This is a genomic window from Limnohabitans sp. TEGF004, from assembly GCF_027924965.1.
GTDB lineage: Bacteria > Pseudomonadota > Gammaproteobacteria > Burkholderiales > Burkholderiaceae_C > Limnohabitans.
This window is the reverse complement of sequence record NZ_AP027056.1, coordinates 221,435-277,523: the sequence shown is the minus strand read 5'-3', so window position 1 is coordinate 277,523 and position 56,089 is coordinate 221,435. Positions and strand designations below refer to the sequence as shown.

Genomic DNA, 56,089 nt, shown 5'->3' with positions numbered 1-56,089 from the left:
AGCAATTCACCCGCGACACACTGACCGATTTGCAACGCTGGCATCGCCACCAACAGCTGCCCGAATACGTGGCCTTGCTCAAACGCATGCAAGCCATGGCGCCGAATGACATCACGCCCGCGCAAGTGTGTGCAGTGACCGAAGATATGAAAAGCAGCTTTGTCACCCTGCTGCGCTTTGTAGAGCCCGCCAACGCGAAGCTGGCCACGCAGCTCAAGCCCGAACAGCTGCGCAACATCCGCCAACGCTTTGACAAGACCAACAAAACTTGGAAAGAGGATTGGCTTGACCCGAACGCCGAAGACCGCTTGCGTTTTCGCACCAAGCAAGCCACCAACCGCCTGGAAGATTTTTATGGCCGCTTAGACAAGCCGCAGCGCGAAGTGCTGCACAAGTGGTTGGTTGAATCCATCTTTGACCCCAAGCTCAGCCACGCCGAGCGTGAACGCCGTCAAGCCGACACGCTGCAAACCTTGCAACGCACGATGCAAGAGGGCAGCGCCACTGCGCAAGCACAAGCTTTGTTACGCGGCTTGACTGAGCGCAGCTTGAACTCCCCCAACGAGCGCTACCGCACCTACAACCGCGAACTGTGGAACGAGAACTGCGAAGGCTTTGCCAAGCTGCACAACAGCACCACGCCAGCTCAACGCCAGCGCATGCTGGAAGCACTGCGTGGCTACGAAGCTGATTTCAAAGTTTTGATGGCGCAAAAGTAAGCGCCCTAAGCCAAATGAGGCTTAGCCCATCGGCCAAACCACCCCGTTGTCATTGAGCAGCGCGTCCAGCGGCATGTCATGCGCTTCGGGCATCAGGTCTGGCAAAAACCCATTGGTAAAGCCCAAGCCCGCCGTGAACGGTTTAGGTTGCAAAGTGGCCAAGGTGCGGTCATAAAAACCACCGCCATAGCCTAGGCGGAAACCACCCGGCCCATAGCCCACGCAAGGCACAAACAACAAGGTGGGCACGATCACTTCGGTGTCTTTGGGTTTGGGAATGCCGTAGGCATCTTCTTCCATCGGGCAGCCGGGGTACCACGCGTGGAAGGTGAGTGTTTTGTGCGCCTTGTCGATCACAGGCAAACCAATGCGCCTGCGCTGGGGCTGGTCTGACAGCTCGCCGTCTTCTTTCCAGCGGTGCAAGGCAGGCAGGGGGTCAAACTCGCCCTTGATGGGCCAATAAGCACCAATCACCGTGTCGGGTCGGTTGAACAACCAAATGCGCATCACGCGCTGCAACATGTCGGCCCGTTCCAGCCTATCGGGCATGTTCAAACGCTCTTCAATGAGCTGCTGGCGCAAGGTTTTTTTGTCCACAGATAATCAAGCCATGAAATTTCGAGTCATTGTGTCATTGTTTGCCAGCGTTTTCCTTGCGTTTGGTGCCGTTCAACCCAGCTTAGCCGCGCCCTCGGCCAACAACGCGCAGGCCGATACGGTCATCACCGACATGGCCCAAGCCTTCAAGCGCGGCGACCGCAAGCGCCTGAGCGCCCTGCTGCCCCAAGCCAAAGGCCACCCGCTCGAGCCTTGGGCTGCGTATTGGGAACTCAAAGCACGCTTAGACGAAGCATCTTCACAAGAAGTGCGCGCCTTCTTTACCCGCTACCCCGCCACTTACCAAGAGGACCGCTTGCGCAACGACTGGCTGCTGCTCTTGGGCCAACGCCGCGACTGGACCACGCTCAGCGACGAGCATCCCCACTACCGCATGCGCGATGACCGCGAACTGCGCTGCTACTTCTTGACGGTGGAGCTGCTGGAAAAAGGCCCACAAGCCAGCGCATCCATTGCCGACGAGGTACGCAAAAACTGGATGGGCATGAAAGAGGCCGACGACGGCTGCACCTTGGCCGCTGACCGTCTGTACTTCACCAAGCAATTCACCGCGCTCGACATTTGGCGCAAAGCCCGATTGATGGTGGAGCACAACCGCCCACGCACCGCACGCAACGCCGTACAAATCGTCGCCCCCGATGCTGCCAACGTAGTGCCAGAAGCCATCAATAACGCTGAAAAGTTTTTGGCCAAGCACATTGCTGCGCCTCAGAAAGTGCGCCAAGAGTTGGTGGTCATGGCCATCATCAAAGTAGCCACCAGTGATGCCGACAAAGCCGACAAACTGATGCGCAACAAGTGGCAGCCTTACCTCACCACCGAAGAGCGCCATTGGGTTTGGGGCGTGATTGGCCGTCAATCCGCCATGCGCTTGGATGACGACGCGCTCACACACTTCGCCCGCGTGGCACACGACAAAGACCTCAACGACGACATGTTGAGCTGGAAAGTGCGTGCGGCTTTGCGCGCTGGCAACACGCCCAAATGGCCCGTGGTCGAAAACGCCATCAACGCCATGAGCGCTGAGGCACGCAAAGACCCCACCTGGATTTATTGGTACGCACGCGCTTTGCTGGCCCGCAAAAAAGTCACATCACAAATTCAGCAAGAAGCCAATGCGATGTTGGAAAGCATTGCAGGCGTACGCGGTTTTTACGAGCAACTCGCCCTCGAAGAACTGGGCCGCAAAGTGACCGCCCCCGCGCGCCCACCAGCACCTACCGCCGAAGAAATGGATGCGGCCCGCCGCAACCCATCGCTGCAACGCGCGCTCTACGCCATCGGCATAGGCTTGCGCTCTGAAGGTGTACGCGAATGGAACTACGCCACCAATCTGGTGGATGCCCAAGGCAAAGCCGGCATGATGAGCGACCGCGAGTTGTTGGCCGCGGCCCAAGTCGCCTGCGACAACCAAGTGTGGGACCGATGCATCAACACCAGCGAGCGCACACGTGCCGTCGTCGACTTTGAGCAACGCTTTCCTATGCCGCACAAAGACGCAGTCATTGCCCGCGCCAAAACCATCAACCTCGACCCCGCCTATGTGTACGGTTTGATTCGCCAAGAAAGCCGCTTCGTCACCGACGCACGTTCACACGTGGGTGCCTCGGGCCTCATGCAAGTCATGCCCGCCACCGCCAAGTGGACGGCTCGCAAAATCGGCTTGACTGGCTTCACACCCGACCAAATCAGCGACCGCGACACCAACATCGCCATCGGCACCGGCTACTTGAAACTGGTGCTCGACAGCTTTGAAGGCTCCATGCCCTTGGCTGCTGGCGCGTACAACGCAGGCCCAAGCCGCTCACGCCGCTGGCGTGCGCCCAACGATGGCACCGGCCCCGTATTGGAAGGTGCCATTTGGGCTGAGAACGTGCCCTTCAACGAAACGCGCGACTATGTGAAAAAAGTGCTGTCCAACACCACCAACTACGCCGCGCTCATCACTGGCCAGCCGCAGTCGCTCAAAGCCAAACTTGGGTTGGTCGGGCCACGTGATGCCACAGCCCCCGCAGAAAACTTAGAGCTGCCTTGATGCTTTGATCTTTTTCTGCAGACATAAAAAAACGCCTTGCATTGCAAGGCGTTTTTGTTGGCCTAGCTTGATTTAGAAGCGAGTACCGACAGAAACGGTGAAACCGCGCACATTCAAATCACCACTTTTAGCGTAGTGCATGTAGTCGATTTGACCGTAAACATCTTTGGTCAATTGTGTTTCTACACCGAAGCCATATGCAGCACGAGTGATATGACCGCTACCTGAACCGCCAGCACCCGTACGTGCAGCGCCAACGCGAATAAATGCGTTCGTATCTTTGGCAACCAGCATTTTAGGTTTGGCAAACACACCTAACTCGTTGGCAGACAAGCCATCTGCTTTTTCAACAGTGAACGCACCCATGGCCTCAACTGCCAAATTAGCGCTGATCTCTTTACCAACAATGAAACGGGCCAACTTTGGCGTGTCAACCGTATTGTTAGCTTTAAATTTCAGACCCAACAAACCACCTTCAACATAGAAGTCTTTTGCTGCAGTTTGAGCGCTAGCGATACCGGCCGTAGCCACCAAGACGAGAGAAACCAACACGCGGCTGATCGTTTTCATAAACATCCTTCAATTTCAAAATCTGGCAAAGTGCCAAGTACAAAAATTAGCTCATAAAATACAAGCCAGAAACTAAAAATACATATTTAGAGTTACAAATAGAGTGTAAACCCTTCATTTTTAGATTTTTATTAAACATTGTTAGTTACACACAGCTTTATTCTTGACTTACCCAAAATTAAAGCCTCAATCCTGAGATGGTTTAGGGTTAACCCTATAATTCATCCTTACTTCAGTCTGACAAAGACATTTAAGGACCTCATATGACCGCATTCGTCAACCTCAGCTACACCACCAGCCACCCCGGCGTTGCCCGCTTTGAGCGCGCTTACACATCGGTCAAGGCCGCTATCCAACGCCTGCAACAAGAAAGCACCTATGCAGCAGCCTTATTGATGTTTGGCGCCTTGAGCTTGATCGCCTCCATCTACGACATCGTCGATGCCTCACCAGAAGGTCAAGAACTGGGCGCTTGGGTCATTTTGTGGACGGCGGTTCTGGTGGGCTTGGCTGGCTTCGGCAAATACTGCAAGCGCCAATGCGTGGCTTGGCTCAAAGCCGAGCGCGAAGCCCGCATGTGGGACAGCGCCTTGACCGACTACCGCGTCATGGCCGACATCCGTTGCGCGCAAACCCGCAGCGAATAAAAAAAGCGCCTCAAGGGCGCTTTTTTGGGGTTATGTGAATTCAATCTGGATAAATTGTTTTGACCATCGAGCCTTGATCGTATTTCTGTAAGTAATCAGCAATCCGCTCAAACGTTGCAGTCACAGGCTGTCCCAAGTGATCTGCCGTTGACACCTCGGCACTAAACATAGACCCGAGCATCAACTTAAATGGACTCACCTTCACAGGCTGGGCAACAAAATAGGCTTTTGTATTTACCTTGATGACAGAGATATCGCTGGTTTGGTAGATCGCTGCATTCACCACATCCAAAACAAACTCCGTACAGTTTTGACGGCCTAAGCTATATGGATTAGCGATAACCGAATAGTCACGTTGATGCAGCTGCTTATACGTCGGAGAAGAAATGACATTGAGCAACCTAGCCTGCAATTCAGGTGATGGAATGATCAAACCCGACTCCAATGTTGCAACGCCAGCAAAAAAATCTACCGGGTAATCCTGAACAAGATCACTGACATCAGGCTGGCCATCTTGCTGGTACAAATTGTGAATAGCATAACCACGCATTTTTTCACCATTGGCGGCTGTAATTTCGGAATAAACAGCCAAGGCAACATGTGTGAAATGCATCCCCTCGGGCAGCTCTGAAGCAGGCCTCCCCATCCTCGCAATAATCGCAACACGAGCTCCCGTAGCGCCAAGCGTGCGCTCAACTTTTTTAGCAAATTTGACAATTTGCTCTGGCTTGAAATGCGCCACTTCTGTCGCAGCAGAGCTGCTTGAACTAAAGCCTTGCGCAAAAACAGCAGTTGCACAAAAGAAGATTAAGCAAATTGAAAATCCGACACGTGTAAATAACTTCATAGTGACAGCCTTCAATTAATTGACTCGTTCTTTAGTCAATGCCTCACTTGGTGGCATTGTCGTAATCACATGATCTGTCACTGGCAGTGGCCGACCAATCGGTTCTGCTGCAGCATTTAAAGCAGCGTTAGCCATGCCATTGGCAACAGATGCAGCCGTACCTAAAACTGCACCGCCTACAGACAGTGGAACAGCAACTACTGCTGAAGTCACTTGACCTGAAGCCAAGATACCGTGGCCAGCACTATTGACGGCGTTTGTACTTGCTTGACCAGACTCATTTATCGCCTTGCGTGCATTTCCGCTTTGGGCACACACGCACGCGGAACCGAACACAAACATAGCCAAAACTGGGATTTGATATTTCAACAAACTCATACAAGCTCCTTTACCTGCTCAGCACCATTAATGCATAGTGCCTTCGGATTAAAAGCTAAAATTTAACACCAATTTCTTACAAAATAAATACTTACTGATTTATTTCCATATCGCATTCGGTTTACCAGCCCTTGAAATCCACCCAGATGACCTAAAATTAGCACTCAATGGTTGGGAGTGCTAACAGCGCCCAACCAGTGGCTTTACCGGCGTCCAGACTGTCTGGGCGCTTTGCTTTCAAACCCTTAGCTCTTATTTGGAGATGCAATGAAACTTCGTCCTCTCGGCGACCGCGTGATCGTGAAACGTATCGACAGCGAAACAAAAACTGCCTCAGGCATCGTGATTCCTGACTCAGCTGCTGAAAAGCCAGATCAAGGTGAAGTCTTGGCCGTCGGCCCAGGCAAGACCAACGACAAAGGCGACGTCAAAGCTTTGACCGTCAAAGTCGGCGACCGCGTGTTGTTCGGCAAGTACAGCGGCCAAACCGTCAAGGTGGCTGGTGACGAACTGTTGGTGATGAAAGAAGAAGACCTCTTCGCCGTCGTCGAATAAGTTCACCGATTCAGAAATTTAAGGAAATATCAAAATGGCAGCAAAAGACGTAATTTTCGGCGGCGAAGCCCGCGCACGCATGGTTGAAGGCGTGAACATTTTGGCCAACGCGGTCAAAGTGACTTTGGGCCCTAAGGGTCGTAACGTGGTTCTGGAGCGTTCTTTCGGCGCCCCTACCGTGACCAAAGACGGCGTGTCTGTGGCCAAAGAAATCGAACTCAAAGACAAGTTGCAAAACATGGGCGCTCAGATGGTCAAGGAAGTTGCTTCCAAGACTTCTGACAACGCTGGTGACGGCACTACAACCGCCACCGTGTTGGCTCAAGCCATCGTGCGCGAAGGCATGAAGTACGTTGCCGCCGGCATGAACCCCATGGACTTGAAGCGCGGTATCGACAAAGCTGTTGCAGCGTTGATCGAAGAGTTGAAGAAAGCCACCAAGGCCACCACAACCACCAAAGAAATCGCTCAAGTCGGTTCTATCTCTGCTAACAGCGACCACAGCATTGGCGAGATCATCGCTAACGCCATGGAAAAAGTGGGCAAAGAAGGCGTGATCACTGTGGAAGACGGCAAGTCTTTGAACAACGAACTCGACGTTGTGGAAGGCATGCAATTCGACCGCGGCTACCTGTCTCCTTACTTCATCAACAGCCCAGAAAAGCAAGCTGCTTTGTTGGACAACCCATTCGTGTTGTTGTTTGACAAGAAGATCAGCAACATCCGCGACTTGTTGCCTACATTGGAAGCCGTTGCAAAAGCTGGCCGTCCTTTGTTGATCATTGCTGAAGAAGTCGAAGGCGAAGCCTTGGCTACTTTGGTGGTCAACACCATCCGTGGCATCTTGAAGGTTGTGGCTGTCAAGGCTCCAGGCTTTGGCGATCGTCGCAAAGCCATGTTGGAAGACATCGCTATCTTGACCGGCGGCAAAGTGATTGCCGAAGAAGTTGGCTTGACACTCGAAAAAGTGACTCTGGCTGACCTCGGCCAAGCCAAGCGCATCGAAGTGGGCAAAGAAAACACCATCATCATCGACGGTGCTGGTGCAGCTGCTGACATCGAAGCCCGCGTCAAACAAGTGCGCGTGCAAATCGAAGAAGCCACATCTGACTACGACCGTGAAAAACTGCAAGAACGCGTGGCCAAGTTGGCTGGCGGTGTTGCCGTGATCAAGGTTGGCGCTGCCACCGAAGTCGAGATGAAAGAAAAGAAAGCCCGCGTCGAAGACGCCCTGCATGCCACTCGCGCTGCTGTGGAAGAAGGCATCGTGGCTGGTGGCGGCGTGGCATTGCTGCGTGCACGTCAAACAGCTGGCACCATCAAAGGTGACAACGCTGACCAAGACGCCGGTATCAAACTGGTGTTGAAAGCCATCGAAGCCCCATTGCGCGAAATCGTTTACAACGCAGGTGGCGAGCCATCCGTTGTGGTGAACGCAGTGTTGGCTGGTACAGGCAACTACGGCTTCAACGCTGCCAACGACACCTACGGTGACATGATCGAAATGGGCATCTTGGACCCAACCAAAGTGACCCGCACTGCATTGCAAAACGCAGCGTCAGTGGCTAGCTTGATGTTGACCACCGAGTGCATGGTTTCAGAAGCACCAAAAGACGAAGCCGGCGGCGGCATGCCTGATATGGGTGGCATGGGCGGCATGGGTGGTATGGGCGGCATGGGCATGTAAATATGCTCCTTTCCTGAGAGCACAGGGCGGCGTTGCAGCCGCTTGCCGTGGCTAAGCCACTGTCAGCGCGCCTGCGCCTTGCCCTGTACTCTCATGCTGCGTCGGGATGCATTTTTTGCAGACTGACAAATCCAATAAAAAAAGCCCCACATTGCGGGGCTTTTTTTCGTCTGCGCACAGGTACTTAATGCATCAAGGCTTCCAGCTTCACCGCATCTACGCAGAACGCGCGAATACCTTCTGCCAGCTTCTCCGTGGCCATGGCATCTTCATTCATTGCATAACGGAACGACGCCTCGGTGTGATGCACCGCTGGCAAATCCAACTGCATCGCAGCAGACGCGCTCAAGGCTTGCACCAGAGGCTCGGTCGATGCACCCAACTGCGCCAGCAACTCAGGCGCAATAGTCAGCAAATCGCAGCCGGCCAAAGCAGTGATCTGCCCCACGTTTCTAAAGCTCGCGCCCATCACCTCAGTCTTGATGCCGTGGCGTTTGTAGTGGTTGTAAATCGCACGGACCGACTTCACACCAGGGTCGTTGGCATTGGCGTTGTCAGCCTCGATCCACGCACTGCCTGCAGATTTTTTGTACCAGTCGTAAATGCGGCCCACGAAGGGGGAAATAAGTTGCACCTTGGCATCACCACACGCCACCGCTTGGGCAAAAGAGAACAGCAAAGTGAGGTTGGTGCGAATGCCTTCACGCTCTAGCTCGGCAGCGGCTTGAATACCTTCCCAAGTGGACGCGATTTTGATGAGCACGCGCTCGCGCTTCACACCTTGCGCTTCGTACAAGGCCATGATGCGCTTGGCACGCGCCACAGTGGCCGCCGTGTCGAAGCTCAAACGGGCATCCACTTCGGTGGACACACGACCAGGGATGGTGGCCAAAATCTCGCAGCCGAAGCGCACCAACAAACGGTCGATCTGAGCGTCCATGGGCTCGTTGCCGTGAGCAGCCACGGTGTCTTTGAGCAGGGGCAAGTATTCGGGCTTTTGCACCGCTTTGAGAATCAGCGATGGGTTGGTGGTCGCGTCTTGCGGCTGAAACTGGGCGAGCTGTTTGAAGTCGCCGGTGTCTGCCACGACGGTGGTGAATTGCTTGAGGGCGTCGAGTTGGTTCATGCTGTGATTATCCTGTGTCACCAAAAGTCTAGCGGCTTCGCGCTACAGTCTCATTCATGCAATCTTTTACGCCCAAGAAAATTCTCATCCTCGGTGGCAGCGGCTTTGTGGGTCGTCATGTGTGCTCACGCCTGAGCCTGCAACACCACCAAGTGACCGTGCCCACCCGTCGTCTGCCCGCACGACATATTCAAATGATGCCCGGCGTGACGGTGGTGCAAGCCGACGTGCATGACGCCAAGCAGCTGCAAACCTTGGTGCATGGTCATGATGTGGTGATCAACCTCATTGCGATCTTGCATGGCACAGAAGAAGAGTTCACCCACGCCCACGTCACCCTGCCCGCCAACTTGGCGCGTGCGTGTCATGCAGAGAACGTCACACGCCTGATTCACATCAGCGCTTTGGGTGCCGATGTGCATGGACCATCCATGTACCAGCGCAGCAAAGCGCGCGGCGAATTGGCGCTGCTGGCAGCCGCTGAAAAAACGCCACTGGGTTTGACACTGCTGCGCCCCAGCGTGATCTTTGGCAAGGACGACCAGTTCATCAACCTGTTTGCCAAGCTGCAAAAGGTGTTCCCCGTCATGCCACTGGCCGGCGCACACACGCGCTTTCAGCCGGTGTGGGTGCACGACGTGGCGCAAGCCATCGTGCATTGCGTCAACACCTCCAGCACCGAAGGCCAGGTGTATGAACTTTGCGGCCCCGACATCCTCACGCTGACTGAGCTGGTGCAGCTCGCTGGCCGTTGGGTGGGCAAAGAGCGCCCCGTCATCTCGCTGCCCTATGCCATCGGTTGGTTGCAAGCGCTGCTGATGGAGTTTGCACCTGGCCCCACCTTGATGAGCCGCGACAACCTCGACTCGATGAAAGTCAACAACATCGCGACCCCGCATGCGCTGGGTTTACGCGCGTTGGGCATTCCTGAGCCCAAGTCCATCAAACGTTTGTTTGTGGCAGGTCACTGATGAAGATCTACCTGGTCGGCGGTGCAGTGCGCGATGCCCTGATGGGCCTCGACGGATCTGACCGCGACTGGGTGGTGGTGGGCGGCACGCCCGAGGCATTGGCTGCACAGGGCTACCAGCCGGTAGGCAAAGACTTTCCGGTGTTCTTGCATCCCGACACGCACGAGGAATACGCCCTCGCCCGCACCGAGCGCAAAACCGCACGCGGCTATCACGGCTTCGCAGTGCATGCGTCACCAGACGTGACGCTGGAAGAAGACCTCGCCCGACGAGACCTCACCATCAACGCCATCGCCCAAGACGAACACGGCCAACGCACGGACCCTTTTGGTGGCGAACGCGACATCACCGCCAAAGTGCTGCGCCACGTGACCGAAGCCTTCCGGGAAGACCCTGTGCGCATCTTGCGCTTGGCCCGATTTGCGGCACGCTTTGCTGACTTCACCGTGGCGCCTGAGACGATGACGCTCATGCGAGAGATGGTGTCCGAGGGCGAGGTGGATGCATTGGTGAGCGAACGCGTGTGGCAAGAGTTATCACGCGGCCTCATGGGCGCAAAGCCATCGCGCATGTTGCAAGTGCTGCGCGAGTGCGGTGCTTTGCAACGCCTGCTGCCAGAAGTCGATAAGCTCTACGGCGTGCCGCAACGCGCCGAATACCACCCCGAAATTGACACCGGCATTCACCTAGAAATGGTGCTGGACGCTTCGGCGCGCATGAACGCGCCGCTCGAAGTGCGCTTTGCCTGCCTGTGCCACGACCTCGGCAAAGGCACCACACCCGCCGATGTGTTGCCCCGCCACATTGGCCACGAGCAACGCAGCGAAAAACTCACCCGTGCACTGTGCACGCGATGGCGCGTGCCTGTGGAATGCAAAGAACTGGCCGAGCTGGTGGCGCGTGAACACGGCAACATTCATCAGAGCTTGGGCTTTGGTGCAGAGGCCGTGTTGCGACTATTGGTGCGGTGTGATGCTTTGCGGCGACCTGAGCGGTTTTTGCTGGCACTACAAGCGTGTGAGTGTGATGCGCGTGGACGCTTGGGCAAAGAAGACGAGACTTATGCGCAAGGGCCTCGCTTAGCGTTGTTGTTGAAAGCAACTCAATCCGTCGATAGTGCAGCGGTGAGTGCGCAGGCTTTGCAAGACGGACTTAATGGGCCGGCTGTAGGAGCGCGTATGGATGCTGCGCGGTTAGCGGCTATTGCTGCTGCGCTTTAAAGCACCTTAGAAATCCCAGCACACACCAGGCTAAGAATGATGGTCGACGCGAGAGGAATAAAAATCTCGCGTCCAAAAATCTTGAAACGAATATCCCCAGGCAAGCGACCAAAGCCCAGCTTTTGAAGCCAAGGCGTCACAGCATTGATCAGCAGCAACGCAACAAAAACAACAATGAGCCAGCGTGTCATAAAGCGGCTTACAGCGCGTACGTGCGGTCACCTTGTGCAAAGCCCATCGGCTCCCACTCGGTCGTGCCCAAAGCCACCACTTTGAACAACTCACCCATTTCGTGCTCGGTGATCAGCTTTTGCGCCATGCTTTTTTCGTCGAGTGGCGCATCCACCAACGGCGGCAACAAGCCGCAGTTGATCAAGAAATGCGCTTGGGTGGTGTAGCCCAACACATTCAGGCCCGCATCTTGTGCGGCCAACGCCACGCCAGTGAAGTTGACGTGCGCGGTGATGTCTTTGCGGCCCACATCAGCCAGCGGATCTGAATCCGCTTTGTGCAGCTGGTGGCACATCAGCGTGCCCATGCTGCGCTGGGGGTGGAAGTATTCGCTCTCGGGAAAACCGTAGTCAATGAGGAACGCCGCACCACCTTTGCCTGTGGCTGCCTCGCCCGCTTTGAAGCGGTCGGCCAAGGTGGCCACAAAGGCTTCGGCTTGGCTGTGGATTTCGGTCAGGTAGTCGTGTTCGCCAGGCACTTCCATGGGCGGGCGCAAGTCAGTCACGCGGTCTTCCCACTGCAATGGCGATACGCCCGCTTGGCTCTGGCTCAAAGCATCCGCATTCCAAACCACACCACGTTCATGCCACACACCCGCTTTGCGCACCAACAATTGCACAGGCATGGCATCCAGCACTTCGTTGCCCACCACCACACCGCTCAGCTGCTCGGGCAGCGCATCGACCCACTGCACTTTGTGCGCATGGGCTTTGAGTGTTTCTTGTTGACGCTCACGCAAGCTGCCCGACAAATCGACGATGGTGTAGCGCTTCACGCTGTCGCCCAAGCTGTCCAGTAATTGCAAAGCCAAAGCGCCAGAGCCTGCGCCAAATTCCCACACCTCGTCAGTACCCGTGACTTGCAGGGCTTCAGCCACTTGGTGGGCCAGCGTGCGGCCAAAGTGTTTGGACATTTCGGGGGCAGTGGCAAAGTCGCTACCGCTCTCAGGCGTGAGACCGAACTTACGCAGACTGTTGGCGTAATAGCCCATGCCGGGGGCGTAAAGCGCCAGCGCCATGAAGCGGTCAAAGCCCAGCCAGCCGCCTGCATTGGCGATGCTGCGCTGAATCAGCGTGTGCAAAGCCTGTTGGCCCGGGTCGTTGGATAATTGGGGGGTAGTCATTGGGTGCAGATCGTAACTCGACCCACCCCTCACTTTTCACCACAGGCACCTCACACCATGCGCTCTTGGGCACTTATCACTGGCGGCAGCGTTCGCTTAGGCCGCGAAATCGGCCTCGCCTTCGCGCGCGCGGGTTGGAATGTGGCGTGCCACTACAACCACTCCGAGGCGCAAGCCCAAGCCCTGTGCGCCGAGCTGCGCGTCTTGGGTGTGGACGCCTTGGCCGTACAAGGCGAGCTAGAAGACGAAGCCAGCTGCCAAAGCATTTTTGACACGACTGTGGCCACCGCAGGCACGGCGCTGCAATGCGTGGTGAACAACGCCTCGTTGTTTGTGCCCGATGAAGGCGCAGACTTTGACGAGGCACAGGCGTTGGCGCAAATCAAGGTCAACCTCATGGCGCCTATGCGCTTTGGCAAGTGGATGGCGGCGCTTCACGCGGCATCTGCTCCGAGCGGCGACAAGGCGAGCGCCGCAAGCTCAGCGCCTGCACTGACCTCGGTCAAACCCAGCGTCATCCATGTGCTAGACCAAAAGGTGTTCAACCTCAACCCCGATTATTTTTCGTACACGCTGTCCAAGCTCGCGCTGGAGCGCGCCGTCAGCTTGCAAGCCCAGTCGCTCGCGCCCACCTTGCGCGTCAACGCCGTGGCGCCTGGCCTGATGTACCTGAGCGGGCCACAAACTCAAGACAACTTCAACCGCGCCGCAAGCGCCAATTTGCTGCGCCAGCCCATCAACCCAGCCGACGTGGCCAGCAGCGTGGTGTTTTTGGCGGGCAACGCCAGCATCACGGGCACCACGGTACGCGTGGACAACGGCCAACATTTGGTACCACTCGCACGTGATGTGATGTTTGTGGTCGAGGAAGTTTTCAAATCATGAACGACCAACTTTTACGCAACTGCCGTCGCTTGTTTTTGCGCGGCCTCACCGTGCAAGCGCACATCGGCATTCACGACTTTGAGTTGCATGCGGCACAACGCATCGTCATCGATGTGGACTTGTATGTGTCCTTCGCGGGCACCAGCCCCAAAGACGACCGCATCGACGAAGTGGTGGACTACGACTTCGTACGCGCCGTGGTTCACGCACGCATCGCACAAGGCCACATCAACCTGCAAGAAACTTTGTGCGACGACATCCTCACGCATTTGCTGGAGCACACCGGCGTGATGGCCGCGCGCGTGTCCACCCGCAAGCCCGACGTCTACCCCGACTGCGAAGCGGTGGGTGTGGAAGTGTTCCGCGCCAAACCAGGAGTGCTGTGACATGGCAAGCAAAGGCACACAAATTTTGAACCTCACCGGCCTGCGCTTTGATGCCAACCTCGGCATCTTGGAGCACGAAAAAATTGACCCGCAACCCATTCAAGTGGATGCTGAGTTAAACCTTGGCACGCAACCCCTGCTGCCGCACGATGATGACATTTGCCACGTGCTGGATTACCGCAAGGTGCGCCAAATCATCATCAGCGAATGTACGGCCGAGCATGTGAATCTGCTTGAAACCCTGATTGGAAAACTCGCCCACCGCCTCATGCAACTGCCGGGCGTGTTGGGCGTGCGCGTGAAAATCGCCAAGCTCGAAATTTTTGAAGACTGCGAAGTGGCCATTCGCATGGAAACAGGACAGTGGTAATACCTATGACGACAACAGCAGAAAAAGACCCCAAGCAAATCAAGATCGAGCACGAGAACCACAAGCTCGAAAAACGCCTGTGCCGCCAAGTGGGCCAAGCCATCGTCGACTACAACATGATCGAAGAAGGCGACAAGATCATGGTGTGTATGTCGGGTGGCAAAGACAGCTACGCCATGCTCGACATCTTGCTGATGATGCAGCAGCGCGCGCCCATCAGCTTTGAGCTGATTGCGGTCAACCTCGACCAAAAACAACCGGGCTTCCCTGCCGATGTGCTGCCCAAGTATTTGGCGCAAGTGGGCGTGAAGTTCCGCATCGAAACGCAAGACACGTATTCCATCGTCAAAGACAAAATTGCCGAAGGCAAAACCATGTGCAGCTTGTGCTCGCGCTTGCGCCGCGGCATTTTGTACCGCGTGGCGGGTGAGTTAGGCTGCAACAAAATCGCGTTGGGCCACCACCGCGATGACATCTTGCAAACCTTCTTCTTGAACATGTTCTTCGGCGGCAAACTCAAAGCCATGCCCCCCAAACTGGTGAGCGACGGCGGCGACCACATGGTCATTCGCCCCCTCGCCTACGTGGCTGAGAAAGACTTAGAGCGTTGGGCCAAAGTGCGCCAATTCCCAATCATCCCTTGCACACTGTGTGGCAGCCAAGACGGCCTACAACGCCAAGTGGTCGGAGAGATGCTGCGCGAGTGGGAGAAGAAGCACCCTGGCCGCATTGAGAACATGTTTGCTGCCATGCAAAACGTCGTGCCTTCGCACTTGATGGACCACACCAAGTTTGATTTCAAAAACTTGGTGACCACGGGCGTGGCATCAGAGGATGGCGACAAAGCGTTTGACCATGAAGAATTCCCGATGGCTACGCTGCCAGGGATGCAAGTGGTGTCGCTATAAGCTTCTTGCTTAGCGAACACCCAAAGCGTTGTGTACATGGGGTGTGGCGGCTGACGATTTCTGTTACTCCAGCATGAGGAAGCCGCCGCAGCTCATGTGCGCAACGCACCTAAGCCGGAGCAAACAAAAAAGGGTCAGAGCTTAAAAGCCACAACCTTCTGATGCTGCTCACCCAAGCCTTCGATGCCCAAAGTCATCACATCACCACGCTTCAAATACACAGGCGCTGGCTTTCCATTTTTCTTCACACCCATGCCCACACCTGGAGGCGTACCGGTACAGATCACGTCACCGGGCTTGAGCGTCATGAACTGGCTGAGGTAGCTCACAATTTTGGCCACGCCAAAAATCATGGTTTTGGTACTGCCGTTTTGCATGCGCACGCCGTTGAGGTCGAGCCACATATTGAGTTTTTGTGGGTTGGCCACTTCATCACGCGTGACCAGCCAAGGTCCGATGGGGCCGAAGGTGTCGCAACCCTTGCCCTTGTCCCATGTGCCGCCGCGTTCTAATTGATATTCGCGTTCGCTCACATCGTTAATCAGGCAATAGCCGGCCACGTAATCAAACGCCGCTTTTTGCGACACATGACGCGCTTCGGTGCCAATGACGATGCCCAACTCAACTTCCCAGTCAGACTTCACAGAACCTTTGGGCAACATCACGTCGTCGTTCGGGCCTTGGATACAGCTGATGGCTTTGGTGAACACGATGGGTTCTTTGGGAATGGGCATGCCAGCTTCAGCAGCGTGGTCGGCGTAGTTCAAGCCAATCGCCAAAAACTTACCCACGTTCGCCACGGGGCAACCCATGCGGGGCTTGCCTTTGACCAAGGGTAGTTTGTCTGTGTTGAGCTTAGCCAACTTAGCCAAGGCTTTGTCACTCAACTGGTCGGGGGTCACATCGGCGATGACTTTACTCAAGTCACGCAGCTTGCCTGCGGCATCAATGAGGCCTGGTTTTTCTTTGCCGGGGTTGCCGTAACGCACGAGTTTCATAAAGAAGCTTTCGGAGTGGGGTTAGTTAAATTGAAATGATTGAATTCAAGCCTTCGCAGGCTTCTTCAAACACAGAAAGAGACAACTGTTTCCAGTGATGAGGCCGCGCACCACGCACGCGCCAATCAAACGATTTGGGTTGATGCGTCAGCACATAACCAACCTCAGCTTTCGGCCCCATGTATTTGATAGCAAATGGATTGGTTTCGTTATATGCCGCATGCGTCATCGGCAGGCCAATGACAATGCCCGTGCGCTCGTTAAACGCCTTACCTGACAACACAAGCATCGGGTGTTCGTTTTTCATCTCGGCACCGACTTGCGGATTGAAATCAATCCAAATCATGTCGCGACGATCGGGCACCCAAGTTTTAGGTACCGTTGCCATCAAAAAACTTCTTTGCCGACAAGACCACTGGACATGACCTCGCCACCGTGCACCTGAGGATCAAACTGCTTGAGCTTTTGTGCCAAAGACAACTTGGGCTTACCCGAGACGCGCACAAAAAAACCGCCCTCAACCACTTCCACCTTAATCGGCGTACCGCGTGCCACATGCGCGGCCTTGGCAATGGGCGCAGTGATGCGCACCCCAAGGCCATTGCCCCACTCTTGCACGGTTTGTTCTGCTGCGATCATGCCTTTCATAGCGACACCTCTCAATGTTTACACAAGTATAAACATCATCAACGCATCAGTGCAAGCGACGCTTCCAAGTGGTCCAGCGGCGAGCGCTTAAAGCCCGAACGCGCAAAACGCTGCAACTGCCCCAAGGCAAACGCCGCCAGCGCCGCAGCACGCACTTGTGCATCAGCGGTTGGCGTGGCCGACTTGTTGGCCTCAGCCGCTACACGCAGTACTTGGCGCAAGGCCGATTCGATGCGTTCAAACAACTGATTCATGCGCTGGTGCAGGCGTTCGTCTTCAAACACCAAGGCATCGCCCACCATCACGCGGGCCATGCCTGGATTTTTCTCACCAAACTGCAATAGCACCGTCACCATACGTGCGGCCTTTTGTGCGCCGTCGCCTTCGCGCTCGGCAATTTGGTTGATCAAGCTGAACAGGCTGTGCTCGATGAAATCAATCAAGCCTTCAAACATCTGAGCCTTGCTGGCGAAGTGGCGGTACAGCGCCGCCTCGCTCACATCCAACTTAGATGCCAAGAGCGCGGTGGTGATGCGCTCGGTGCCTGGCTGCTCCAGCATGCCCGCCAGCGTTTGCAAAATTTGCTCACGCCGTTGACCCGGCTTCATGCGTTGACGAACCTTGGGTTGCCCCCCCTCGGCAGCAGCATGATCATCAGGCGTAGCGGGCGCGTGTTCAGACATAACGTAAAAGAGTAGTTAGTGCGAGCGAATCATGGTGCCAAAGGCTTGTTCGGTCAACACCTCTAGCAGCATGGCGTGTGGCACGCGGCCATCGATGATGTGCACCGCTTTCACACCGCTGTTGGCCGCATCTAACGCGCCAGCAATCTTAGGAATCATGCCGCCGCTGATCGTACCGTCGGCAATCAGCTCGTCAATGCGACGCGGGGTGAGTTCGGTCATCAACTCGCCTTGTTTGTCCAGCACGCCACGGATGTTGGTAAGCATCAACAGCTTTTCAGCGCTCAGCACGGTGGCCAGTTTGGCGGCCACCACGTCGGCGTTGATGTTGTAGCTCTCGTTGCTCTCGCCAAAACCAATCGGGCTCACCACGGGGATGAAGGCATCGGCTTGCAAGGCTTTCACCACGCTGGGGTCGATGCTGACGATGTCGCCCACTTGGCCCACGTCGTAGGTTTTGCTGGGGTCTTTGCTGTCGTGCACGGTGAGCTTCTTGGCGCGAATCATCGCGCCATCGCGGCCCGTCAAGCCCACGGCTTTGCCACCAGCTTGGTTGATCAATCCCACGATGTCTTGCTGCACTTCGCCGCCCAGCACCCACTCCACCACTTCCATGGTTTCGGCGTCGGTCACGCGCATGCCTTCGATGAACTCGCCCTTTTTTCCCAAGCGTTGCAGCAAGCCTTCAATTTGCGGGCCGCCGCCGTGGACCACCACGGGGTTCATGCCCACGAGCTTGAGCAACACCACGTCTTCGGCAAATGCTTTTTGCAACGCGGGGTCGGTCATGGCGTTGCCGCCGTATTTGATGACCAAGGTTTTGCCGTGGAACTTGCGGATGTAGGGCAGCGCCTGGGCCAAGATGTCGGCGGGAGAAAAATCGCTCATGGTGTGTAACTCCGTGATGGGTGTCGTCAACGTGGTTTATTCAGCGTGGTCAACCGCAGGTGCAGCGGCTGCCGCCTGTGGGCCCAACACCAGTTCACGCACCATTTCGCGCAAGAGTTTTTTCTCTTGGAAGCTCAACGCACGCTCCAGCACGCGACGCACGCCCAACAGCAACTGGCGGTCCACCTCTTGTGGAATACCGCGTGTGTTTTGCAACTCTTCGCGAAGCTCTTCACGCAGGTCTTCGGGCTCGTCGGCCCACCATGTGTTGATGACGGTGTTGAGTTGTTCGCGCAACTGCTCAGGGTCGACCTGAGGCACAGCGTGCATTGAGCTCGCGTGGCGTGAGCCACCATCGCGTGATGCTTGTGCGCCCAACACCACGCGTTGGTCGGCTTGCGACAGCAAGCGTGCCCAACCTGGGTCTTCACGGTTGAGCTGCGTCATATTGCGCGAGGCTTCGTCAGCCAACAAGTGCACAGACACGCCGTGCAGCTGGGCTTCGTCAATCAGGCCGATCAAGCGTTCGTCATCGCTGCCCACCAAGAGGTGGTCGCACGCGCCGCGCTCGGCCAAACGCTTCAGGTCTGCGCCCAAAGTGCGCAACATCGACAAGCCGCCGTCTTGGCTGTGTGGCAACACAGCGCGACTCACTTGGCCGCCAATGGCTTGCTCGTCAGGTGTATCGCTGTACCAATAAATGCGGCGCACGTTCAGATCGAGGTTGTTATGCGCCAGCGCGTTGCTCAGCAACTGGTGCAGTTGTGGGCGCACGTGGTCTTGTGCGGTGTCGGTTTGGCCTTGCAACCACGCCAAAAAACGGGCGTCGATGAGGGCAATGCAAGATTCAGCGCCTGCGTGCGCTGCAGCGTGGGAAGAATGTGTGCGTTTCATGAAAGTACTAAAAAGGTAAAAAGATAGAAATCACCCACCAGAGCACTAACTGTGCGCACTGGCAAGCTGGATTTATTTTAGGCCGCAGACCGCATGTTCGCAGGGGATAATCACCAAAACCTATAAATTTTTAACAGCATGACTCAACCCATTTTGATCACAGGCGGCACGGGCTTTATTGGCTCGCACACCGTCGTCACCCTCGCTGAGGCGGGTCAACCCGTGGTCATTTTGGACAATTTGTGCAATTCCAGCCCCAAAGTGCTGGACCGTTTGGCCAAGCTGGGCGCCAGCCCAATTGAGTTTGTGCAAGCCGACATCCGTGATGCTGCCGCCTTAGATGCCCTATTTGCCCGCTACGACTTTGCAGGCGTCATCCACTTTGCTGGCCTCAAGGCTGTGGGTGAGTCGGTGGCTCAGCCCTTGCGCTACCTGGAAAACAACGTCAGCGGCACCATCAACCTGCTGCAAGCCATGGACCGCGCCAATGTGCGTCGCATTGTGTTTAGCTCGTCAGCCACCGTGTATGGCGACCCCGTGAGCGTGCCCATCCCCGAAACCGCAGCCCTCACCGCCACCAACCCCTATGGCCGCACCAAGCTCATGTGCGAAGACGCGCTGCGCGAGCTGCACGCGGCTGACCCACGTTGGAGCATTGCCATCCTGCGCTACTTCAACCCCGTGGGCGCGCACGAAAGCGGCTTGCTGGGCGAAGCGCCTAACGGCATCCCCAACAACCTCATGCCCTACATCACGCAAGTGGCCTTGGGCCAGCGTGAGCACTTGCAAATTTTTGGCAACGACTACGACACCCCCGACGGCACAGGCGTGCGCGACTACCTGCACGTGAGCGACTTAGCGGCTGGCCACTTGGCAGCGCTGCGCGCCTTGAACGAACCTAAGTTGCTGACCGTCAACCTCGGCACAGGCCGTGGCGTGAGCGTGCAAGACATGGTCGACACCTTTGCACGCGTCAACGGCGTGCCCATCCCCCACAAAGTCGTACCGCGCCGCCCAGGCGATGTGGCCCAGTGCTTGGCCGACCCGCGACAGGCCAAAGCCTTGTTGAATTGGGAGACCCAATTCGATCTAGATCGCATGTGCGCCGATGCATGGCGCTGGCAATCCATGAACCCACAAGGTTTTGACACCCCCCTATGAAAAACCAAGACGACGGCACGCTGTCACTGTTTGACGACTTTCCGCCTGCCTTTGACCCAGCGACATTGCCGCCTCCTGCGGCGACAAAAAAGCCGCGTGCGAAGCGCAAGGTGGCAGAGCCAGCCGCGCAAACCGTCGCAACTGAAACTGTTCCCCACCTTGCTGACGCTGCACACGAGACGCCTGCGAACAAAGAAGCAGCATCTAACTCTGCTGAGCTAGCAACGGACACATCAAGCGATGTATATCAGGCGCCAACCACAGAACCTGTCGTCGACCAAGGCGTTCACATCGAAAAAACGCTGCACTTAGCTGGCCTCGTCGAACCCCAACGCCGCCGCAACAGCCCGTGGGCCAAGCTAGACCTTGCTGCGTTGCAAGCCGCCGCACAAGTACCGCACGTGATGATCGTCATCACTCGTGGTGAAGCCGGTGGCGCACAGTCGCATGTGCGTGACTTGTGCCAAGCTTTGCAAGCGCGCGTGCAATTCACCGTCGTCATTGGCGGGCCGGTGGAAGAGTCTGTGTTGGGCCGCGAGCTCACCGCACTCGGCATCACCGTGTGCCCTATGCCCGACATGCTGGAGTCGCTCAACCCGCTCAAGCTTTGGCCTGCGGTGCAACAGCTGACCGAACTCATCCACACACACAAGCCCGACCTCGTGCATGGCCACAGCGCCATTGGCGGTTTGGTTGCTCGCGTGGCTGCGCATCGCGCGAACATCCCTGCGGTTTACACCGTGCATGGCTTTGGCTTCAAGCCCGAAGTGCCGCTGGTGCGCCGCACCGCTGCCGCATTGGCCGAACGCATGATGGCGCGTTGGACTACGCACATGATTTGCGTGTCCAAATACGAGCGTGATTTAGCTTACGACCTCGCCATTGAGCACGAACGCGTGCACGTCATCCCCAACGGCATTGCAAGCTTGCCCAAACTCGAAGTGGCAGGCACGGACGGCTCAACCGAATCAAGCGACGAAACCAAACAGCCAGCACAACAAGCCGCCAGCACGCCACGTCTCATCATGGTGGCGCGCATGAAAAGCCCGAAGCGCCACGATTTGCTGCTGCAAGCATTGGCCAAAGTGCGCAACACCTTGGGCTTTGAGCTGCCCGTCACCTTGGCGGGCGATGGCCCACTCAGCGCTGAACTGCGTGCTGAGGCCAAAACGCTCAACCTCAAAAACATCACTTGGGCGGGCGACGTGAGCCACGTGAGCGAACTGCTGGCACAGCACGAGGTGTTTGTGCTGCTGTCTGACCACGAAGGCATGCCGATCACTGTGCTCGAAGCCATGCGTGCGGGCCTGTGTGTGCTGGCCAGCAGCTTGCCTGGTATTCGCGAGCAAATCATCCCCTACCAAGACGGCGTACTCACCGCCAACACGCCTGATGCTGTGGCCGAAAAACTGTTGCAACTGGTACGCGACCCGCACTTGCGCAAACGCTTGGGCCGCGCAGCACAGCAAACCTTCGAGAGCGCTTTTGCCGCAGAGCCCATGGCTGAGCGCGTGCTGCAGGTGTACCGCCAATGCACGCAAGAAGCGACAGAAACAAAAACACTTGCCCAAGATGACGCCAACACCAGCACGCATAACAGTGCAGGCCTCGTGTCCGCCTCGGTGCGCCGCCGTGATGCCCTGCAACGCTGGGCCTTGTGGGGCGTTTGGATGTTGCTGCCTAGCCTGATGGCTGCGCAGTTGTTGGAAGACGCAGGCGTTATGACCTACCAGTTTGGCGAAACACTCTGGTGGTGCGTGCTGCCTTATGCCATCGCCACGCATTTGCTGATGCGCGCTTCCAACTTGCCCGTGGCCGAGCGCAGCGGTGTGTTGTGGGTATCGACCACCGCGCCGTTTTTGTTCACGCCTTTGGGCTTTGCACTGTTGCAGCAGCCGTACTCACGCGCTGCCGTGGCGTGGGCCTATGCCGCCACCACGCTGTGGCTGTGGTGGGGCTACCGCCGCCATGTCAAACACCGTGCCTTGCGTTTGGTGCATCTCGACGCCAATGTGCCCGCCCAACTGGCCGCGTGCCTGAGCCCCAACACACTCGACCCACAAGCCGTGCAACTCATCGCTTGGAACCCCAACAGCGACACACCCCTGCCCGCCTGCGACGGCGTGGTGCTGGACCGACATGTGCGCAGCACCGACGAACGCACGCGTTTGTTGGGCGAGCTCAAGATGCAACACCTGCGCCTGTACAGCGTCGAAGCCGTGGCCGAGCTCACCAGCGGCCGCAAGATGCTGCCCACTGCTGCGGATTCGCTTTGGGAAATCGACAACGACCCGAGCTACGACCGCGCCAAACGTTTGTTGGATGTGATCACCGTCATTGCATTCGCGCCCTTGTGGCTACCACTCGCAGTGTGCGTTGCGCTGGCTGTGCGTTTGGACTCCAAAGGCCCCGCACTTTATTCGCAACCCCGCGTGGGCCGTGATGGTCAAGTGTTCACGCTGTGGAAATTCCGCAGCATGGTGCACGGCTTGCAAGCACCAGGCGTGCACTTTGCGCAAGCCGAAGACCCGCGCATCACCCGCGTGGGCCGCCTGTTGCGCCGCAGCCGTTTAGACGAACTGCCACAACTCTTCAACGTGCTCATGGGCCACATGAGTCTGATTGGCCCACGCCCTGAGCAAACCGCGTTTGTGCGCGACTTTGCAGCCACCATCCCCAGCTACCCCTACCGCCATCTCGTGCGCCCTGGCCTCACAGGCTGGGCCCAAGTGCAGCAAGGCTATGCCGACAGCGCAGACACCACGCGCATCAAACTCAGCTACGACTTGTATTACGTGGCGCACTACTCGCTCGCGCTGGACTTGTTGATTGCCGCCAAAACCGTGAAGACTGTGTGCACAGGTTTTGGCGCACGCTGAGCCGCTTGAACGCATGAGTACCCGCCGCATCCTGTTGCTAGAAGAGCCCTCATGGGGCGGCGTGCACACCATGACGCGCACCTTGGCCGATGCGCTCAGCGCGCAAGGCTGGCAAGTCACCGCACTGCCTTGGCAGCAAACGCAATGGCCCGCATTGGTCAGTGCAGCCAAGCAGCACGATGTCATCGTGGCCACCCACAACTTTGGCCCCACCTACTGCGGCGCAGCGCTCAAAGCCATCACAGGCAAACCGCTGGTCAGTTGGGTGCATGGCCCATTGATGGATGTGCTGCACGAGGCAGGCACATCGGCGATCAAAAAACTTTGGCTGCGATTGCTCTACAAACAAGTCAGCCAGTTTGTGTGCGTATCGCGCACCACGCAAGACTCGTTGCTCAGCTTCATCACGCTGGGCAAGCAGCAACGCTGCACAGTCGTGCCCAACGGCATCGCGCCCATGCCTGAAGGCCAAGCCATTCATGTGCATGCAGGCCACGGCGGCGGAAGCATTCCGCCTTTGCTGCTGGGCTATGTGGGCCGCTTGTCGGCTGAGAAGCGCCCACATCTGTTGCTAGACACCTTGCGCTATTTGCCCGACGAAGCGCAGCTTGGCATCGTGGGCGAAGGCCCCATGCACCGCAAGATGATTCACGATGGCATGGACTTGATGTACCAAGGCCGCGTACATTTTTTGGGCAAGCACCCCAGCGGCGCGAGCCTGTACAAGCCATGGCAAATGACGCTGCTCACCTCGCGCTACGAGGGCTGCCCCATGACCGCGCTAGAGTCGCTGGCATGCGGCGTGCCCTGTGTGTCTTTGCCCATCCCCGCCATGCGCGAGCTGTACGACCTTGATGCTCCTTACCTGCTGGCCCGTGGCGATGCGCCCGTGTCGTTGGCCGAAGCTGTGATGACAGTGCTAAGTCTGCCCCAACAACAAGTGCGTGACGACATGGCCCGCATCGTGGCGCGACATCATATCGATGGGTTTGTTGGCAATTGGCAAGAGTTGCTTCGCACCCAAATGCACCGATAGGAATCTAAATCTAGATTAATTGAAGCGCTTGCCGCAAAAATGCTGCTGTTTGAATTAAGCCATTGCGCTCTAATACATCTGCGAACTTTTCTGGCGTAAATGCAGGCAACACAACCAAAGGCTCGAGCTCTAGTTGCTGTAACAAAAACTCGTCTGGATGCAAAGCCGTAATTCCAAGCGGACTCAATACAGAGGCTGGAAAGTCCTTGATATTAATCGTCACGATAGAGTCTGCATGTCCAGCAATGGCCGCTGCTAAAACATGCCGATCGTTCACATCTGGAAGCTCAAGGCTTAGCTCAATGAGCATCCAAGCTTCTTCTGGAACCTCCCAATCTGGGCATACGTCATGCATCAAGTCCCGCCTTGTATGAAAGTCGACTTCAGGTCTACCTTTATTTTTAGCAAGATTTCTTACCCACTCTTCGTCAACCTGTCTAGACCACTTTGCCGCATATATGCCAGTAGCAGCGACTTCCATCAAGGCATCGGAAATGGCAACCGAGTAAAGAACGTTTGCATCTAACAATGCGGTGTAACGGTTGTTTCCGGCCATAGTTACTACTTATCAATATTCAAGACCGAGTTCGCGTGCGTTTGCAGCCTTCTTATCAAGAGCCTCTTGCTGTTTTTCGCGCATGGCTTTCGCGTAATCCATCAAATCTGAAAACTTGACACGACGATGCGTGCCAACCATGCGATGCACCAGTCGTCCCGCTTCGATTTCTTTAATAAGAAATGGCCGCGAAACATTCAAATAATTGGCGGCTTCAACCGTACTGAGCTCCTGCTTTTCTGGCACAAGCATGATGGGTTGGTGACGGGCCATCAGTCCTAACGTTTGGCCCAGAACCCGCAAAACTTGCGGAGGAACTTGGACGCTTGGACTCGAACCATCATCACTCTCTATCGTGATGGTGGCCGCGCGTGAGTGGTCTAGACAAGCCATAATCATTCGTTCTGCGATCCTTACCATTTCTGTTTCGCGATCGTTCAGTGGGGGCGGGACAAGCCTGTCCCTGTCAATGGTTGAACTCATGGTGCTCTCTTGTAGTGATGGCTGTTTAACTGTGTTTCATAATTTGCGTAGGTACGCCACTACTGCAAACCCACAAGTGCAATAAATGCAACAAGTGAAATAAGCGCTCACCAAATATTTTTATGACCGACACATGGATCGCCCCTGATGACGCGCCTGAATTAACCGAAGCATTTTTCCAAAATGCCGTTATTCACAAGGCCACATCACCTACGACCAAACCAGCCGTTTGCATTCATTTCGTGCGCGGCGGCCCAGCCTACTTGCCCGAGATTGATGCGTACGTGGACTTCATCACCTCACATGGCCACCAAGCCTTGGTGCACGACACGGGAGCCACTGTGCCACTCAATGCGCAAGTGGTGTGGTGGATGTGTGGGCGCGTGCCCAGCGCTGAGGTACGTCGCTTGAAAAATGCTTTTCATATCCACGAATATGCATCTACCTCAGCCCCGCCCAAAGCGTGGCTGAAAGACTTCATCAAACACTGGACGCAACCCAAGCCAGACTACCGTTTGTTCCAAAACGGCTGGGTGCGCGAGCGCATGGGCTTTGACGACGGCGTGCCACACGCTCTGCGCGACATGGGCGTGGCACAAGCCTTCTTCGATGCGGCAGCGCCTGCATTACCTGAAGCCTCGTACGAAGACGATGCCCCTGCACGCATCCCGCCCAATGAGTTTGACTTGGTCTACTTGGGCGAGATGAACCGCCTGCTGCCCTTTGTGCCGCTGCTGCAAAGCATTCACGACGCGGGCCGCACTTTGCTGCTAGTGGGTGATATGCCCGATGCACTGCGCGCGCAGCTACCCGCCAGCGTTACCTGCACAGGCCGCGTGCCGCATGCCGATGTGCCGCTCCAACTGCGCCGTGCGCGCTTTGGTTTGAACTTGGTCAGCAACATCGAGCCCTACAACCAACAAACCTCCACCAAACTGCTGGAGTACTGCGCCGTGGGCCTGCCCGTGGTGAGCAACGACTACGCGTGGGTGCGCTACTTTGCGGCGCACTACCAAGGCAACTTTCATTTGCTACGTGACACCCCAAGCAGCTGGCAATTCAGCTTTGGCGAAGCGCTAGACGCGTACCCGTATGTCGTGCCAGATGTGCGCGAACTTGCGTGGCCAAAGTTACTTGGCAAATTAGCGATTTGGAAACATCTGCACATCGTGCCCGAAGTGGCTGCCCCCTATGCAAATGCACACGCACTTGCCCAGGCTATTGCAGAACAGCAAGACAGTAAGCGTTGAGTATGTTTAAGCATTTCAGCAGCACCAGCCGAGTTGTGGCTCTGTCGAGTGCCGTGGCGTTTGCCACGCAAGTAGCCTTTGCGCTGCTCATGCTGCGCTTGTTCTCGCCGCAAGAAGTGGGTGAGTTTTCGGTCATCAGCCAAATCGGTTTTTTCTGGATGACGCTCGCTTTAGCCCAAGCGCCTTTGGGCATGCTAGCCAACCAATATTTGCCGGCTCACATCGCGGCACAACACGCGTGGCGCGCTAGCGCTTTGCGTGGCTTGGGCTTGCTGCCCGTAGCAGCTTTGGCCGTGTGGTTTAGCCAACTTGCCATGTGGCCCGCCTTGTTGTGGGCGCTGCTGCTAGCGTTTTGCCAAATGGGTTGGATGTTGGCGCAAAGCTTTACCCTGCGCGTGGGCAATGCTTTGCAACAAGCTGCCGTGCGTGTGCTGCCGCCTGTCACTGCGGCCACTACGGCACTCACGGCTGTGCTGCTTAGTACATCTATCGGCTGGTGCGGCCCAACCTTGGTGCTGTCGGCACTGCTGGGTTATGCGGTGGGGGCGGCGTGGCTGTTGCCTGCATTGCGCGCTCGTGATGCGCATGCGAGCAGCGCTACATCCATTGCTTCTACGCCAGATGCACATGCCACCGCAAACATCCATCAAGCCGACCCACGAAGCGCCACACTGCGCATGGCCCACACACTGGTAGACGCCCTGCTAGCCACTGCCGTCATCGTGGTGTGGCAACGCATGTATGGCGCTGAAGAAACCGGCTGGATGAGCGCCCTGCTGCGCGTGCTGGGCTTCTTGCCTGCTGTGGTGCACATGGCTTGGGCACAAGTAGCGCTGGCCCAGGGAAACCAAGCCAACCCTAGCAGCACGCGCATGGCCACACCTTGGTGGTTAGGCCTGGGCGCATTTGCCTGCGTCATTTTGCTGGGCTTGTCATGCGCTATGGCGCTGTACTTTGAATGGCTTGACCCGCGCTGGCATGGCGTGTGGCCTTACATCGCGCCACTGGCACTGTGGCAAGGCAGTGCTTGCTTGTCAGCGGCGTTTAGCCACCGCCCTTTTCAAACACAATCTGCCAGCGCTTATTCGTGGGCTTGCATGGCGCTGGGAGCGCTGCAAGCTGCGGCGCTCTTGGCACCGATGGGTTTAGCGCAGCCCATCGATGCAGCGCAGCACATGGCTGCATTTGCTCTGGTTAGCAGCTTGGGGCTGCTGGGCTTGACAGTGTGGATGGCTCGGCTGCGTTAATTTCAAACACACTCAAACGTGCCAACACACATACCAGCACCGCATACATGGTGCTGTAAATTTGCAGATCGAAGTTAGAGTTGGTCAAGCCCGTGATGAAGAATGCAGCCACCACCTGCATGCCCATGATGGGAAAAACTCGTTTATCCAAATCGTGTCTGTTGGCCTTGTATTTTTTGTAAAAAAACACAAATGGACCAGCCATTAAAAAAAGATACGCCATCAATTTAAGCAAGCCACCAGAGGAAGCGGAGTGCAACAAGTCATTGTGCGGCTGCCCATGCACCACATCGCCCATTGGCACTTCGCCTAGTTCAATTCTTCGGCCGAAATCAGCTTGGTATTTACCGGGGCCGATACCTAAGAGTGGATTCTCGACAAACATCAACCAACCGGCATGCCACATTGCAAAGCGTGCGCCAATTGATGTGCGGTAATTGTTTGCCTCAACTTGCTGGATGTCTGCAGCCGCCTCTTTCAATCGCAGTTTCTCTTGCGCCGCTGGGGATGCTGCAATCACCAAAACCAAAACAACTGTTATAGATGCTGCAGCGCGTACGGCCCATTGGTGGAACTTATCTGTCTTAACCACAAAAATGAGTGGCAGCATGCATAGCAACACACCAGCTGAAGAACGCGACTGAGATGCCGCGGCTGCGCCACACGCAAACACGGCAGCCGTAATACACACGACTCTAAAAAATTGACCATACGAACGGATGAGCAAAGCAGCACTAGATAACAACACGGCCAACAACGTAGCAAAATTACCAAAGTGAATAGGATGGTTGGTTGTACCACTTATGCGTGGAAAATAGTCATCATGGACCTTATAACCATAGACCACATTTAAGGCAACGCACACTCCCGCGACGGACAAACCAACTAAAAAAGATTTTTTAGCCATTAGGTTCACAGACAACGCAAGAGTGGTCACAGCCAGCGCCATACGAAATGCATTTTCTGGAAAAGCCTTGCGCGCAATGCCCAAATGCCAAATACCGATAAACAAACAAACTACAAACCAGCCAACCAATGGCCAAGCGATGTATCGCCAATCGCCTTCATGAATTAATGTGCGCAATTTTTCTCGATACACAGCACTCATCAAAGCCCATACACCACAAAACAAAACAACGAGTGTTGGCAACCATGTCATTGGCCGCATGGCAAACAACATTCCAAAGACAGAGAATGCCAACAGGTTAAACGCATGCATCTCTACTACATCTCGGATCTTTTTCATTGATTACTCTTCAAGGGAATTTAAAGGAGATGCATCTAAGTCTTTTGCAGACAGCAACGGAGCCATCTCTAGCAAATGCAAAGGCCATTCAATACCAATTGCGGAGTCGCTCCAAAGCAGGCTGCGTTCATATTCTGGGTGGTAGTAATCCGTTGTTTTGTACAAAAACTCGGCACTCTCGCTGGTCACCAAAAAGCCATGGGCTAAACCCTCAGGCACCCACAGTTGTTTTTTATTCTCGGCCGACAGCTCTAAACCAAACCATTGGCCAAATGTGGGTGAACCTTTTCGGATGTCCACCGCCACATCAAACACCGCACCTTGCGTCACGCGCACCAGCTTGCCTTGCGCATGCTGCACTTGATAGTGCAAACCGCGCAACACGCCCTTGGCTGACTTGCTATGGTTGTCTTGCACAAAAGTGCGCTGCAGCCCCGTGACTTGCTCAAAGTCACGGGCATTGAAACTTTCAAAAAAGAAGCCTCGAGCATCACCAAACACCTTTGGCTCTAAAACTAAAACGCCCTCTAGGGGCGTTTGCATCACTTGGTAGGGCATGTGCTTACTTTAACAAACCCAACAAGTATTGGCCGTAGCCGTTCTTCGCCAACGGTGCAGCCAACTTTTGCAAGGCAGCCGCGTCAATCCACTTTTGGCTAAACGCAATTTCTTCAGGACAAGCCACCATCAAACCTTGGCGCTTCTGCAGCGTGCCAATAAAGCTGGCTGCCTCTAGCAAGCTGTCATGCGTGCCCGTATCTAGCCACGCATAACCACGACCCATGATTTCCACATTCAACTGGCCAAGCTCTAAATACCGCTTGTTCACATCGGTAATTTCTAGCTCACCGCGGTGCGATGGCTTCACGGCGGCGGCAATCTCGCACACTTGCTCGTCGTAGAAATACAAGCCCGTCACGGCATAGTTGCTTTTTGGCTTGGTTGGCTTTTCTTCAATGCTCAGCGCACGGAACTGGCCATCAAATTCCACCACGCCATAGCGCTCTGGGTCGTGCACATGGTAGGCAAACACACTGGCCCCGCTGGTGCGCACATCGGCACTGTGCAACTGCTTGACCAAATCATGGCCGTAAAAAATATTGTCGCCCAACACTAAAGCACTGGGGTGGTCTGCCACAAAGTCTTTACCAATGATGAAGGCCTGCGCCAAGCCATCGGGGCTGGGTTGCACCGCGTATTCAATATGCATGCCCCACTGGCTGCCATCGCCCAGCAGCTCGGCAAAACGTGGCGTGTCTTGGGGGGTGGAGATGATCAGCACCTCACGAATACCACTGAGCATCAACGTAGTGAGTGGGTAGTAAATCATGGGCTTGTCATACACAGGCATCAGCTGTTTACTAACCGCTTGTGTGACGGGGTACAAGCGTGTGCCAGAGCCGCCCGCGAGGATAATGCCTTTGCGTTGTTTGGTCATATCTGTTCTTCTTGTTTAGAGTATCTCGGCCAGCATGCGGTCTACGCCCTGCTGCCAAGGTGGCAACACCAGCCCAAAAGCTTGTTTGAGCTTGGCGGTACACAGGCGTGAATTAAGTGGCCGCGTGGCTGGCGTGGGAAATGCCGATGTAGGCACTGGGGCCACCTCTGCGGCCTTGATTGGCAAGTCGGGCTTGATGGTTTTGGCTTTTTCAATCACATGGCTGGCATAGCCATGCCAAGTGGTTTCACCTGCAGCCACGAGGTGATACACCCCGCTGAATGAAATGTTTTGTGTGTTCAACACGCGGCGCATGGCGTGTGCAGTCACATCTGCAATCAAGTCTGCCCCCGTGGGTGCACCGTACTGGTCGTTAATGACGGTCAGCTTGTCGCACTCTTGCGCCAAGCGCAGCATGGTTTTGGCAAAGTTGCCACCTCGTGCTGCATAGACCCAGCTGGTGCGGAAAATTAAATACTTGCAGCCACTGGCCACAATGGCTTTTTCAGCATCTAGTTTAGATTGGCCATACACGCTCAGCGGGCCTGTGCCCTCGCCCTCTTGTCTGGCATGTGTGCCACTGCCATCAAACACATAGTCGGTCGAGTAATGCACCAGCCATGCGCCCACTTGTGCTGCAGCTTTGGCCAAGGCTGCAGGCGCTTCAGTATTTAAAAGCTTTGCCAGCTCGGGCTCTGACTCGGCTTTGTCTACTGCCGTGTGCGCGGCGGCATTGACAATGAAATCTGGCTTGTAGGTCAGTACCGTTTGCGCCAGTTCTTCGGGCCTAGATAAATCACCGCAATAGGTGGTGCTGTGGCGGTCAAGTGCCAGCACTTCGCCCAGGGGGGCCAAGCTGCGCTGCAGCTCCCAGCCCACTTGGCCATTTTTGCCTAAAAGAAGAATTTTCATTGCCAGCCTTTACGCGCCGTATTGCTTACCTACCCATTGGCGGTAAGCACCACTGGTCACACCCTCTACCCAAGCTTGGTTGGCCAAGTACCACTGCACGGTTTTGCGGATGCCGGTCTCGAACGTTTCTTGTGGCTTCCAGCCTAAGTCGCGCTCAATCTTGCGGGCGTCAATGGCGTAGCGGCGGTCGTGACCAGGGCGGTCTTTGACGTAAGTAATTTGCTCGGCGTATCGCTTGCCATCTTCACGGGGCTTCAATTCGTCCAACACAGCGCATAGGGTGTGCACCACTTCAAGGTTAGTCTTCTCGTTCCAGCCACCAATGTTGTAGGTCTCGCCCACTTTGCCTGCTTCTAATACTCGGGCAATAGCACGGCAGTGGTCTTCTACATACAGCCAATCACGCACTTGCTGACCATCGCCATAAATGGGCAATGGCTTGCCAGCCAAGGCATTGAGCAGCACCAAAGGGATGAGCTTTTCTGGAAAGTGATACGGACCATAGTTGTTGCTGCAATTGGTAGTCAGCACAGGCAAGCCATAGGTGTGATGCCATGCACGCACTAAATGGTCGCTGGCCGCCTTGCTGGCAGAGTAGGGGCTGTTGGGCTCGTAGTTTTTGGTTTCGGCAAACGGTGGGTCTGTGGGCGACAGCGTGCCATACACCTCGTCGGTCGACACATGTAGAAAGCGGAACGCATCTTTCTCGGCCGCAGGCAAGTCTTGCCAATAAGCGCGCACGCTCTCAAGCAAGTTGAACGTGCCCAACACGTTGGTTTCAATAAAGTCACTTGGGCCGTGAATGGAGCGGTCTACATGGCTTTCCGCAGCAAAGTTAAGTACAGCACGCGGTTTGTGCTTATCTAGCAACTGCTTTAATAATACTTCGTCAGCGATATCACCATGAACAAAAACATATCTACCATCACCTTCATAATTTAGATTCTCCAAGTTGCCCGCATATGTCAACTTATCAATATTTAAGATTAACTCATTATTGTGCGAAAGAAAATAATGAACAAAATTGCTGCCAATAAAACCAGCACACCCGGTTACAAATACCGCCATAACAATCCCTTAATCAAAAGTAAAAAATCCTTTCGAAATAAACAGCAATTCACTTTAAGCCGTCCCTATACACAGATGAGTACGAAGCTGAATCCGCCCTTCTTTTAATCAGCTCTGCAATACTTGCATCGCCTTTTTGATCATCTCTAGGTGCAAATAAAGCACGCTGACGCGAATCCACACCAACAGGCGGCTCCGTCAGATAGTAAATTGCCAAGGATTTTCTATATATACCACTGGGCTGCACCAGTGGGCGACACATTCCATGCCAACTATTCTGTGTCGTATCAAAAATTACTGCCCTGTTAAATTTTGGCTGAATTACTTTCTCCAAATTACCAGGACCGTTTGCATCAATACAATGCGACCACAAACCTAGGTGCCCGCCATACTCATCGACCATACCTCGAGACATATACATAATGATATTTAATTTACGCTGCAACCCAATTTTTGGATGAATTGAGTAATCCAAATGTGGGTTTAAATTACCACCAGTGCCATGAATGTGCCAGCCCCCCCCATGCAAACCCTGGTCTGAATAAAGTGACACACCTGCCGCACTCGACAATAATGCAATAAATTTATCTTCCATTAAGGCTCTAAATATTTGATAAGTTAGCGATGGAAATAGATTCCAATCATTGAGAGCCTTCTTATCCTCTATTGAGTTTTTATAATGAAACCATCTTGGATCATCATATAATAAGAATTCAGACTCTAACTGCTCTGCAATTTCCAATTTAAAAAAATCATCGATAACACAATGATCAAAAGGCCCTGTATCTTTATAGCTTGATAAAGATGCTTGAATTGCCTCGTAATTAAAAAACATACAATTCTCCGATTAGGTTAACAGAAATATAAAAGCAATAACAATAGAGTGAGTGAATTTTCTCCTTAATTCAAAAAAATTTTTTATTGTAAATTTAATTTTCTCAATTCCAGTCAACTCCAGTAATTGCACGCAGCCAATAGCGTTAGCAACAGCTCTAACTTGCTCCATATACCATCCGCTTCTAATTTTTTGAAGTCTGAACAGCAAGGCTCGTAAACCTATATTTACACCTGTTTCATTTCCCGCATGCTGGCGATACTCAACCAACGGCCTCTTAACAAATACCCACTTTAATCTTTGAGAACGCACAAATGCATAAAATAACCAGTCATGATGAAATACCTCATCATAAATACCTGGCTTATCAATCAGTAGCTTCCTAAAGCTATCCGCTAAAAATGACTTAAAAACATATGTACACCCTATACTCGCCGACTCAAATATATAATCATACTCCTTAACGGCTTGGCTTTTATCAACATAACGTACATGATCAGCACTCCAAAATGCATTGTAATTAGCACTACAAGCGTCACCGGCCTCCATCTCAATTGCATCAATAGATATTTTTATTTTATTTTTGTGCCACAAGTCATCTTGATCAGCAAAAGCAACGTAATCAAATTTCGAGTAATCATTTACTGCCAATAGTAATTGATAAAAATTTCTGCCAGCACTGCCACCACTCAAAGTGTCCCTAATGATTTTTACATTCATGTGAGTATTGGCGTACATCTCTAAAATATCAACTGTACCGTCCTTAGAGCCATCATCTCGAACAAACAAATGAACATTTACATTCTCCTGCTGCAAGATACTATCCATTTGGATTTCAATATATTCTGCGCCATTAAATGCTGCCAATAAAACACATAACTCATGAGTTTTTGAATTTTCGTTAGCCAATGAGTTTTCCACAACAATCCTCTTAAGATTTTTAAAGTTTAATTACGCTGCAGCCAGTGCGTAATCATGTCTTTTATAAACACTAAAAACTCAACACCGCTTGCACATTACGCCAGCATTGTAGAATATGTAAATCCATACAAACTGAAACAGCACAGGCGGGTATATTATCATATTGTAGAATATGCTCAATAATAGGCACTGACCAACCACTGCATAAATCATCAACGAAAAAATATTTGAAATTCTCTTATAAAAAATACCCGCCAAAAAACCCAAGCTTGCTACATTTAACCATATACCGTACAGGCCTGCATCCAAATAAGCTTGTATCAATGCTGTGGACACATTAAAACTTGTATTGGGAAGCAACCCCGTCTGTAAAAAATCTTGTGCCCAACGATTTTCAACGTCCACATCAAACATAGCAACTTTAACAACGGTAGGCAATATAGAGTAAAAAAATGCAGATGCATTTTCAACCAATAGGTAGGAATCATATGAAACATTATAAAATAAATTATTTAATGGTGTCACCATATATATATAAAACCAAATAAAACCCGAAGGAATTAAAGGATTTACATCATTCAAACCAATAGTTTGATAAAAGTCTGAACTTCTAGCATCACCAATAACGCCAAACCCGACGATCACAACCAAGCTTGACAACGCCACATAAAAAACGTGCCTATATCTAAATATTTTTTTTCTACTGCACAAGTAAATTACGATTACAAAACTTTCTATGACTGCACTTACGATCAACTGTCTTGATATAAATAAGATATACATTGAAATGATTGCAAATATAAAAGCTAAATTTAGCGACCTCCATTTGCTCTGTTCAAAAATATCGACCACAAAAAAACAAATCAAAGTGAGCGACAATGAATTCAACAATCCGTGCAGCGAAGGAATACCAAAATCAAAATACGTTTTATCGCTGTTTTGATATAACCAAATCAAGGGCAATCCACTGGCAAAATAAATCTCAGCTAATGTGCCCAATAACCAGATCAAAAAGAAAAAATATACCACCCTTATGCGCATCTTACCAGAATAATCGTTATTTTTTTTCTTAATGAATGCTGTAAAAGCATATCCGACAATAAAGGCCATAAAGATTAGTGCAGCTAGTAAAAAATTGTAACTGGTTAAAATTAACGGAATTGGAAAAATCAAATACAATAAAGTAGCCACTACCCATGGCATGAAAAACAAAAAAAATGGGTTAATCAGGAACATAAATTAATTTTAATTTAACTCAGACCTCAATGAAATTAGCTTGTATTTTTCATAAAAATAAGATTTAAAAGGCTTTATAAAAACCCACAGCACACGGACCTGAAGCGCAACTAAATCTATCAAATCTGGCGCTATCGTGTTGATACGAGCAAGAAAATCAATATACCAATACTCATTCGAGACTCTCAGCATCAAAATAGTTTTAATTAATTTAATTTTCAACCCTGTATTTTTTATAAATTGCTTAATTACATGATCGCTCACACCATGACTTTTGGCAAAAGTAATTGAGTTTATTAAGTAATCAATGTTGCCATCTCTAAACTCTTTGTATTTATTAATAGACCGGATTAAATTATTTTGATGCAAGGTATAAGCAGTTTGCGGGGTTTTAATATAATAAAAATCACCTAACGTACACAATTTTAAATAGAGCTCAGAATCACAACTTAAGTTATTTTCATTCGCAAAAAAACCAAGCTCTAATGCATCAGCTCTTTTAAATGCCATAGAACACAACACACTATCCAGTGGCTGAGTTTTTCCTCTTGATAAGAACAACTCAATACCTGGCGTCAAACCATCAAATGGCAATGCAAACTCCTTAATGCAACGTTCTGTCACATCATGTATTTCAGCACCAGAACAAACAAAAATGGGATTGCTGTTATCTATCGCATTAATTACATTAGATATAAAGAATCTATCGATAATGAAATCATCATCGGATAGAAGAATAAACCAATCAGCAGTAGCGACATCACAGATGGCTTTTTGCCAATTACCAACCATACCAATATTTGATTCATTTCTATTATATTTAAAGTTATTGTGCTTTCTATATTTTTCAACCACCTCAGTGGTATTATCGGTCGAACAGTTATCAGATACAACCACTTCAAATTCCGTTGAATTTTGCTGGAATACACTTCCAAGTGCTCTATCTAAAAGACTTGCTCTATTAAAAGTTGGAATGACGACCGAAATTTTATATTTACTAATCATACAATTTTTTAAGTTTAGCATTTGCAGTATAGGAATACATAAGCAAGCTTATCGCTTGACAATAACATCCGATCACAGCCAATTCAAACACTTGAAAATTTGCTGTGAAGTATGTCAAAATAAAAATTTGCATTATGAAAATAGTATTTATCTTTAAAATTGAAGGTGCAGAATTTGCAACTATTAATAACCCAACAGGCACAGTTTCGATTGCAACAATAAACTGCCACAGCAGCAAAATCAACAAAGAACTACTTACTTCCGAACCTATTTTTAAATTTACATTTACATTTACATCATAATAGGAAAAAGTAAAATACGCTAAAAATGCGAGGGAAAGTCCAAATAAAAACATCGGGACTGCTGAATATATATAAACATATATATTGCTTACTAACCTATTACGATTCATGGCTGCAAAAGAACTTGCTTGCTCGGCATGGTACACAGCCGCATGAGGCCCCATAGTAATCGAGCAAAGTCCATCTGCAATTTTCTTCAAGTACTGATATGTTGCTATAGTGCCATTAACCCCATGTGACAAATATGAAGAAATCACAATACTTAACAGAAAATTATGAATAGAATGAATGCCTCTCATCTTGCAACTTGATATAGCAAACTCTTTTATCACTGACCACTCTATCAATAATTTAAATTTTCTCTCCGGATTCACCAAAAAAAATATTAGTAAAAATCCAATCAAATTGTAGATTGATGCAAAGTATCCACAATCTAACGGACTTCTTGCATCAAATAGCCAACCTGTAATCAGCGAAGCAAGAATAACGAAATGCGACATCGAATTAATCAATATAGCCCAAATACGCCTTCCGTCTATCAATAAAATTTGTTTAATGACGAAAAGGATTGGCATTACAAATATTTGGCTGACAAAAACACGCAGGAGTCTCGTCAACTCATCGTCTTGGTTGAGATCTGAGCCGGCCGAATAGATAAGAATTATTTCATTTGAAATAATATATACGCCCCCCCCAAAAAACAGACCACAAATTAACGCAAAGCCCATTGCATTTGCTTGAAATTCACATAACAGACTGCTGCCCAAAGCTTTGTATCTAGCATAATAAACCGGATATTGCTCCACCCCGGCCTGCGAAATCAAACTTATAGACTGAATTATCGTTAAAGCAAGCATCCATTGATCTGCATTTTTAGATGCCCCAAACAAATACCAACTCATATAAATATTTATTAACGCCGCAGCAGCACATATTGCGTTAATCAAATTTAAAATTAAATTACTCATCGAAGATTAAATAATTTTTGGTACCAAACGCATAATCTCACTGTTTCTATAGTCCACATCACCAAAATTTATCTGCCCCTGCGCCCCCCAAAATTTCCACCAATGTAATGAGAACTCTTTCAAGGTACAAGGATTCCCACTACCAATATTAACTACTTGCGGACTTCCTCCTGTCAGCGTCTCCATGTTCGACAGATGAAAGACAAATTGCTTAGCGACATCGATAACGTTTATAAAATCTCTAACTTGTTCGCCAGGGCTCATTGAAAAATCTTCTCCTGCAAACGCTGCTCTCTTCAATGATGGCCATAATCTCTTAGAATCCTCGCCTTCTCCATACACTTGAAAAATTCTTAGTATTTTTAAAAATATTTTTTCTTGCCTAGCAAAACCTTCAAAAGCCATTGATGCAGCCGCTTTTGATGTTGGATATGACAAGTTTGGTTTTAGTAATGTTGTAACCTCAATAAAATCGATGTCTTCAGCCGACTCTCCGTATTCAAAGCAAGATCCAGCAATTAAAAAAGACTTGATTCCACAATCAACCGCTTGAGTCATTAATTTTATTGGAGCAAAAACGTTCCAATAAATACAATCCGTCAATGGTGCGTATGGTGGGTTAGGCGTATGCGAGGCGAGATGAACAACTGCATCACAACCTTCTAATACATCTTTAAAATTAGAATCTAGCGGGCGATCAACCCATTGTGGCTCGCTCTTTAGGATCAATCGGCTTACACTTCCTGATCGTCGTTGCGCAACTATTTCATGCCCTGCATCCATCGCCTCCCGCAAAAAATGGGAGCCTATAAATCCTGTACCACCAGTCAAAAATATTCTCATAATTAAAATGGAGAAATAAAATCTTCTAAAAATGGATGCTTATTATCCCTCGTCGAAATAATAGGATTATTAACACCCCAATCACACCCAAATGAATCCCATCGAATTCCAGCATCATTTTGAGGAGCATATGTAGTTGCAACTTTATATGCCATCAACACGTTTTCTGTTAATGCTAAAAAGCCATGCGCCATACCCTTTGGTATAAACATTCCATGACCTTTGTTGGCATCTAATGCTATAGATATATAACGACCATATGTTCTGGAAGCACTTCGAAGGTCTAATATGACATCGAGAACTTTTCCACTCAAGCAATACACAAGCTTCTCATGGTCATGAGGCGGGGTTTGAAAATGCATCCCACGAATCACGCCTTTTCGTGAGCTAGAGTAATACTCCTCACGCCATTCAGTTTGCAATCCAAATTCAGCAAAAAGCTCTGCATTAAACGTTTTAACAAACGTGCCACGCTCATCTTCGATGGAAAATGGATGAATCTTAAAACATCCTTCTAGTATTGTGGGGACTAACTCCATAGAATATCTTCAGAAATTTATGCCGAAAAACTCTTCCAGCTTCTCAGTGATAAAGTCTAGCTCCTCAGTGTTTAACCCTGGAAAAGTGCCAAGCCAAAAAGTTTGATTCATTACCACATCAGTATTAACAAGCTCTCCACTTATACGGTAATTCCGGCCTGCCATATACGGCTGCTTGGTTAAATTACCTGCAAACAACAAGCGTGTACCAATTTTATTTTGATCCAAGTAATTGATCAAATCATTGCGCTTAATACCGCTGGTCTCTTTAACAATTAGTGGGAAACCAAACCATGATGGTTCAGAGTTAGGCGTAGCCTCTGGTAAATGCAGGAAGTCTGAGCAACTTGCCAATCGCTTCTTCAAATAAGTAAAGTTTGCACGACGCTTGGCTATGAACTCTTCTAGTCTGTCCATTTGTGCCAATGCGCATGCAGCTTGCATGTCGGTAATCTTCAGGTTGTAGCCCAAGTGGCTGTATGTGTACTTGTGGTCATAGCCATCTGGCAGGTCACCACCGAGCTGTTCTTTGGTCCAGCAAAAGCGTTTGTCGCAGGTATTGTCTTTGCCAGGAGGGCAGTAGCAGTCACGGCCCCAGTCGCGGAAGGATTCAGCAATCAGCTTCAACTCGGTATTATTGGTAAACACCACACCGCCCTCGCCCATCGTAATGTGGTGCGCAGGGTAAAAGCTCAGTGTGGCGATGTCGCCAAAAGTGCCCACCATTTGACCTTTGTAAGTGGCGCCTAAAGCATCGCAACAGTCTTCGACCAACCACAAATTGTATTTTTTACATAGCGCGGTCACAACATCCAGGTTAAAAGGATTACCCAAGCTGTGGGCCAACATGATCGCTTTTGTCTTAGGGCTTATTGCAGCTTCGATTTTGCTGGCATCGATGTTATGCGTTGCCAAGTCCACATCTACAAACACGGGCACAGCACCAAACTGAACAATCGGATTAACCGTGGTTGGGAAACCAGCGGCCACACCAATGACTTCATCGCCCGGTTTGATAGCGCGATCACCCAATTTAGGACTAGTCAGCGCAGAAAATGCTACTAAGTTGGCAGACGAACCTGAATTGACAGTCAAAACATGCTTGACGCCCAAGAACTTCGCCATGCGATCTTCAAACATCGCATTGAAACGTCCGGTGGTAAGCCAGCCATCCAGTGATGCATCCACCATAAATTGCAATTCTTTTGCGCCAATCACCTTTCCGGATACAGGCACGGCCGTTTGACCTGGTACAAAGGGGCTAGGGGCATACGCTACGTCCGCGTATTGCTGCACTAGTTCACTAATCTGGGTGCGCAGTTTATCCAGCTGAGGTTGAAAGTTAATAGTAGTAGTTGTGGTCATTGTTCACTCTGATATTGGTTGATTTGTTGAAGACAATAGGCTCGCATATCAGCACCAGACAGCCATGCCTGATGCCAGTCGGCAATTCGGGTCAACGCAGTGTGCAGCGCCCAACGCGGCGCCCACTGCAGGCGCTGACGCGCTTTCGAAATATCCAGCTTAAGATAGTTTGCCTCATGAGGGTGGTCGCCGGGTTGTTGCACCCAAGTAGCGCTGCGCCCCCAAGACTCGCAAAGGTGCTCAACAATCCACTGAACGGGTTGCGCGTCTTCGTCGCGAGGACCAAAATTCCACCCTTCGGCGTCAACTTGCCCATGCTCATACAAGCGCTCTGCTAACAGTAAATAGCCCGACAAAGGCTCAAGCACATGCTGCCAAGGCCGAATGGCATGCGGATTACGAATTTGTACTGGCTGTTGCTTTTCCAGAGCGCGCAAAATGTCCGGCACCAATCGATCGAGAGCCCAGTCACCGCCACCAATGACGTTACCCGCACGTGCAGTCGCCATGGCAATGCCCTCTGCATTTAGGAACGATTTGCGATATGCACTACTGACCAACTCTGCACACCCCTTGCTATTGGAATAGGGGTCATAGCCCCCCATTGGCTCATCTTCGCGATAGCCCCATGCCCATTCTTTATTGTCGTAACACTTATCGGTGGTGATGTTCACGATAGCCCGTACGCCACCTGCATGGCGTGCAGCTTCAAGCACATGCACCGTACCCATCACGTTGGTTGCGTAGGTTTCGATAGGCTGCTCATACGACAAACGCACCAAGGGCTGCGCTGCCATGTGTATGAGAATTTCGGGCTTAAATTGCGCGACGAGGCTTCGAACCTTTTCATAGTCACGAATATCCGCAACATGATGTTCCATACCTTGTGCCACACGCGCCACGTCAAACAGTGATGGATAGGTAGGAGGGGCCAACGCTATCCCGCCCAAATCCGCACCCATCGACTGCAACCACAAACTCAACCAGCCACCTTTGAAGCCGGTATGCCCCGTCATCAGTACACGTTTACCCCGCCAAAACTCGGGATTGGTTTGCTTCAGGTTCATGGTTAGTCCCACTTTTTCCATGGAGCAGTGCCATTGGCCCACATTTTTTCGAGGGTGTTTTTATCGTGCAACGTGTCCATCGGCTGCCAAAAGCCGCTGTGACGGAAAGACATCAATTCCCCCTCTTCAGCGAGCTTCATTAATGGGCCTTGCTCCCAGATGGTGTCATCACCATCTAGAAGCGGCAACACTTTAGGTGAGAGCACAAAAAAACCGCCATTGATAAGCGCGCCGTCGCCACGCGGCTTTTCTTTAAAGCTACGAACTTGGCCTTCGTGAATGTCAAGTGCACCAAACCGGCCAGGAGGATAAGTAGCCGTCAAAGTGGCCGCCTTGCCATGGCTACGATGGAAGGCGATGCTGGCTGCAATGTCGTTATCGCCAACGCCATCGCCATAAGTGAAGCAAAAGGCTTCTTCATCTTTGACATGATCCGCAACGCGGCGCAAACGGCCACCAGTCATCGAATTATCGCCCGTATCAACAAGCGTGACCTTCCAAGGCTCTGCGCGTTTTTCGTGCACATGCATGGAATTGGCTTGCATATCAAAGGTTACATCCGACATGTGCAAGAAGTAATTTGCAAAGTATTCTTTAATCAGATAACCCTTGTAGCCACAACACACCACAAAGTCGTTGATGCCATGGTACGAATACATTTTCATGATGTGCCACAAAATAGGTTTCCCACCAATTTCTACCATCGGCTTGGGACGTGTCGCGGTTTCTTCGCTTAAACGAGTGCCGAGTCCACCGGCAAGAATGACTGCTTTCATAAGTTTTATTTAGTTGGTTAATTAAAGCCCGAGCTCACAAAAGCATCGGAATAAAAACGTTGACTTGGCAAACCGGCATCTGTCAGTGCCGCCTGGGCCGAGCGAATCATTGCATTCGACCCACAAGCATAGACAGCAGCATTTTCTAATCTTGGGTTAATATTTAACAAGGCTTCTTGCACATAGCCCTTAGCACCTGCCCACTGATCATCAGCACGCGATAGGACAGGGACAAATCGCGATACGGTTTGAAGCTCTGAGAAACTTAAATATAAGTCTTGCTTTGTTCGACCGCCCCACAAGACAGACAGGGTTCGCGGCTGCTTTTCAGCAGGAAACTCTTTCATAGACTCTAGGATCGCCTTCACAGGCGCAATACCAGTACCTGTCGCCATCAATACCAAGTCAAGCCCTGCAACATCTCGCAAAAAGAAGGTGCCAAGAGGCCCATTCAAGCGAAGCAGATCATTTGGCTTTGCTTGCTCGAACCAGTATTGACTTAGTGCGCCGCCGTCAACGCAACGTATATGCAATTCAATTTGCTGCCCCACAGATTTACCATTCGCAATTGAGTAGCTGCGACGCAAACCATTGGGACCAATCAAATCTATGTACTGGCCAGGGATAAATACAAAATCGACAGAGGGAGGCAGCCTTAGAAAAACTCGAAGTACATCAGGCGCCATTTTTTCAATGCTGTTTATTCGACACGGGACGGTCTTGGGTTCTGGCAAAACGACGTCCCCAATACTTTCCACGTCCACAACCAAATCAGAAATAGCTGTACGCACACAGCTTAAGACCCAACCCTCTGCTTTTTCTGCAGCACTGAGACCTATTTCTTCTTGCATTGCAAGGGACTCACCCTGCAGCACTTTACATTTACAAGTGCTGCACCGGCCAGTTCTACAGCTATATGGCAGTCGTGTGCCACTAAGCTCGGCAGCATCGAGAAGGGAGACCCCTTGCTCGCAACTAAACGAAGCGCCTGAATTAAGGGTAACTTTAATCATGGCAATTCATTAACGTTCGACACCATCAATATGCACCTCGTCTACCCGCAACAACTGAAATGGTTTTAAACAAGATAGCGATGTCGCCCCACAAAGACCAGTTTTTTACATACCAGGAATCAAAATAAACACGCGTTTCATAGTCCACATCATTGCGGCCGCTCACTTGCCACAACCCGGTCATGCCCGGTTTCACCATCAAATAATAAACAACATCTTCACTGTAGCGATCCAACTCGGGCTGCACCACAGGACGAGGGCCGACAAGGCTCATGTCCCCCATTAGGACGTTCCACAGCTGAGGCAACTCATCCAGGCTTGTACGACGCAAAAAATGCCCTACAGAGTTAATACGTGGATCATTTTTAAGTTTGAAATCTTTTTCCCACTCAGCCTTGGCTTGTGCATCCTTTGCCAGCAAGTCCGCAAGAACTTCTTGGGCATTAACGATCATAGATCTGAATTTATAGCAATAAAACCTTTTGCCACCCTGCCCCACGCGTTCATGCCCAAAGAATGGGCCACCACCGTCGCGTGAGACCTTATACGCCAGATAGACAAACAGTGGCGACAACAATCCCAACAGCAAAGTAGACCCCACAATATCGAAGCAACGTTTTATAAACCTAAGGCCAGCATGGCTTAATCTGTTTTTAATGTGAATCATAAGCACCTCATGGCTAAAGAAGTTGGTGCTAGCCAAGCCAAACAGCGGCACTCCGCGCATGGCGGGTACCACATGAACATGCCCCACTTGGTGCTGTGAAAGCTGTCGAATGAGTTTGTCACGCAACTCCGACTCGTTGGCCTCTAACGCAATGACGCAGTGATAGCCACGCAGTCGCGCAAAGTCTTCGGCCGCTCCGGGCCAAGCAGATAAAGGAAGACCCAACTCCACCACTCTGGAATTGGATGCGAGACCACTTGGCACCACCAACCCTGCAACCGCATAGCCCATGGCAGCCTCATCTCGCAGTGCAAGCACCGCTTGCTGTGCATTTTCTCCACAGCCAAACACCAACGTTGGCCAACTCCACAACCGCAACTTGCGTAGGGCCGACCTAGCAAACCAACGAAACAGCGGCAACGCCACTGCCAAGGCTGCACAAGCAGCCAGCCAGGCGGGCATGCTGTCTGCATTGCCAATGAGCGCTTTGAGCATTGAACCCACAAATGCGAGCATGAAAATGCCTTGAAATACCAAGCCAAGCTCTGTCCAAAATGAGTGCCTGCGCGTGTATTGCTTTCGCACCAACGCCGCCCATGCACACCATGCAGCCGCCATGATGACAAATTTTGTAGCAGCCATCTGGCTCGCTGGCGAAACGATTTGATAAGCAACTAACCACGCAATAAAGTCAGCCACGACCAAAAATAAACCACACACAACAGTCGCCAACTGGCGACGCGTGTCCGAAACTGGCTGAAATACAAATGGGTGGAGGCTAGGCATATGTATTTAAGGTGCTTTAAAGCCCATCAATGACTTGATGGTTGATAGTTTTGCTGCGACTTCCACATCTTGACTGGCAGTAACCACTGCCTTGCGCACAAAAACAAATAACAACAACAAAAAGCTAACCACTAACAACGCAAGCAACAATACAAAACCCAACTTAGGCGATGTTTTACGCTGCGGCAGGCTAGGCTGTTGCACAAACACCTCCAGGCCTTTCACGTCAAGCTTCTGGCGGAGCATTTCGTTTTCTTGTGCGCGTTTGGCAATGTCTGAGTTAATAGCTGCCAGATTTTTAACCGCCGACTCTTGCCCCTGATCAGAAAGCGCGCCTTTTTTTAAGCTGTGTTGAATAGATTCGATGGCATCTTCCGCACTTGCTATGGCGCGCTCATTGATAGCAATGGTCTTTTCCAACAAGACTTTTTCTTGCCCCTTAACTTGTAGCTCTACTAATACAGCTGCAATGGCCGCACTGCCCAAGGCTTGAGCTTGATCTGGCGTTGTAGCTTTGGCCACAATAGTAGCCAGCTTGGTTTTTTTATCGCTTGAGAAGATCAGGTCTTTTTTTAACTCTTTGCGAGCATCATCTTTGATGTCATCTGCTTTTTGCAAATAACCAAATTTTTCAATCAACGGATCTAGCACAGGGGCTGTGTGCAGCAAGGCAACATCCTCGTCGGTCAGACGCACAATAGCAACAGACTCAAACGTTTTGGGCCACAAAAAGCTTAATGCGCCAGCCAGTACGCTGGCTATGAGGGGGCCAAACACCAGCAACTTCCACGACTCAGCCAAAGTAACTAAGATGTCCAGCAGACTGATTTCGTCGTCTTCGTAAGTTGGAATAGATGGCTCTGTCATAAGGCTTTTTCTAGATTGGGATTAGTTACTTTGCCAAAACGGCGCTCGCGAGTGGCGAACCAGTGTAAGGATTGGTTGATTTGGGCCTCGTCAAATTCAGGCCACAAGGCATCGGTAAAGTACAGCTCAGCGTAGGCGGCTTGCCACAGCAAAAAGTTACTGATGCGCTGCTCGCCGCCGGTGCGAATCAGCAAGTCCACATCTGGCATGCCTGCGGTGCTGAGGTGTTGAGCCAGCTGCGCTTGTGTGAGCTGGCTAACGCTTGCTTCTGGGTGGGCAGCTTGCCAGTTTCTAACGGCTTGCACCACATCCCACTGACCACCGTAGTTGGCTGCCACCACCAGGGTGATGGCTTGGTTGTGTTGGGTGGCTTTTTCGGCAGCGCGGATGCGGGTTTGCAGCTCGGGGGCAAAACCGGCTACATCGCCGATTACCTTCAGGCGCACTCCAGCTGCAGCTAAGGCACCCATTTCTTTTTCGAGGTATTGCACAAACAAGGCCATGAGGGTAGACACCTCATCGGCTGGGCGGCTCCAGTTTTCGGTGCTAAAGGCAAAAAGCGTTAGGTATTTCACACCCAGTTTGGCACAGTGCTCCACCAAGGCTTTGACACCCGCCGCGCCTTTGGCATGGCCCACAGTGCGGGGCATGTGGCGCTTTTGTGCCCAGCGACCATTGCCATCCATGATGATGGCTATGTGTTGAGGCACAGTTAAAGAAGCTTGAATAGACACGACTTACAGACTCAAAAGCGTTACAGGCACGCTACCGCCTTTTCACTCAAAAGCAAAGCCTATGATTATCAGACAAATATCTTTATGCAACACCTATTACACAACTTAAAATAATTCTTATCTATTACATGAAAAGAAATATTTATCAAAACGCAGCTATTCAACGCTCACATTGAGGTTGTAGCCGTGCTTTTTGAGCAGCGCATGCTTTTTGGCTTCTTCTAAATCAGTAGCCACCATTTCAGCGCACATTTGCTGCACGGTGATTTCTGGTGTCCAACCCAGCTTGGCTTTGGCTTTGGATGGGTCACCCAGCAAGGTTTCTACCTCTGTGGGACGGAAATAGCGGGGGTCGATCTTGACCACCACGTCGCCCACCTTGAGGCCTGGGGCTTTGTCGCCCTTGATAGCGGCAACAGTGGCGGTCTCATCCACGCCTTTTCCTTCAAACTTCAACGTGACGCCCAACTCTTCGGCGCTCCATTGAATGAACTGGCGCACGCTGTATTGCACGCCTGTGGCGATGACAAAGTCGTCAGCTTTTTGCTGTTGCAACATCATCCATTGCATGCGCACGTAGTCTTTGGCATGGCCCCAATCGCGCAGGGCATCTAGGTTGCCCATGTACAGACATTGCTCTAGGCCTTGGGCGATGTTGGCCAAACCACGGGTGATTTTGCGGGTGACAAAGGTTTCGCCACGGCGTGGGCTTTCGTGGTTAAACAAGATGCCGTTACAGGCATACATGCCATAGGCTTCGCGGTAGTTGACCACGATCCAATACGCATACATCTTGGCCACAGCGTAAGGGCTGCGTGGGTAGAAAGGCGTGGTTTCTTTTTGCGGGATTTCTTGCACCAAGCCATACAACTCAGAAGTACTGGCTTGGTAGAAGCGTGTTTTCTTTTCCAAACCCAAAATACGAATAGCTTCTAGCAGGCGCAGGGTACCAATGCCGTCTACATCGGCGGTGTATTCAGGCGACTCGAATGACACGGCCACATGGCTTTGTGCGCCGAGGTTATAGATTTCATCCGGCTGTGTTTCTTGCACGATGCGGATGAGGTTGCTGGTGTCGCTCAGGTCGCCGTAATGCAGCTTGAAGTTGGCGTGCTCGATGTGCGGGTCTTGGTAGATGTGGTCGATGCGCTGGGTGTTGAACAGCGACGCACGGCGCTTGATGCCGTGAACGATGTAGCCCTTCTCTAGCAAGAACTCAGCAAGGTACGAACCGTCTTGGCCTGTGATGCCCGTGATAAGGGCTACTTTGGGTTGGTGTTGTTGGGTCATAGTTTGCTCACAAAATCTTGATAAGCGGCAGCGAGGCCATGTTGTAAATCTACCTTGGTTTGCCAGCCTAGGGCATTGAGGCGCGAGCTGTCCATCCACTTGCGTGGAGCGCCATCAGGCTTGGATGTGTCGAACTCGATCTGGCCTGCATAGCCCACGGTTTGGGCGATGGTTTGCGCCACTTCGGCAATGGTCACATCCGACCCGCTGCCCACGTTGATGTGACTTTGCATGGGCGTGGTGTGCTGGTCATAGGTGGCTTTGGGCAGCTGCATGACGTGCACACTGGCTGCGGCCATGTCGTCTACATACAAAAACTCTCGGCGCGGTGTGCCTGTGCCCCAAATGGCCACGCTGGGGGCATTGGCCAGCTTGGCCTCGTGGAAGCGGCGAATGAGCGCAGGAATGACGTGGCTGTTTTCGGGGTGATAGTTGTCACCCGGGCCGTACAGGTTGGTAGGCATGACGCTGCGGTAGTCCACGCCGTGGCTTGCGCTGTATTGGCGGTTGTAGCTTTCGCACAGCTTGATGCCGGCAATTTTGGCAATGGCGTAGGGCTCATTCGTTGGCTCTAGCGTGCCAGTGAGCAACGCGTCTTCACGCATGGGCTGCTGTGCCATGCGTGGGTAGATGCAGCTGGAGCCTAAGAACAACAGCTTTTGCACGCCATTTTGAAATGCAGCCTCAATGACGTTGGCTTGCATCATGAGGTTTTGGTAGATGAAGTCGGCGGGGTAAACGTTGTTGGCATGAATGCCGCCAACTTTGGCAGCAGCCAGATACACATGAGTGGGTTTTTCTGTGGCGAAGAACGCTTGCACTGCAGCTTGGTTGGTCAGGTCTAGCTCGGCATGCGTGCGGGTGACGATTTGGCTTTGCGCCACACCCTGCGCCAGCAAGTGGCGCACGATGGCCGAACCCACCATGCCACGATGGCCTGCAACGTAGATTTTTTGGTTTGTCATTTGTTGTCTGAACGTCCGTAGGTATCTTCAAAACGCACAATGTCGTCTTCACCCAAATAGCTGCCCGATTGAACTTCGATAATTTCCAAAGGAATGCTGCCGGGGTTGGCCAAGCGGTGCACTTCGCCCAAGGGAATGTAGGTGGATTGGTTTTCACCCAACAAGGTGACCTTGTCGCCACATGTGACCTCGGCCGTGCCCTTGACCACAATCCAGTGCTCTGCACGGTGGTGGTGTTTTTGCAAACTCAGGCTTGCGCCGGGTTTGACTTGGATGCGCTTGACTTTGAAGCGCTCAGCTTCGTCGATGCTGTCGTACCAGCCCCAAGGACGGTGCACTTTGCGGTGCAAGGACAGCTCTTCGCGCTTGTTGGCTTCGAGCTGTTGCACGAGTTTTTTGACGTTTTGACTTTTCGAGCGGTCTGCTACCAGCACAGCATCTGCCGTTTCGACCACGATGAGGTTGCTCACGCCCACCGTGCCCACAAGACGGCTGCTGGCATGGATGAAAGTGTTGGATGTGTCAGCCAGCAAAGCATCGCCCTGCACCACGTTGCCTTGGGCGTCTTGGTGGCCGTCTTGGTTAACTTGCCACACGGCATCCCACGCGCCAAGGTCGTTCCAGCCAGCGTCTAGCGGCACCATGTGGATGGGAAAGCTAGAGCCGGGGCACTTCTCCATGACGGCGTAATCAACCGACTCAGAAGGCACTTGGGTGAAGGCTTCTTTGTTGGGGCGCACGAAAGGTGTGTCTATGGTTTTGCTTTGCCACGCCGTTTGTGTAGCCGTGGCGATATCGGAGCGGAAGTGCTGCAAGGCATTTAGCCACGTGCTGGCACGCAGCACAAACATGCCACTGTTCCACGTGTGTTGGCCACCTGCCAAATAAGCTTTGGCCACTTCTAAGCTGGGCTTTTCGGCAAACTGGGCTACGGTGTATTCGCCATGCACACCCGCTGTGCCGGACTGTTGGATGTAGCCGTAGCCCGTTTCGGGCTTGTCTGGGGTGATGCCCAAGATAACGATGCCGCCTTCTGCTGCGGCACGAATGCTTTGCTGCAACGCCTGTTGAAACGCTGCAGGGTTTTGCACGGTTTGGTCGGCGGGGGTGACCACCAAAATGGGGTCTTGCCCACCTTCGGTGGCTTGCAATGCGGCCAATGTGAGTGCGGGGGCCGTGTTGCGGCCTGTGGGCTCTAGCAACAGGGTGGCATTGACACCCTTGATTTCGCGCAGTTGCTCTAGCGATAAAAAACGGTGTTCTTCGTTGGTGACCACCAAGGTGTTGCCTACCGTGATGTCTGCAGCGCCCAATTGGTTGACGCGCTCAACCGCTTGCTGAAACAAGCTGGTGGTGCCCGACAAAACCAAAAACTGTTTTGGGAAACCGGCGCGGGACAGAGGCCACAGGCGTGTGCCAGAGCCGCCACAAAGAATAACCGGAACTATTTGATGCATATAAGAATTATCGCTTTGAAGCTAGACCACACGTAGGCTCTCGACCGCCATGCGCAGCTTTTGCGGCTGGCCGAGTAAGTCGACCAACACAAAGGCGCGGGTTTCGCCATCGTGGGCGATGTATTTGCCTTCTAGGCCTTGCAGCGGGCCGCTGGCCACTTGCACGCTGTCGCCGGGGGCAAACATGCGCTCTAGAGTTTCGGGCGGCGCTTCTTTTAAAAACGCGATGAACTCGGGCGGGACCTTGGCGGGCTGAGGGCCAAAGCTGACCAGCTTGCTCACACCTAAAGTTGATCGAATGGGGCCCCAGTTTTGGGTTTGGTCATCGAGCTGAATGAACAGATAGCGGCTGAACATGGGCTCGGTGATGGTCTGCACTTTTTGGTTGCGCAGTTTTTGCACCTGCATGGTGGGCAAGAAGCAATTGAAGCCTTGGTTTTGCAGGTTTTCAAGGGCTCGGGCTTCTTGGCGAGGCTTGGTGTGGACCACGTACCAAGCTTGGTGGGTTGTCTCGGGTTTTTCGCTACTCATTGTTAGAGAAGTCTAACTAAACTTCATGTGGTGTTTGGCTGCACTCGGCGTTAAAGTGCGGTTTTATGTTTTGTTTGAAAGTGTGCCCACATGTCTACCAAAAATCCGTTTGATCCCGCTGCGATGTCTGACAACGTGAAAGAGCAAGCCCAACAAATTTGGCTGGCTGGCTTGGGCGCATTTGCCAAGGCTCAACAAGACGGTACCAAAGCGTTTGAAAAATTGGTGAGCGACGGCATCACCATGCAACGCAAGGTGCACACCACGGCCGAAGAAAAGCTGGCCGAGGCCACACAGAAAGCCCAGCAAGCAGCCCACACACTGAGCGAACGCGCCACAGGCCAATGGGGCAAGCTAGAAGGTATTTTTGAAGAGCGGGTGGCCAAGGCCATGCATGCTTTGGGCGTGCCATCAGCCGCTGAATTGCAAGCGCTGCATGCGCGTGTGGCTGCGCTGGAAGCGCAACTGGGTGTGAAGCCCAAAGCCGCGACAAAGACTGCAGCCAAGCCCGCCACTAAAACTGCCGCGAAGAAAGCGCCAGCTAAGAAAACAGCCAAGAAATAATTGATGGCAAAAAAAGCGCCACGCCGTACCGCAGAGCGGATATTAGAGGTCACGCTCGACCTCTTCAACCGCTTTGGCGAGCCCAATGTGTCGACCACATTGATCTCGTCAGAACTCAACATCAGCCCCGGCAATCTGTACTACCACTACCCTGCCAAAGAGGAGTTGGTCACGGCGCTGTTCAACCGATACGAGGCGGCGCTGGATGAACTGCTAGACGCAGCGCCCGGCGTGCACGATGTGGAAGACGCTTGGTTTTTCATGCACACCTTGTTTGAGCTGGTGTGGCAATACCGCTTTTTGTACCGCGATTTGAACGACTTGCTGAGCAAGAACCGTAAGCTTGAAACGCACATCAAAGACGCGCTGTTGCACAAGACCACAGCGTTTCGCACGCTGCTGGATAGCTTAGAGCACGATGGCGCGCTGGCCATGACGGTGTCGGAACGCGAAGCCACCGCCACGCACATGGTGGTGATGCTGACTTGGTGGCTGAGCTACGAATACGTGCGCAACCCGCGCCATGCGCTAGAACCCGAGAGCGCGCAAGCATCGCTGCTACGCGGGGCAAAGAGTGTGTTGGGTTTATTGCTGCCTTATGCAACGGCGGAGCACAAAGAGCACTTGAACGCGCTGCTGTCTGCTTATTAAGCCCCAAAAACTCACAGCCCATGTGAGTTAAATAATTGGGTTCTGACCCCGATTAGAAACTTAGCGCAGCGAAGCCTCAACGAGTTTGACCCAATAGGTGGCGCCCAAGGGGATGAGTGCGTCGTTGAAGTCGTAGTTGGGGTTGTGCAAGGTGCATGGGCCTTCGCCGTGGCCGATTTCGCGGTGCACACCGTCACCATTGCCGATGAAGCAATACGCTCCGGGTTTGGCTTGCAGCATGTATGAGAAGTCTTCTGCGCCCATGGTGGGTTCTTGGCCCAGCACGTTGTCCGCTCCCACGATGTCGGCCATCACCTCACGCGCAAAGTTGGCTTCGGCTGGGTGGTTGATGGTGGGTGGGTAGTTGCGTTCAAACTCAAAGGTGCAAGTGGCACCAAAGGCGGCGCTGGTGTGTGCAGCCAGGTCGCGCATACGCTGCTCGATCATGTCGAGCACTTCCAAGCTGAATGTACGGACTGTGCCTTGCAACTCGCAGCTGTCGGGCACCACGTTGGTGGCTTCACCTGCGTTGATCATGGTGACCGAAATCACGCCCGCATCGACTGGTTTTTTGTTGCGGCTGATGATGGTTTGAAAGGCTTGCACCATTTGGCAAGCAATAACCACGGGGTCGATGCCGTTGTGAGGCAATGCTGCGTGACAGCCTTTGCCGTGGATGGTGATTTTGAATTCGTTGCTCGACGCCATCACAGGGCCAGCGCTCAACGCGAACTGCCCTTCTTTGAGGCCGGGCCAGTTGTGCATGCCGTAGACGGCTTGCATGGGGAATTTGTCGAACAAGCCATCGCGCATCATTTCGCGGGCACCGCCACCGCCCTCTTCGGCGGGTTGGAAGATGAAGTACACCGTGCCGTCAAAGTCTTGGTGCTTGGATAAATATTGCGCCGCCGCCAAGAGCATGGCCACATGGCCGTCGTGGCCGCAGGCGTGCATCTTGCCCGCGTGTTGGCTGGCGTGGGCGAATTGGTTGAACTCTTGCATGGGCAATGCATCCATGTCGGCGCGCAGGCCAATGGCACGGTCACCCGTGCCGCATTTCAAGATGCCCACCACACCCGTTTTGCCCATGCCTCGGTGGATGGGGATGCCCCACTCAGTGAGCTTTTGCGCCACCAAATCGGCCGTGCGAATTTCTTCAAAACACAGCTCGGGGTGGGCGTGAATGTCGCGGCGAATGGCCGCGATGGAGGAAGCTTGCTTGGTGAGTGAATCAAGGACTTTCATGGCTTTGAGTCTAGCTGCTGCGCTGGCCCTATGTCACGAAGGGCTATCCCGTAAAAAATGTCAGAAGCGCAAGATCAAAAGAGCGAGCGCGAGGGCCACAAGGGCGTGGGGTGGTCTAAGCGCTGTTTGGCGATTTCCAACAAGCCATCAAAGATGAGCGAGTCGACCAGCTCAAACTGCACCGACATGCTGGGTGCCATCTTCCAACCCGCACCACCAGTCATGTAGCACGCAGGCTCGGCACCACAGTGTTGGCGCACGTGCTGCACCATGCGCTCAACCGCGCCGGCAATGGCGTAGGTACCGCCACTGGTAAGGGCGTCGCTGGTGTTGGTGGGGAACTCACACACCTCACCGGTTGGCACGCGCAGACCTGCAGTGCCCGACTCCAACGCACGCAGCATGATGCCGTGACCAGGCAAGATGAGGCCGCCTAAAAATTTACCATGGGCATCGATGGCTTCTACCGTCACGGCCGTGCCCACCATCACCACCACCATCGGCTTAGGCGCCGCACCGTTGACTTGCTGCAACATGCGCGCATGTGCGCCAATCATGGCGACCCAACGGTCTGCACCTAGGCGCGTGGGATGGTCGTAGCCATTGGTCATGCCCGCTTCAGCGGCAGACGACACGGCCCAGTGTGGGGTGATGTCCCACAACTCCATTTGCTCTTCGACGCGACGACGAATCGCCTCACCCGCCACGATGCAGCCGAGCATGTGTGTGGGCTCGGGCAACTCGCGCCAGTCTTCGTCGGCCAATCGGTCGATGTTTTCTAAAAACACCGCGCCACTGCCCAGCAGTTTGGCGCCGGGCGCAGGGCTGTCGTACAGGCCCCACTTGAGGCGTGTGTTGCCCACGTCGAGTGCAAGGAATGTCATAGGTGCTTGAATTAGTTTTGACGCCAAGGCAAGCCGCGCATGCGCCAGCCACCTTGGGTGCCGCGATGGCCGTTTGCATTGGCATCGCCCTCGAAGCCCTCGAGGATGTTGTAGGCCTCTAGGCCCAGCTCTGTGGCGCGTTTGGCCGCAGCAATTGAACGCACGCCACTGCGGCACAGCAGCACAATTTTTTTGCCGTTGGCGGCTGCACGAACCGCGTCGTCAAAGGCGGGGTTCATGGCCATACCTGGCCATTGTTTCCAAGCAACAGGCACCGCGCCTGGCACAAAACCGACCCAAGCGAGCTCGGCATCTGAACGCACGTCAATCATCACAGCCGCGCCAGACTGCATCCATTCGTTGGCGGTTTCGGGGCTGATATCGCCCGCGTAACCCAGCTCGTTGTTGCTCATATTTATAAAGCGAAATAAATGAACACTCAGTATAGAAGCGGCTCGTCCCCAAGGAGACATGGACGCGTCGATTTCAAGACAAGACGAGGGGAAACCCTTGCGCTAACTTGAATAGCAGCGATCAAAATCGCCACTCCCATTCATGTCTTTGACAAAACTTAGGAGACTTCCCCTCATGACCGATATCAAAAAAACAACAGCACGTCGTAACGTACTCAAAGGCGCCGCTGCCGCTGCCGCTGGCGTCGCCGCCGCACCGATGGTGGTGGCCCAGACCGGCCCTATCAACATGCGTTGGCAGAGCACTTGGCCAGCCAAGGACATCTTCCATGAGTACGCCACCGACTACGCCAAGAAGGTCAACGACATGACCGGTGGCGATTTGAAGATCGAAGTGTTGCCCGCAGGTTCTGTGGTGCCAGCATTCGGTTTGCTCGAAGCTGTGTCTAAAGGCACTTTGGATGGCGGTCACGGCGTGTTGGGCTACCACTACGGTAAGCAAAACGCTTTGGCGCTGTGGAACTCTGGCCCAGCCTTCGGCATGGATGCCAACATGATCTTGGCCTGGCACAAGTACGGCGGCGGCGCTGAGCTGTTGGCCAAGTTGTACGCCTCCATTGGTGGCAACGTGCAATCGTTCTTGTACGGCCCTATGTCGACCCAACCTTTGGGCTGGTTCAAAAAGCCAATCACCAAGTCTGCTGACTTCAAGGGCTTGAAGTTCCGCACCAACGGTTTGGCCATTGACTTGTTCACCGCCATGGGCGCTGCTGTGAACGCATTGCCAGGCGGCGAGATCGTGCCAGCGATGGACCGCGGTTTGCTGGACGGTGCCGAATTCAACAACGCAACCTCTGACCGTTTGTTGGGCTTCCCCGATGTGTCGAAAGTGTGCATGTTGCAAAGCTTCCACCAAAGCGCTGAGACATTCGAGATCATGTTCAACAAGACCAAGTACGACGCACTGCCAGCCAAGATGAAGGCTGTGATTGCCGGCGCTACCGAAGCCGCATCTGCTGACATGTCTTGGAAGGCCGTGGACCGCTACTCCAAAGACTACGTTGAGTTGCAAAACAAAGACAAAGTCAAGTTCTATAAGACCCCTGACTCTGTGCTGCAAGACCAGCTCAAGCTGTGGTCTGAAATTGTGGAGAAGAAGTCTGCTGAAAACCCATTGTTCAAAGAGATCGTGGCTTCACAAAAAGCCTTCGCTCAGCGCGCAGTGAAGTGGGAACAAGACACCGTGATCAACCGCCGTATGGCTGTCAACCATTTCTTCGGCGCGAAGAAAGCCTAAACTCACTTAGCTCGTTTGAGCTATTGCGTTTTCATCAGCCATCCGACAGTCGTCGGGTGGCTGATTCATTTAAGTTAGCACACCATGCAAAAACTATTACTCACCATTGACAAAATCAGCACACAGGTTGGCCAAGCGTTTGCTTGGCTAATTTTTGCGCTCACACTCATGATCACATGGGAGGTTGTATCGCGCTACGCGTTTG

Annotated in this window: 61 protein-coding genes (2 of these 61 cut by a window edge); 20 read left to right on the top strand and 41 right to left on the bottom strand. The window is 52.6% G+C overall.

All coding sequences use genetic code 11. The features are described 5' to 3' along the window. Positions 1–719 carry the 3' portion of a DUF6279 family lipoprotein gene (locus tag LINBF2_RS01500; protein WP_281889874.1) on the top strand. The gene continues 172 nt to the left of window position 1, outside the view, so 719 of the gene's 891 nt are visible here — the last part of the coding sequence; its start codon lies off the left edge, out of view; it ends in the stop codon at positions 717–719. A 21-nt stretch (positions 720–740) separates the two neighbouring features. On the opposite strand, the gene LINBF2_RS01495 is transcribed toward LINBF2_RS01500, so the two are convergent. Further along, the gene (locus LINBF2_RS01495) at positions 741–1,316 is read right to left on the bottom strand and encodes a 5-formyltetrahydrofolate cyclo-ligase (protein ID WP_281889872.1); all 576 of its coding nucleotides are present in this window, start codon (positions 1,314–1,316) and stop codon (positions 741–743) included. A gap of 133 nt (positions 1,317–1,449) precedes the next feature. On the opposite strand from LINBF2_RS01495, the gene LINBF2_RS01490 reads away from it, so the two are divergent. After that, the gene (locus LINBF2_RS01490; RefSeq protein ID WP_281891258.1) at positions 1,450–3,372 is read left to right on the top strand and encodes a lytic transglycosylase domain-containing protein; all 1,923 of its coding nucleotides are present in this window, start codon (positions 1,450–1,452) and stop codon (positions 3,370–3,372) included. 72 nt (positions 3,373–3,444) lie between these two features. On the opposite strand, the gene LINBF2_RS01485 is transcribed toward LINBF2_RS01490, so the two are convergent. Then, on the bottom strand, positions 3,445–3,942 hold the full coding sequence (locus LINBF2_RS01485; RefSeq protein ID WP_281889870.1) for an outer membrane beta-barrel protein: 498 nt from the start codon (positions 3,940–3,942) through the stop codon (positions 3,445–3,447). A 263-nt stretch (positions 3,943–4,205) separates the two neighbouring features. Here LINBF2_RS01485 and LINBF2_RS01480 point away from each other — a divergent pair, with 263 nt between their 5' ends. Then, the gene (locus LINBF2_RS01480; RefSeq protein WP_281889868.1) at positions 4,206–4,589 is read left to right on the top strand and encodes a hypothetical protein; all 384 of its coding nucleotides are present in this window, start codon (positions 4,206–4,208) and stop codon (positions 4,587–4,589) included. A 40-nt stretch (positions 4,590–4,629) separates the two neighbouring features. Here the strand turns inward: LINBF2_RS01480 and LINBF2_RS01475 are convergent, their stop codons facing one another. Both LINBF2_RS01475 and LINBF2_RS01470 read right to left on the bottom strand, forming a co-directional pair. Further along, the gene (locus LINBF2_RS01475; protein ID WP_281889866.1) at positions 4,630–5,436 is read right to left on the bottom strand and encodes a DUF2145 domain-containing protein; all 807 of its coding nucleotides are present in this window, start codon (positions 5,434–5,436) and stop codon (positions 4,630–4,632) included. Between the two features lie 15 nt (positions 5,437–5,451). Next, positions 5,452–5,814 (bottom strand): hypothetical protein, encoded by a 363-nt coding sequence (locus LINBF2_RS01470; protein WP_281889864.1) that lies wholly within the window; start codon positions 5,812–5,814, stop codon positions 5,452–5,454. A gap of 267 nt (positions 5,815–6,081) precedes the next feature. On the opposite strand from LINBF2_RS01470, the gene groES reads away from it, so the two are divergent. Together groES and groL are read left to right on the top strand one after the other, a co-directional pair. Beyond that, a complete protein-coding gene (gene groES, locus LINBF2_RS01465) occupies positions 6,082–6,369 on the top strand; it encodes a co-chaperone GroES (protein WP_108283341.1) in 288 nt (95 codons plus the stop codon). Between the two features lie 34 nt (positions 6,370–6,403). Further along, positions 6,404–8,056, top strand: coding sequence for a chaperonin GroEL (gene groL / locus LINBF2_RS01460; protein WP_104796636.1), 1,653 nt, complete (start codon positions 6,404–6,406; stop codon positions 8,054–8,056). Between the two features lie 184 nt (positions 8,057–8,240). On the opposite strand, the gene tal is transcribed toward groL, so the two are convergent. Next, positions 8,241–9,182: a transaldolase gene (tal, locus tag LINBF2_RS01455; RefSeq protein WP_281889860.1), complete on the bottom strand. Its 942-nt coding sequence runs from the start codon at positions 9,180–9,182 to the stop codon at positions 8,241–8,243. Positions 9,183–9,238: 56 nt separating this feature from the next. Between tal and LINBF2_RS01450 the strand changes: the two genes are divergently transcribed. Together LINBF2_RS01450 and LINBF2_RS01445 are read left to right on the top strand one after the other, a co-directional pair. Beyond that, complete coding sequence (locus LINBF2_RS01450) at positions 9,239–10,153, top strand: complex I NDUFA9 subunit family protein (protein ID WP_281889859.1); 915 nt, start codon at positions 9,239–9,241, stop codon at positions 10,151–10,153. After that, positions 10,153–11,373 carry a multifunctional CCA addition/repair protein gene (locus LINBF2_RS01445; RefSeq protein WP_281889856.1) on the top strand — a complete coding sequence of 407 codons (1,221 nt, stop codon included), beginning with the start codon at positions 10,153–10,155 and terminating at the stop codon, positions 11,371–11,373. Before LINBF2_RS01450 ends, LINBF2_RS01445 begins: the two co-directional genes overlap by 1 nt. On the opposite strand, the gene LINBF2_RS01440 is transcribed toward LINBF2_RS01445, so the two are convergent. Both LINBF2_RS01440 and LINBF2_RS01435 read right to left on the bottom strand, forming a co-directional pair. Beyond that, a complete protein-coding gene (locus tag LINBF2_RS01440) occupies positions 11,370–11,564 on the bottom strand; it encodes a DUF2905 domain-containing protein (protein WP_104796640.1) in 195 nt (64 codons plus the stop codon). The genes LINBF2_RS01445 and LINBF2_RS01440 overlap by 4 nt on opposite strands. Before the next feature lie 8 nt (positions 11,565–11,572). After that, positions 11,573–12,727: an SAM-dependent methyltransferase gene (locus tag LINBF2_RS01435; RefSeq protein ID WP_281889854.1), complete on the bottom strand. Its 1,155-nt coding sequence runs from the start codon at positions 12,725–12,727 to the stop codon at positions 11,573–11,575. A 57-nt stretch (positions 12,728–12,784) separates the two neighbouring features. On the opposite strand from LINBF2_RS01435, the gene LINBF2_RS01430 reads away from it, so the two are divergent. Genes LINBF2_RS01430 through ttcA form a run of 4 tightly spaced genes read left to right on the top strand, consistent with a single transcriptional unit; the run spans position 12,785 to position 15,276 of the window. Next, positions 12,785–13,612, top strand: coding sequence for an SDR family oxidoreductase (locus tag LINBF2_RS01430; protein ID WP_281889852.1), 828 nt, complete (start codon positions 12,785–12,787; stop codon positions 13,610–13,612). After that, positions 13,609–13,998: a dihydroneopterin aldolase gene (locus LINBF2_RS01425; protein WP_281889851.1), complete on the top strand. Its 390-nt coding sequence runs from the start codon at positions 13,609–13,611 to the stop codon at positions 13,996–13,998. The genes LINBF2_RS01430 and LINBF2_RS01425 overlap by 4 nt, the downstream gene beginning before the upstream one ends. A 1-nt stretch (position 13,999) precedes the next feature. Next, complete coding sequence (locus LINBF2_RS01420; protein ID WP_104796644.1) at positions 14,000–14,368, top strand: dihydroneopterin aldolase; 369 nt, start codon at positions 14,000–14,002, stop codon at positions 14,366–14,368. A gap of 5 nt (positions 14,369–14,373) precedes the next feature. Further along, the gene (gene ttcA, locus LINBF2_RS01415; RefSeq protein ID WP_281889849.1) at positions 14,374–15,276 is read left to right on the top strand and encodes a tRNA 2-thiocytidine(32) synthetase TtcA; all 903 of its coding nucleotides are present in this window, start codon (positions 14,374–14,376) and stop codon (positions 15,274–15,276) included. A gap of 134 nt (positions 15,277–15,410) precedes the next feature. Here ttcA and LINBF2_RS01410 read toward each other — a convergent pair whose 3' ends face one another. From LINBF2_RS01410 to LINBF2_RS01385, 6 genes are read right to left on the bottom strand one after another with little or no spacing between them, the layout of a single operon-like run. Further along, positions 15,411–16,274, bottom strand: a complete 864-nt coding sequence (locus LINBF2_RS01410) for a fumarylacetoacetate hydrolase family protein (protein ID WP_281889847.1) — start codon at positions 16,272–16,274, stop codon at positions 15,411–15,413. A gap of 25 nt (positions 16,275–16,299) precedes the next feature. Next, positions 16,300–16,620: a type II toxin-antitoxin system PemK/MazF family toxin gene (locus LINBF2_RS01405; protein ID WP_281889846.1), complete on the bottom strand. Its 321-nt coding sequence runs from the start codon at positions 16,618–16,620 to the stop codon at positions 16,300–16,302. 41 nt (positions 16,621–16,661) lie between these two features. Further along, on the bottom strand, positions 16,662–16,922 hold the full coding sequence (locus LINBF2_RS01400; RefSeq protein ID WP_281889844.1) for a PbsX family transcriptional regulator: 261 nt from the start codon (positions 16,920–16,922) through the stop codon (positions 16,662–16,664). A gap of 38 nt (positions 16,923–16,960) precedes the next feature. After that, the gene (gene slmA, locus LINBF2_RS01395) at positions 16,961–17,605 is read right to left on the bottom strand and encodes a nucleoid occlusion factor SlmA (RefSeq protein WP_281889842.1); all 645 of its coding nucleotides are present in this window, start codon (positions 17,603–17,605) and stop codon (positions 16,961–16,963) included. 15 nt (positions 17,606–17,620) lie between these two features. Continuing rightward, positions 17,621–18,511, bottom strand: a complete 891-nt coding sequence (argB, locus tag LINBF2_RS01390; RefSeq protein WP_281891257.1) for an acetylglutamate kinase — start codon at positions 18,509–18,511, stop codon at positions 17,621–17,623. 18 nt (positions 18,512–18,529) lie between these two features. After that, positions 18,530–19,387, bottom strand: a complete 858-nt coding sequence (locus tag LINBF2_RS01385; protein ID WP_281889840.1) for a hypothetical protein — start codon at positions 19,385–19,387, stop codon at positions 18,530–18,532. Positions 19,388–19,525: 138 nt separating this feature from the next. Here LINBF2_RS01385 and galE point away from each other — a divergent pair, with 138 nt between their 5' ends. Genes galE through LINBF2_RS01370 form a run of 3 tightly spaced genes read left to right on the top strand, consistent with a single transcriptional unit; the run spans position 19,526 to position 24,463 of the window. Then, positions 19,526–20,548, top strand: a complete 1,023-nt coding sequence (galE, locus tag LINBF2_RS01380) for a UDP-glucose 4-epimerase GalE (RefSeq protein ID WP_281889838.1) — start codon at positions 19,526–19,528, stop codon at positions 20,546–20,548. Further along, a complete protein-coding gene (locus tag LINBF2_RS01375; protein WP_281889836.1) occupies positions 20,545–23,427 on the top strand; it encodes a sugar transferase in 2,883 nt (960 codons plus the stop codon). Before galE ends, LINBF2_RS01375 begins: the two co-directional genes overlap by 4 nt. A gap of 13 nt (positions 23,428–23,440) precedes the next feature. Beyond that, positions 23,441–24,463, top strand: coding sequence for a glycosyltransferase family 4 protein (locus LINBF2_RS01370; protein ID WP_281889834.1), 1,023 nt, complete (start codon positions 23,441–23,443; stop codon positions 24,461–24,463). A 10-nt stretch (positions 24,464–24,473) separates the two neighbouring features. On the opposite strand, the gene LINBF2_RS01365 is transcribed toward LINBF2_RS01370, so the two are convergent. Beyond that, positions 24,474–25,019, bottom strand: a complete 546-nt coding sequence (locus LINBF2_RS01365; protein WP_281889832.1) for a PIN domain-containing protein — start codon at positions 25,017–25,019, stop codon at positions 24,474–24,476. 12 nt (positions 25,020–25,031) lie between these two features. Continuing rightward, positions 25,032–25,502 (bottom strand): excisionase family DNA-binding protein, encoded by a 471-nt coding sequence (locus tag LINBF2_RS01360; protein WP_281889830.1) that lies wholly within the window; start codon positions 25,500–25,502, stop codon positions 25,032–25,034. 122 nt (positions 25,503–25,624) lie between these two features. Between LINBF2_RS01360 and LINBF2_RS01355 the strand changes: the two genes are divergently transcribed. Beyond that, the gene (locus tag LINBF2_RS01355) at positions 25,625–26,752 is read left to right on the top strand and encodes a glycosyltransferase (protein WP_281889828.1); all 1,128 of its coding nucleotides are present in this window, start codon (positions 25,625–25,627) and stop codon (positions 26,750–26,752) included. Positions 26,753–26,754: 2 nt separating this feature from the next. Beyond that, positions 26,755–27,999, top strand: coding sequence for a hypothetical protein (locus LINBF2_RS01350; RefSeq protein WP_281889826.1), 1,245 nt, complete (start codon positions 26,755–26,757; stop codon positions 27,997–27,999). On the opposite strand, the gene LINBF2_RS01345 is transcribed toward LINBF2_RS01350, so the two are convergent. The 23 genes from LINBF2_RS01345 to rfaH all read right to left on the bottom strand — a co-directional run bounded on the left by LINBF2_RS01345 (position 27,947) and on the right by rfaH (position 50,830). Continuing rightward, positions 27,947–29,245: an O-antigen ligase family protein gene (locus tag LINBF2_RS01345; protein WP_281889824.1), complete on the bottom strand. Its 1,299-nt coding sequence runs from the start codon at positions 29,243–29,245 to the stop codon at positions 27,947–27,949. The genes LINBF2_RS01350 and LINBF2_RS01345 overlap by 53 nt on opposite strands. 3 nt (positions 29,246–29,248) lie before the next feature. Further along, positions 29,249–29,803, bottom strand: coding sequence for a dTDP-4-dehydrorhamnose 3,5-epimerase (gene rfbC, locus LINBF2_RS01340; RefSeq protein WP_281889823.1), 555 nt, complete (start codon positions 29,801–29,803; stop codon positions 29,249–29,251). A 4-nt stretch (positions 29,804–29,807) separates the two neighbouring features. After that, positions 29,808–30,683 (bottom strand): glucose-1-phosphate thymidylyltransferase RfbA, encoded by an 876-nt coding sequence (rfbA, locus tag LINBF2_RS01335; RefSeq protein ID WP_281889821.1) that lies wholly within the window; start codon positions 30,681–30,683, stop codon positions 29,808–29,810. A gap of 15 nt (positions 30,684–30,698) precedes the next feature. Beyond that, the gene (gene rfbD, locus LINBF2_RS01330) at positions 30,699–31,595 is read right to left on the bottom strand and encodes a dTDP-4-dehydrorhamnose reductase (protein WP_281889819.1); all 897 of its coding nucleotides are present in this window, start codon (positions 31,593–31,595) and stop codon (positions 30,699–30,701) included. Positions 31,596–31,604: 9 nt separating this feature from the next. Continuing rightward, a complete protein-coding gene (rfbB, locus tag LINBF2_RS01325; RefSeq protein ID WP_281889817.1) occupies positions 31,605–32,663 on the bottom strand; it encodes a dTDP-glucose 4,6-dehydratase in 1,059 nt (352 codons plus the stop codon). Between the two features lie 49 nt (positions 32,664–32,712). Beyond that, positions 32,713–33,498: a 2OG-Fe(II) oxygenase gene (locus LINBF2_RS01320; RefSeq protein WP_281889815.1), complete on the bottom strand. Its 786-nt coding sequence runs from the start codon at positions 33,496–33,498 to the stop codon at positions 32,713–32,715. 12 nt (positions 33,499–33,510) lie between these two features. After that, positions 33,511–34,419, bottom strand: a complete 909-nt coding sequence (locus LINBF2_RS01315; protein ID WP_281889813.1) for a glycosyltransferase — start codon at positions 34,417–34,419, stop codon at positions 33,511–33,513. 78 nt (positions 34,420–34,497) lie between these two features. After that, positions 34,498–35,655, bottom strand: a complete 1,158-nt coding sequence (locus LINBF2_RS01310; protein ID WP_281889812.1) for an O-antigen polymerase — start codon at positions 35,653–35,655, stop codon at positions 34,498–34,500. 9 nt (positions 35,656–35,664) lie between these two features. Then, positions 35,665–36,660 carry a glycosyltransferase family 2 protein gene (locus tag LINBF2_RS01305; protein ID WP_281889810.1) on the bottom strand — a complete coding sequence of 332 codons (996 nt, stop codon included), beginning with the start codon at positions 36,658–36,660 and terminating at the stop codon, positions 35,665–35,667. Further along, on the bottom strand, positions 36,653–37,930 hold the full coding sequence (locus LINBF2_RS01300) for a hypothetical protein (protein ID WP_281889808.1): 1,278 nt from the start codon (positions 37,928–37,930) through the stop codon (positions 36,653–36,655). The genes LINBF2_RS01305 and LINBF2_RS01300 overlap by 8 nt, the downstream gene beginning before the upstream one ends. A gap of 6 nt (positions 37,931–37,936) precedes the next feature. Next, positions 37,937–38,761, bottom strand: coding sequence for an NAD-dependent epimerase/dehydratase family protein (locus LINBF2_RS01295; RefSeq protein ID WP_281889806.1), 825 nt, complete (start codon positions 38,759–38,761; stop codon positions 37,937–37,939). A gap of 14 nt (positions 38,762–38,775) precedes the next feature. Continuing rightward, complete coding sequence (gene rfbC, locus LINBF2_RS01290; protein ID WP_281889804.1) at positions 38,776–39,312, bottom strand: dTDP-4-dehydrorhamnose 3,5-epimerase; 537 nt, start codon at positions 39,310–39,312, stop codon at positions 38,776–38,778. Between the two features lie 9 nt (positions 39,313–39,321). Then, positions 39,322–40,677 (bottom strand): lipopolysaccharide biosynthesis protein RfbH, encoded by a 1,356-nt coding sequence (gene rfbH, locus LINBF2_RS01285; RefSeq protein WP_281889802.1) that lies wholly within the window; start codon positions 40,675–40,677, stop codon positions 39,322–39,324. Continuing rightward, positions 40,674–41,744 (bottom strand): CDP-glucose 4,6-dehydratase, encoded by a 1,071-nt coding sequence (gene rfbG, locus LINBF2_RS01280; protein WP_281889800.1) that lies wholly within the window; start codon positions 41,742–41,744, stop codon positions 40,674–40,676. The genes rfbH and rfbG overlap by 4 nt, the downstream gene beginning before the upstream one ends. Positions 41,745–41,746: 2 nt before the next feature. Further along, complete coding sequence (gene rfbF / locus LINBF2_RS01275; protein ID WP_281889799.1) at positions 41,747–42,520, bottom strand: glucose-1-phosphate cytidylyltransferase; 774 nt, start codon at positions 42,518–42,520, stop codon at positions 41,747–41,749. Between the two features lie 17 nt (positions 42,521–42,537). Next, positions 42,538–43,533: a 2Fe-2S iron-sulfur cluster-binding protein gene (locus tag LINBF2_RS01270; RefSeq protein ID WP_281889797.1), complete on the bottom strand. Its 996-nt coding sequence runs from the start codon at positions 43,531–43,533 to the stop codon at positions 42,538–42,540. A 25-nt stretch (positions 43,534–43,558) separates the two neighbouring features. Next, the gene (gene wbaP / locus LINBF2_RS01265) at positions 43,559–44,986 is read right to left on the bottom strand and encodes an undecaprenyl-phosphate galactose phosphotransferase WbaP (protein WP_281889795.1); all 1,428 of its coding nucleotides are present in this window, start codon (positions 44,984–44,986) and stop codon (positions 43,559–43,561) included. Between the two features lie 6 nt (positions 44,987–44,992). Continuing rightward, a complete protein-coding gene (locus tag LINBF2_RS01260; RefSeq protein WP_281889793.1) occupies positions 44,993–45,853 on the bottom strand; it encodes a Wzz/FepE/Etk N-terminal domain-containing protein in 861 nt (286 codons plus the stop codon). Then, entirely contained in the window at positions 45,850–46,563 is a 714-nt protein-coding gene (uppS, locus tag LINBF2_RS01255; protein WP_281889791.1) for a polyprenyl diphosphate synthase, read from the bottom strand. Before uppS ends, LINBF2_RS01260 begins: the two co-directional genes overlap by 4 nt. A 180-nt stretch (positions 46,564–46,743) precedes the next feature. Further along, positions 46,744–47,877, bottom strand: a complete 1,134-nt coding sequence (gmd, locus tag LINBF2_RS01250) for a GDP-mannose 4,6-dehydratase (protein ID WP_281889789.1) — start codon at positions 47,875–47,877, stop codon at positions 46,744–46,746. Next, positions 47,874–48,842 (bottom strand): GDP-L-fucose synthase, encoded by a 969-nt coding sequence (locus LINBF2_RS01245; RefSeq protein WP_281889787.1) that lies wholly within the window; start codon positions 48,840–48,842, stop codon positions 47,874–47,876. The genes gmd and LINBF2_RS01245 overlap by 4 nt, the downstream gene beginning before the upstream one ends. Next, entirely contained in the window at positions 48,839–50,299 is a 1,461-nt protein-coding gene (locus LINBF2_RS01240; RefSeq protein ID WP_281889785.1) for a mannose-1-phosphate guanylyltransferase/mannose-6-phosphate isomerase, read from the bottom strand. The genes LINBF2_RS01245 and LINBF2_RS01240 overlap by 4 nt, the downstream gene beginning before the upstream one ends. Positions 50,300–50,320: 21 nt before the next feature. Continuing rightward, on the bottom strand, positions 50,321–50,830 hold the full coding sequence (gene rfaH / locus LINBF2_RS01235) for a transcription/translation regulatory transformer protein RfaH (RefSeq protein WP_281889783.1): 510 nt from the start codon (positions 50,828–50,830) through the stop codon (positions 50,321–50,323). 90 nt (positions 50,831–50,920) lie between these two features. On the opposite strand from rfaH, the gene LINBF2_RS01230 reads away from it, so the two are divergent. Together LINBF2_RS01230 and LINBF2_RS01225 are read left to right on the top strand one after the other, a co-directional pair. Then, the gene (locus LINBF2_RS01230; RefSeq protein WP_281889781.1) at positions 50,921–51,394 is read left to right on the top strand and encodes a phasin family protein; all 474 of its coding nucleotides are present in this window, start codon (positions 50,921–50,923) and stop codon (positions 51,392–51,394) included. Positions 51,395–51,397: 3 nt separating this feature from the next. Then, complete coding sequence (locus tag LINBF2_RS01225; RefSeq protein WP_281889779.1) at positions 51,398–52,045, top strand: TetR/AcrR family transcriptional regulator; 648 nt, start codon at positions 51,398–51,400, stop codon at positions 52,043–52,045. Between the two features lie 60 nt (positions 52,046–52,105). Here the strand turns inward: LINBF2_RS01225 and LINBF2_RS01220 are convergent, their stop codons facing one another. From LINBF2_RS01220 to LINBF2_RS01210, 3 genes are all read right to left on the bottom strand, one after another. Next, complete coding sequence (locus tag LINBF2_RS01220; protein ID WP_281889777.1) at positions 52,106–53,290, bottom strand: M20 aminoacylase family protein; 1,185 nt, start codon at positions 53,288–53,290, stop codon at positions 52,106–52,108. Between the two features lie 74 nt (positions 53,291–53,364). After that, positions 53,365–54,174 (bottom strand): type III pantothenate kinase, encoded by an 810-nt coding sequence (locus tag LINBF2_RS01215; protein ID WP_104796697.1) that lies wholly within the window; start codon positions 54,172–54,174, stop codon positions 53,365–53,367. An 11-nt stretch (positions 54,175–54,185) separates the two neighbouring features. Then, positions 54,186–54,587, bottom strand: coding sequence for a rhodanese-like domain-containing protein (locus tag LINBF2_RS01210; RefSeq protein WP_281889775.1), 402 nt, complete (start codon positions 54,585–54,587; stop codon positions 54,186–54,188). 175 nt (positions 54,588–54,762) lie between these two features. Between LINBF2_RS01210 and LINBF2_RS01205 the strand changes: the two genes are divergently transcribed. Beyond that, a complete protein-coding gene (locus LINBF2_RS01205) occupies positions 54,763–55,884 on the top strand; it encodes a C4-dicarboxylate ABC transporter (RefSeq protein WP_104796699.1) in 1,122 nt (373 codons plus the stop codon). A gap of 84 nt (positions 55,885–55,968) precedes the next feature. Further along, positions 55,969–56,089 carry the 5' end (the start) of a TRAP transporter small permease subunit gene (locus LINBF2_RS01200; RefSeq protein WP_281889773.1) on the top strand. The gene runs 506 nt beyond the window's last position, so only the first 121 of its 627 coding nucleotides appear in the window; it begins with the start codon at positions 55,969–55,971; its stop codon lies beyond the right edge, outside the window.

Coding starts and splice junctions, on each gene's coding strand:
- LINBF2_RS01490 (WP_281891258.1), top strand. CDS start 1,450: ATGGCCCAAGCCTTCAAGCGCGGCGACCGCAAGCGCCTGAGCGCCCTG.
- LINBF2_RS01485 (WP_281889870.1), bottom strand. CDS start 3,942: ATGAAAACGATCAGCCGCGTGTTGGTTTCTCTCGTCTTGGTGGCTACG.
- LINBF2_RS01480 (WP_281889868.1), top strand. CDS start 4,206: ATGACCGCATTCGTCAACCTCAGCTACACCACCAGCCACCCCGGCGTT.
- LINBF2_RS01475 (WP_281889866.1), bottom strand. CDS start 5,436: ATGAAGTTATTTACACGTGTCGGATTTTCAATTTGCTTAATCTTCTTT.
- LINBF2_RS01470 (WP_281889864.1), bottom strand. CDS start 5,814: ATGAGTTTGTTGAAATATCAAATCCCAGTTTTGGCTATGTTTGTGTTC.
- groES (WP_108283341.1), top strand. CDS start 6,082: ATGAAACTTCGTCCTCTCGGCGACCGCGTGATCGTGAAACGTATCGAC.
- groL (WP_104796636.1), top strand. CDS start 6,404: ATGGCAGCAAAAGACGTAATTTTCGGCGGCGAAGCCCGCGCACGCATG.
- tal (WP_281889860.1), bottom strand. CDS start 9,182: ATGAACCAACTCGACGCCCTCAAGCAATTCACCACCGTCGTGGCAGAC.
- LINBF2_RS01450 (WP_281889859.1), top strand. CDS start 9,239: ATGCAATCTTTTACGCCCAAGAAAATTCTCATCCTCGGTGGCAGCGGC.
- LINBF2_RS01445 (WP_281889856.1), top strand. CDS start 10,153: ATGAAGATCTACCTGGTCGGCGGTGCAGTGCGCGATGCCCTGATGGGC.
- LINBF2_RS01440 (WP_104796640.1), bottom strand. CDS start 11,564: ATGACACGCTGGCTCATTGTTGTTTTTGTTGCGTTGCTGCTGATCAAT.
- LINBF2_RS01435 (WP_281889854.1), bottom strand. CDS start 12,727: ATGACTACCCCCCAATTATCCAACGACCCGGGCCAACAGGCTTTGCAC.
- LINBF2_RS01430 (WP_281889852.1), top strand. CDS start 12,785: ATGCGCTCTTGGGCACTTATCACTGGCGGCAGCGTTCGCTTAGGCCGC.
- LINBF2_RS01425 (WP_281889851.1), top strand. CDS start 13,609: ATGAACGACCAACTTTTACGCAACTGCCGTCGCTTGTTTTTGCGCGGC.
- LINBF2_RS01420 (WP_104796644.1), top strand. CDS start 14,000: ATGGCAAGCAAAGGCACACAAATTTTGAACCTCACCGGCCTGCGCTTT.
- ttcA (WP_281889849.1), top strand. CDS start 14,374: ATGACGACAACAGCAGAAAAAGACCCCAAGCAAATCAAGATCGAGCAC.
- LINBF2_RS01410 (WP_281889847.1), bottom strand. CDS start 16,274: ATGAAACTCGTGCGTTACGGCAACCCCGGCAAAGAAAAACCAGGCCTC.
- LINBF2_RS01405 (WP_281889846.1), bottom strand. CDS start 16,620: ATGATTTGGATTGATTTCAATCCGCAAGTCGGTGCCGAGATGAAAAAC.
- LINBF2_RS01400 (WP_281889844.1), bottom strand. CDS start 16,922: ATGAAAGGCATGATCGCAGCAGAACAAACCGTGCAAGAGTGGGGCAAT.
- slmA (WP_281889842.1), bottom strand. CDS start 17,605: ATGTCTGAACACGCGCCCGCTACGCCTGATGATCATGCTGCTGCCGAG.
- LINBF2_RS01385 (WP_281889840.1), bottom strand. CDS start 19,387: ATGAAACGCACACATTCTTCCCACGCTGCAGCGCACGCAGGCGCTGAA.
- galE (WP_281889838.1), top strand. CDS start 19,526: ATGACTCAACCCATTTTGATCACAGGCGGCACGGGCTTTATTGGCTCG.
- LINBF2_RS01375 (WP_281889836.1), top strand. CDS start 20,545: ATGAAAAACCAAGACGACGGCACGCTGTCACTGTTTGACGACTTTCCG.
- LINBF2_RS01370 (WP_281889834.1), top strand. CDS start 23,441: ATGAGTACCCGCCGCATCCTGTTGCTAGAAGAGCCCTCATGGGGCGGC.
- LINBF2_RS01365 (WP_281889832.1), bottom strand. CDS start 25,019: ATGGCCGGAAACAACCGTTACACCGCATTGTTAGATGCAAACGTTCTT.
- LINBF2_RS01360 (WP_281889830.1), bottom strand. CDS start 25,502: ATGAGTTCAACCATTGACAGGGACAGGCTTGTCCCGCCCCCACTGAAC.
- LINBF2_RS01355 (WP_281889828.1), top strand. CDS start 25,625: ATGACCGACACATGGATCGCCCCTGATGACGCGCCTGAATTAACCGAA.
- LINBF2_RS01350 (WP_281889826.1), top strand. CDS start 26,755: ATGTTTAAGCATTTCAGCAGCACCAGCCGAGTTGTGGCTCTGTCGAGT.
- LINBF2_RS01345 (WP_281889824.1), bottom strand. CDS start 29,245: ATGAAAAAGATCCGAGATGTAGTAGAGATGCATGCGTTTAACCTGTTG.
- rfbC (WP_281889823.1), bottom strand. CDS start 29,803: ATGCCCTACCAAGTGATGCAAACGCCCCTAGAGGGCGTTTTAGTTTTA.
- rfbA (WP_281889821.1), bottom strand. CDS start 30,683: ATGACCAAACAACGCAAAGGCATTATCCTCGCGGGCGGCTCTGGCACA.
- rfbD (WP_281889819.1), bottom strand. CDS start 31,595: ATGAAAATTCTTCTTTTAGGCAAAAATGGCCAAGTGGGCTGGGAGCTG.
- rfbB (WP_281889817.1), bottom strand. CDS start 32,663: ATGGCGGTATTTGTAACCGGGTGTGCTGGTTTTATTGGCAGCAATTTT.
- LINBF2_RS01320 (WP_281889815.1), bottom strand. CDS start 33,498: ATGTTTTTTAATTACGAGGCAATTCAAGCATCTTTATCAAGCTATAAA.
- LINBF2_RS01310 (WP_281889812.1), bottom strand. CDS start 35,655: ATGTTCCTGATTAACCCATTTTTTTTGTTTTTCATGCCATGGGTAGTG.
- LINBF2_RS01305 (WP_281889810.1), bottom strand. CDS start 36,660: ATGATTAGTAAATATAAAATTTCGGTCGTCATTCCAACTTTTAATAGA.
- LINBF2_RS01300 (WP_281889808.1), bottom strand. CDS start 37,930: ATGAGTAATTTAATTTTAAATTTGATTAACGCAATATGTGCTGCTGCG.
- rfbC (WP_281889804.1), bottom strand. CDS start 39,312: ATGGAGTTAGTCCCCACAATACTAGAAGGATGTTTTAAGATTCATCCA.
- rfbH (WP_281889802.1), bottom strand. CDS start 40,677: ATGACCACAACTACTACTATTAACTTTCAACCTCAGCTGGATAAACTG.
- rfbG (WP_281889800.1), bottom strand. CDS start 41,744: ATGAACCTGAAGCAAACCAATCCCGAGTTTTGGCGGGGTAAACGTGTA.
- rfbF (WP_281889799.1), bottom strand. CDS start 42,520: ATGAAAGCAGTCATTCTTGCCGGTGGACTCGGCACTCGTTTAAGCGAA.
- LINBF2_RS01270 (WP_281889797.1), bottom strand. CDS start 43,533: ATGATTAAAGTTACCCTTAATTCAGGCGCTTCGTTTAGTTGCGAGCAA.
- wbaP (WP_281889795.1), bottom strand. CDS start 44,986: ATGCCTAGCCTCCACCCATTTGTATTTCAGCCAGTTTCGGACACGCGT.
- LINBF2_RS01260 (WP_281889793.1), bottom strand. CDS start 45,853: ATGACAGAGCCATCTATTCCAACTTACGAAGACGACGAAATCAGTCTG.
- gmd (WP_281889789.1), bottom strand. CDS start 47,877: ATGACCCAACAACACCAACCCAAAGTAGCCCTTATCACGGGCATCACA.
- LINBF2_RS01245 (WP_281889787.1), bottom strand. CDS start 48,842: ATGACAAACCAAAAAATCTACGTTGCAGGCCATCGTGGCATGGTGGGT.
- LINBF2_RS01240 (WP_281889785.1), bottom strand. CDS start 50,299: ATGCATCAAATAGTTCCGGTTATTCTTTGTGGCGGCTCTGGCACACGC.
- rfaH (WP_281889783.1), bottom strand. CDS start 50,830: ATGAGTAGCGAAAAACCCGAGACAACCCACCAAGCTTGGTACGTGGTC.
- LINBF2_RS01230 (WP_281889781.1), top strand. CDS start 50,921: ATGTCTACCAAAAATCCGTTTGATCCCGCTGCGATGTCTGACAACGTG.
- LINBF2_RS01225 (WP_281889779.1), top strand. CDS start 51,398: ATGGCAAAAAAAGCGCCACGCCGTACCGCAGAGCGGATATTAGAGGTC.
- LINBF2_RS01220 (WP_281889777.1), bottom strand. CDS start 53,290: ATGAAAGTCCTTGATTCACTCACCAAGCAAGCTTCCTCCATCGCGGCC.
- LINBF2_RS01215 (WP_104796697.1), bottom strand. CDS start 54,174: ATGACATTCCTTGCACTCGACGTGGGCAACACACGCCTCAAGTGGGGC.
- LINBF2_RS01210 (WP_281889775.1), bottom strand. CDS start 54,587: ATGAGCAACAACGAGCTGGGTTACGCGGGCGATATCAGCCCCGAAACC.
- LINBF2_RS01205 (WP_104796699.1), top strand. CDS start 54,763: ATGACCGATATCAAAAAAACAACAGCACGTCGTAACGTACTCAAAGGC.